Origin of the sequence: Candidatus Sphingomonas phytovorans (assembly GCA_029202385.1) — a bacterium.
In the GTDB taxonomy this organism is placed as follows: Bacteria; Pseudomonadota; Alphaproteobacteria; order Sphingomonadales; family Sphingomonadaceae; genus Sphingomonas; species Sphingomonas phytovorans.
In genome coordinates this window covers 976309-1033979 of record CP119314.1, presented here as the reverse complement: position 1 = coordinate 1033979, position 57671 = coordinate 976309, and the positions used below count along the sequence as shown (strand labels likewise).

Here is a 57671-nt window from a genome sequence, read left to right as displayed (position 1 = left end):
CGAGGTGGTGAAATACGGGCTGATCGACGACTTCGCCTTTTTCGAATGGTGCGAGGCAAATGCGCCCGCGCTGTTGGCGGGCGACCCGGCGGCGCGCCACTATGCGATTGCCCATTCAGTCGCGGCAAAGGCCCGAATCGTCGCAGCCGACGAGCACGAGACGACCGGCGTCCGCGCGCTGCTCAACCTGGGCCACACCTTCGGCCATGCGCTGGAGGCGGAGGCCGGCTTCTCCGACCGACTGCTCCACGGCGAAGCCATCGGGGCGGGCATGGCGCTAGCCTTCGGCTATTCAGCGACGAAAGGCCTTGCCCTAGGCCAGGATGCCGAACGGGTCGCGGCTCATCTGCGCGCCATAGGCCTGCCAGACGGGGTTACCGCAGCCGGATTGAGCGCCGATGGGAAAACTCTGGTGGCGCATATGCTTCACGACAAGAAGATGGACGCGGGCACCCTGCCCTTCCTTCTGGCGCGCGGGATCGGGCGCACTTTCCTCGACCGATCCGTTAAGCTAGGCGACGTCGCCGCGTTCCTCGACGAGCACGGCGCGCGCGCCGGATAGACAGGCCCGGACCGTGATGGACCGGCCGTCCGTTCGTCAGCGCGGCATCATTCCCGCAGGAACACGCGGATCACCGCTTCCGCATGCGCTTCGATCTCGGCCGGGGCGTGGACGTCGCGACCAGCCACGGCCTTGATCTCCGGCGCGAGCAGATAGGGCATCTGGCAGGCGGCGGTCAGCATCAGCGATATCGACAGTGGATCGACGGCGGGCAGATGCCCGCTCTCGCGCAGCCGCTCGACGACCGGCTCATACCAGCGATACCCCTCGCCGATATAGCGTTCGGCCGTCCATTCGAGCTCAGGCCCTTCGAGGATCGAGAGCTGCACCATCAGCCGGGCATGTTCCGGATGCCGGGCGCAATAGCCGACATACCAGCGGATAAAGGCCTTGAAACCGGCCACCCCGCCCTTCGGCTCGGATACCGACAGCGAGGCCGGCATCTCGCGTTCCATGCGATCGAACAGAAAGGCGATCGCCTGGCGCCAGAGCTCTTCCTTGGTCTGGTAGATGTGGCGGATCATGCCGTGCCGGACGCCGGCATCCTCCGCGATATCGCGCAGCGACGCGCCTTCGAAGCCGCGTCGCGAGAAATGGTCGAGCGCGCTCGCCAGGATCGCCTTGCCCGTATTCTGCAGCCGCTGCTGGCGGGTCGAGGGCGGTTCAAGTGCCTTGGTCGATGATGATGCCGTCACATGGTCCTCTCGGGGGTTGCCGTACCGTATCGGCAACCCCGTCGAAGCGAAAGCGCGCGATCAGGGGATGTTGCTTGCCACGCCCTGCCAGTTGGTCGTTTCGGTGAAGATCTCGCCGCCCGAGGCAACAAAGGCCTGGCGGCCATCGGCGGCGCCCATCAACTGCCACATCATCCAGGCGGTCGAATAGCCGAGATAGCCATGGACACCGTTGCTGCACGGAAAGGCGGCCCCGGCACAGGTCGGATTGCCCTGCACGTCGTTGTGCGCGGTGCCCTTGATGATGCCCTTGGCCTTGAGCAGCGGCGCGGGGGTGGCGTTGTAATAGGCAGTGATCGAGTTGAGCTGGCCCGGTGGGATGAGCTGCGTGTCGGGAGCGATCAGCACATCCGTCGAACCGCTGACATAGAGGATCGATCCGCTCGTCGCCGCCGCGAGGTCGCCCGTCAGCAGGCAATTGTCGGCGGGATTGCACCAGGACTGGCGCGGCAAATGGAAGGTCACGGCGGTGCGGATCGCGCCGCCCGATTTCAGCATCGCGTTGATCGCGCCCGAGGCGCCCTGCGAATGCCCCATCGCGCCGATCCGGGTCGTGTCGAGCTTGCCGTAGAAGATGCTGCCGCTGTCGGCATTGCGCGCCTTGATATAGTTGGCGCTGTCGATCACGGTCTGGCCGGTGCCCGTCGTGCCGTCCCGCGTCGCGATGACGACGAAGCCCCATGAGGCGAGATGCCGGAGAAGATAGGCATAGGTGGTGGCCGGGATCGGCGTGGTGCCGGTGCCGTTCGCCCAGACGATGATCGGATGATGGACGCCGTTCGCGCCGAGATTCGCCGGATAGAAGATATCGCAGGCATTGCCCTTGGAATCGCAACCGGCGGGCGTGAAGCTCTGGGCGACCGTCCAGGCGCCATCGGCGTAGTATTTCTGCTCGATCGGCTTGGTTGGCAGGTTCGGCCCCGCCGAAGCCGGGGCGTTCAAAAACACGGCAAACGCGGCTGTCGCAAGCAAAATGGCTTTCTTCATGCAGTCCTCTCCTCCGGTCGTCGGCTGGTGCGCCGATCAACGGGCAGGATGGCATGGGAAGAAGGGCTGGGCAAGTTCGCTATCCAACGGGATAGTGAATTAGCATCTGGTTGGCGCTGGGCTAAAAAGAAGAAGCGGATTCACGCGAAGGCGCAAAGGAATTATTGGGGCGGAAACGCGATCATCTCCGCGGAGCATGTCGCTCGAGTGGATGCCAGCGGGCCCCACTTTCTATATAATTTCTCTTAGCGCCTTCGCGTGAATCCAGTGCCATCAGTCTAGATGCCTAGGCCCTGCGTGCGGCCAGCCACGCGAGCCACAGCCAGCCTGCGATCAGCAGTGCGCCGCCGATCGGGGTGATCGCGCCCAGCCAGCGCGGCAGGCCGAGCGCCATCAGATAGAGCGTGCCTGCGAAGATCGCTGCCCCGACGAGAAAGAGGGTCGCCGGCCCCCTGGCGTCGAGCCGAAGCACCGCGAGCGCGGCGATCGCGTGGAGCAGCTGATATTGGGCGCCGGTCTTGAGCCAGTCCACCGCGGCCCCGCTCGCGCCATGCGCGCCGAATGCGCCGGCGGCGACGGCGAGCGCGCCGGATAGCGCCGCAAAAAGGACGATCGGGTTCATGGCGGTTCCTTCAGCTTTCCAGCGAGAGCAGTTGAGCCCAGACATAGTTTGCCGCCATGGCGATGGCAGCGAAGACTGCTGCGCAGCTGATCGCGAGGACCGCCCCCGCCAGCATGTCCTTGATGACCTTGATCTCCGGGTGGACCTCCGGATGGAGCAGGTCGATCAGCGCCTCCAGCGCTGAATTGATCAGTTCGAGCGCCAGCACCAGCGCGCAGACCACCGCGACGACCACCCACCAGAGCATCGGCGGCTGAAGCAGGAACAAGCCCCCCAAAGCGAGCAGCGCGCACCATGCCTGAGTCCGGAAACTGCGCTCCCGCTGCCATGCGGCTTTCCAGCCCGACGCGGCGAAGCCGATACGGGTAGCGAGCGAGCGGTTCTTCATCAGACTTCTTCCCCGCCCCGCAGCGGCTGGGTGATGATCCGGTCGACCGCGGCGCGAAGATCGCCCGCCTCGACCTGCGCCTTGAGCCGTTCCTTGTCCCGCGCGCGGTACATGTCCTCGGTTCGGGCGATCTCCTCGTCCTCGATGCCGAGGCTCGACATTGCCATCCGCGCCATCTTGATCGCGGATTCGAGCACTTCGCGAACCACGCCGCGCACCGGCGCGCCCTTCAGCTTGATCAGCGAGCGCCGGTCATAGGCACGCACGAAGATCGCCGCCTTCGGGAATGAATCATGCACCGCCTCGACCAGTTCAGGGGTGACCTGGTCGCCATCGGTGCAGAACAGGATCAGCTCCGCCTCAGCCGCGCCTGCCTGGCGCAGCAGCTCAAGCCGCGTGCCGTCGCCATAATAGACCTTGGCGCCGAAATTGGCGGCGACGTCGATCATCTCGATATCGGTGTCGATCAAGGTCACGGGTACGCCCTGGGCGATCAGCATCTGCCCGACCGTCTGACCGAAGCGCCCATAGCCGACGATCAGCGCGTTCGCCCCGTCCGACATAGGCCCTTCACGGGTGCCGCCATCGGTTTCGGGCTCGGTGCGGACGCGCTGGGTGATCTTCATCAGGAACGGCGTTGTCGCCATGGAGAGCGTGACGATCGCACCGAACAGGCTCGCCGCCTCGGGCGCGATCAGCATCGCATTCTGCGCCTGGGCGAACAGCACAAAGCCGAATTCCCCGCCCTGGCTCAGCAGCAGGCCGAGCGCGAGCGCGCCGCGCCAGGTCATCTTGAAGAGCAGCCCGAGCCCCATGATGATCGCCAGCTTGGTGGCGATCAGCGCCAGCGCCATGCCCACCACGAAAAAGGGCCGCTCAGCAATGGCATGGAGATCGAGCATCATTCCGACCGCGAGGAAGAACAGGCCGAGCAGGATCGAGCGGAACGGCTCGACATCGGCCTCAAGCTCATGGCGGTACGGGCTGTCCGCCAGCATCACGCCCGCCACGAACGCGCCGAGCGCGGTCGAGAGATGAAGCGCCTCCATCAGGGCGGCGGCCGCGATAACGGTGAACAGGCCGGCGAACACGAACATCTCGCGCTCGCCCATATTGCCGATGATGCGGAACAGCGGACGAAGGCCGTAGCGCCCGATCAGGATCAGGCCGGCGACCGCCAGCACGGTATAGATGAACAGCAGCCATCCTGGCGGCCCGGCGGCGTCGGCGGGATTGCGCGACATCACCGCGACGATGGTGATGAGCGGAACGATCGACAGATCCTGGAACAGCAGGATCGAAAAGGCCCGTTCGCCGAACGGCGTGCGCAGGCGGCCGGCCGATTGGAGCATCGGCAAGACCTGCGCGGTCGAGGACAGGGCGAGCGGCAGGCCAAGCGCGAGCGCAGCGGCGGGCGAGAACTGGGTGATGAGCCACACCACCGCCGAGACCGCGATACCGCAGAATACGACCTGCATCAGACCCAGTCCGAAAATCTCCTTCTTCAGCCGCCACAGCCTCGCCGGATTGAGCTCAAGCCCGACGATGAACAGCAGCAACGTGATGCCGAGCTCGGCCACGCTGATCTTGTCCTCGGCGCCACCGACCAGGCCGAGCGCCTGCGGCCCGACCAGCGCGCCGGCGACGAGATAACCCAGCGTGGCGCCAAGCCCGAGCCGGCGGAAGATCAGCACGAAGACAAGGCCGAAGCCGAGCAGCATCACCGCATCGAAGAGCAGCGATTCGCTCATGCGTGAAGCCCGGCGCGCGCGCTTTCGGCGGCCTCGGCGGCAGCCTCGAACGCCAGCCTGATCGAGGCATGACGCGCGCTGTGCGGCAGCGCAGGGGTGAACAGGTCGAAGCCCGGCCAATCGGGCAAAGGCCCGCTCCCCGCCAGCCAGGCCGTCAGAGCGTCACGGGCAACGACGAGTTCTTCGGGCGACCTGCCGATTGCGCTCGCCCCCATCAGCGACGACGATGCCTGCCCAAGCGCGCAGGCGCGCACCAGCAGACCGATCTCGCTCACGCGTCCCTGGGAATCGAGATTCACATCCACGGTCACACGGCTGCCGCAGATGGGCGAGCGCTTCTCGGCGCTGCCCATCGGATCGGACAGGCGATCATGATGCGGAATGGTCGCGGCGAGCCGCAATATCTCCGCATTGTAGAGCGGCCCACTCATCGCCGCGCCTCGCTCAGATTGACGGCAGCGGTCGCGTTGTCGGAGGTGCCGAACACCGGTTTTCCCTTGCGGCGGCGATCGACGAAATCCGCGATGCTCGCGCTGGTCGTATTGAGCAAAGGATAGGTCCGCGCCGAGGTAAGCCATTCGGGCCGGTGGGTGGGGCCGCCGCTCACCGTGTCCGTCATGAGCGCGACGAGAAGGAAACCAAGGCTAGCCAGGATCAGACCCTTCAGCGCGCCGAAGCCGAACCCCAGCGCACGGTCGACCGGGCCCATGACCGAATCGCGGGTACGCGAGCCAAGCGCGTTGGCGACCGCGCGCCCGGCGAAATAGGTGATCCCGGCGATGATCGCGAACGACAGGACCGCGGCCCCCGTGACCGTCCCGACCGACCCCGACAGCAACTGGGCGAGCGGCGAGTGAAACAGCTTCAGCGCGAACACGATCGCAACCCAGGCGAACAGCGACAGGATCTCAGTCACGAAACCGCGCATCAACCCAAGGATCGCGGCCCCGCCGACCGCGATCAGGACGAGGATGTCGAGTGCAGTAAGTCCCATGCTACGCCTTGCTTTCCCCCGCTCGCTTCCGGCAGCGGGCTCCCGACAAGCCCGGCTTCTGCTCGATACGAATGGCAGGTAGGTGTCTTCGGCGTCCAGCGCTAGCCGCGCCCCAGCATATGGTCAACGAACTGACCGAGCGTGCGGAATCCCGAGAGCTTCAACGGGGTCTTCTCACTGGTGACGGCGGCCGGCACCAGCGCGCGTTCGAAGCCGAGCTTGCCCGATTCCTTCAATCGCAGGGTGCCATGCGCGACCGGCCTGATCTCCCCGGACAAGGCGATCTCGCCGAATGCGACCGCGTCCGCCGGTACCGGCCGCTCGGACAGCGCCGAGACGAGCGCCGCCGCCACCGCCAGGTCAGCCGCCGGATCCTGCACCCGGTAGCCGCCCGCGATGTTGAGATAGACTTCGCACGCCGAGAAGCTGAGACCGCACCGCGCCTCAAGCACGGCGAGCACCATGGCAAGCCGGCCGGAATCCCAGCCGACCACTGCCCGCCTCGGCGTCGCGCCGCTGGCGAGGCGGACGACGAGCGCCTGGATCTCGACCAGTACCGGACGCGTCCCCTCGAGCGCCGGGAACACGGTCGTGCCCGTCACGCCTTCGTCGCGCTGGGTAAGGAACAAGGCGCTGGGATTGGAGATTTCAGCCAGCCCCTCCGCCACCATCGCGAACACGCCGATTTCATCGGTACCGCCGAAGCGGTTCTTGATCGCGCGGAGGATGCGATATTGATGGCTGCGCTCGCCCTCGAAGCTCAACACCGTATCGACCATATGTTCTAGGACGCGCGGGCCGGCGATGCTGCCGTCCTTGGTGACATGGCCGACCAGCACGACGGCGGTGCCACGTTCCTTGGCGAAGCGGATCAGTTCCTGAGCGGAGGCGCGCACCTGGCTGACGGTGCCGGGCGCCCCCTCGATCAGGTCCGAATGCATCGTCTGGATCGAATCGATCACCAGCAGCGCGGGCGGGCGCCCCTGCCCCAGGGTCGTCAGGATATCGCGGGTCGAGGTCGCCGCGGCGAGTTGCACCGGCGCGCTGCCCAGCCCCAGCCGGCGCGCGCGGAGACGGACCTGATCGGCCGCCTCCTCGCCCGACACATAGGCCACCGGCAGCCCCGAGAGCGCCATCTTCGCCGCCGCCTGGAGAAGCAAGGTCGACTTGCCGATGCCGGGATCGCCGCCGATCAGGGTCGCCGACCCTTCCACGAAACCGCCACCCAGCGCACGATCAAGCTCGGCGATGCCGCTCGGCATGCGTTCGGGCAACGCGACCTCGGCATCGAGGCCGACCATCGTCACGGCACGACCGCCCGACTGGAGGTTATGCTTGGCCTGGAAAGGCGTGACGGTCCCGCCCACCTCCTCGACCAGGGTGTTCCATTCAGCGCAATCGGCGCACTGCCCCGCCCAGCGGTTCGCGACCGATCCGCAGGCCTGACAGACATAGCGTTTCTGAGGTTTCGCCATACCCGCGCCTTAGCGAAAAAGGAACGAGAGGGGAACAAACTTTTCCGCTCCCGGGAACGCAACCGACATCCCCTCCACTACGTCATGCCGGACTTGTTCCGGCGTCCACCGTTCCATGTCTCCAGGCCGATGAACGTGCGGCACAGTGGCCCCCGGAACAAGTCCGGGGTGACGTGGTGGATGATCCAGCGTCAATCAGGCCGGCCTTGCAGGGATGGTAAGGCCGCGCTGCACCGCAGGCCGCGCAAGGCCGCGCTCGAGCCAGGCGCCGACATTCCTGAAATCGTCGAACCCGACCAGGTCGCGCGCTTCGTAGAAGCCGATCAGGTTGCGCACCCAGCCGAGCATCGAGATGTCGGCGATGGTATAGTCGTTCCCCAGGAACCAGTCCCGCCCGGCCAGCACGCCGTCCATCACGCCGAGCAGGCGTTTCGATTCGTCGACATACCGGCCGAGCGGACGCTTGTCCTCCCATGCCTTGCCGGCGAATTTGTTGAAGAAGCCGAGCTGGCCGAACATTGGACCGATGCCACCCATCTGGAACATGACCCACTGGATCGCCTCCCAGCGACCTGCCGGATCGGGCGGAATGAACCGGCCGGTCTTGTCGGCCAGATAGAGGAGGATCGCGCCGCTTTCGAACAGGCCCAGCGGCTTGCCACCCGGCCCGTCGGGATCGATCATCGCCGGGATCTTGCCATTGGGGTTGAGCGAGACGAATTCGGGCGATTTCTGATCGTTGCTGCCGAAATCGATGAGATGCGCTTCATAGGCCAGCCCGGTTTCCTCGAGCATGATCGACGCCTTCACACCGTTGGGCGTCGGCAACGAATAAAGCTGGATGCGGTCGGGATATTGCGCCGGCCAGCGTTGCGTGATCGGAAAATCGGAGAGATCGGTCATTGGGGACTCCTTCACGCGCAAGGTAGGAGCGCCGGGATCGTCTTGCACCCCTTCCCTGCCGCCTTACGGCCGCACTGCCGCATTTGCGAAACAATTGAGAAATAAAGTCATCCGATGCGTCTACGGAGATTGGCGTTTCGCTCCGGCAGGTCTATGCGCCCGCAATGCAAGCGAAAGACCTCCGCGTCGCGCTGTTCAGCGGCAACTATAATTATACGCGCGACGGCGCGAATCAGGCGCTAAACCTTCTTGTCGGCCACCTTCTGAAGCAGGGCGCGACGGTGCGCGTCTATTCCCCCACCAGCCGCCGCCCGGCCTTCGCACCGACCGGCGACCTGGTCAGCGTGCCCTCGATCAAGCTTCCCGGCGGGCGCGACGAATACAAGCTCGCCCGCGGCATGCCGGCGAAGACCCGGCGGGACGTCGACGCCTTCGCGCCGAATCTGATCCATGTCTCGGCGCCGGACTGGCTGGGGCATGCAGCGGTACGCTATGCGGAGAAGCACCATATTGCCTCCGTCGCGTCTTATCACACGCGGTTCGAGACCTATGTCCGCTATTATGGCATCGGCTTCCTCGAACCGATCATCATCAACGCCCAGCGCAAATTCTATTCGCGCGTCGACGAGGTGCTGGCACCCAGCCAGATGATGGGGGAGATCCTGCACGAATGGGGCGTGACCGCGCACATCTCGCGCTGGTCGCGCGGGGTCAATCATGACCGCTTCAATCCCGGCCGGCGCAGCATGGAATGGCGCCGTTCCCTCGGCATCGCCGATGACGAGATCGCGATCGGCTTCCTCGGCCGGCTGGTGAAGGAAAAGGGCCTCGACGTGTTCGCCGAGGCAATGCACGCCCTAGCCGCGCGCGGCGTGCGCCGCAGGACGCTGGTGGTCGGCGAGGGCCCGGCGCGCGACTGGTTCGCGCAGGAAATCCCGGACGCGGTGTTCGCTGGCTTCCAGTCGGGCGACGATCTGGGTCGCGCGGTCGCCTCGATGGACGTTTTCTTCAACCCGAGCGTGACCGAGACCTTCGGCAATGTGACGCTTGAGGCAATGGCGGCGAAGGTGCCCGTGGTCGCCGCCCATGCGTCGGGCGCCGTCGGACTGATCGACGACGGCGTCACCGGGCTGATCGTCGAGCCGACCGACATCCAGGGCTATGCGGACGCGCTCCAGCGCTTCTGCGAGGATGACGCCTTCCGCCATGCGGCCGGCGAGGCCGGCCATGCCAAGGCCGCCGGCTATCGCTGGGAAACCGTCAACCAGGCAGTGCTGGATACCTATCTCGCGGTGCTGGAACGACGGAAAGCCTGACGCGCCACCTTCCGGAGGACCGCTTTTTTATTTCCAGTCGAAGGTCAACGGCGCTTCGCGAAAGGCGAAGCGGTCGAGGTGGCGCGCCACGGCCCCCTTCAATCCATCGAGTTGTTCAGGCGAAGTCGCATCGATCCTGACCTCCAGTGCCTCGGCACGCGCGTCGAAGGTCACCAATCCGTCGCCGGGATAATCGGCGCCGCGCGCGTCCTTCGGAAAGACGACGGTGCCATGCTCCGGGGTGAATTCCACCGCCAGATTATGCTGCCAGTGCTTGCAGAGTTGCTGGAGATATTTGCTGCCGCTTGCCGTCGGCACGCTGGCGGTTGCACTATCCATGCGCTCGTTCCTTTTCTCGATCAGACAGGGAGCGCCGGCGACGGGGTCGATACCCAACCGCCGGCGCAGTAGTTGCAGGCGCGTCACGCCCTTATTTCAGCCGCTCGATCTTCTGCGCCGCCTCGTCGATCAACGCGGCGACCTGGTGAAGCGTATCGCCGTCGACGTCGCCCTCGCCGAGCTTCTGCTGGAGTACAGCCTTGAGATTGCCCATCGCGCGCCGGATCGGCCCGCCGCTGGTCCGCTCCCGCATCGAGCCAAGGTCCTCGAGCCGGGCGAACAGCGCCTCGACCTCTTCCTCGCGCTCGGTCAGCAGCGCCTTGCCAGCGACGGTGATGGCGTAGAGCTTCTTGGCGCCTTCCGACTTCTGCTCCTCGATCAGGCCCATGTCATCGAGCATGGTCAGCGTCGGATAGATCACGCCCGGGCTCGGCGCATAGGCGCCGCCGGTGCGCTCCTCGATGTCGCGGATCAGGTCGTAGCCGTGGCGCGGCTGCTCCTCGATCAGCTTGAGCAGGACGAGGCGAAGCTCGCTGCCGTCGAACATCCGACGGCTGCGGCCGCCACGCTCGCCATGACCGTGCACTTCCCACTGGAAGGAGAAGGGGCCGCGCGAGAAACGCCCGCCCCGGGGGCCGCACTGGCGGCTACGCATATGATGATGAAACATTATCGTTAGTCCTTTTTGTATCACGATGGCTACAAGATATATCTTAGATCGGTTTTTACAAGAGGAAATTTTGCGTGGCATCGCTCTGGCGGGCGGGGTGGCCAGTTCCAGCCGGCCACCCTATGTTCCAGCGATGGCCGACCTTTTCGCCACGTTCGACCCGCCCGCCCATGAAGCGCTTGTCGAAAACGCACCGCTCGCGGATCGGCTGCGTCCGCAGCGACTGGAGGATGTCGTCGGCCAGGAGCACCTGACCGGCGCGGAGGGCGCGATCGGGCGAATGGTGGCGGCGGGACGCCTCTCCTCGATGATCCTGTGGGGGCCGCCCGGTACCGGCAAGACCACCATCGCGCGGCTGCTCGCCGATGCGGTCGGCCTGCGTTTCGTTGCGATCTCTGCGGTGTTCTCGGGTGTGGCCGACCTGAAAAAGGCCTTTGCCGAAGCGCGCGACCACGCGAAGATCGGCAAGCGCACCCTGTTGTTCGTTGACGAGATTCACCGCTTCAACCGTGCCCAGCAGGACGGTTTCCTGCCCTATGTCGAGAATGGTACCGTCACCCTGGTCGGCGCGACCACCGAAAATCCGAGTTTCGAGCTCAATGCGGCATTGCTCAGCCGCGCGCAGGTGCTGATCCTCCAGCGGCTCGATCGCGCCGCGCTGGAAAAGCTGCTCGACCGCGCCGAGGAGATCGAGGAACGCCCCCTGCCCCTCACCACCGACGCCCGCGACGCGATGATCGCGAGCGCCGATGGCGACGGTCGTTTCCTGCTCAACCAGGCTGAGACACTTTTCTCCGTCGACCTGCCAGAACCGCTCGATCCGGCGGGACTGTCGGCATTCCTGCAACGCCGCGTCGCCGTCTATGACAAGGATCGCGAGGGGCACCACAACCTCATCTCCGCATTGCACAAATCGATGCGCGGGTCCGATCCCCAGGCTTCACTCTATTATCTCGCGCGGATGCTGACCGCTGGCGAGGAGCCGCTATACGTGCTCCGCCGCATCACCCGCTTCGCCAGCGAGGATATCGGGCTGGCCGACCCCAATGCGCTGGTACAGTGCCTCGCCGCCAAGGATGCGTACGATTTCCTCGGCTCGCCCGAGGGTGAACTCGCGATCGCCCAGGCCTGTCTCTATTGCGCGGTCGCCCCCAAATCGAACGCGGCGTACGTCGCCCAGAAATCAGCCTGGCGCAGCGCGAAGGAAACCGGCTCGCTGATGCCGCCACAGAATATCCTCAACGCACCGACCAGGCTGATGAAGGATATCGGCTACGGCAAAGGCTATGCCTATGATCACGACACGGCGGAGGGTTTCTCCGGGTCCGACTACTGGCCGGCGGAGATGGACCCGCAGACCTTCTACACCCCGACCGACCGGGGCCTGGAGAAGCGAATCGCCGAACGCATGGCCCATTGGCAGGAGTTGAAGGAGCGCGGCGAATGAGTCTCGACTGGAACAGCATCACCCGTTTCGCCCTGGCGCTTCCCGACACCGAACTGTCGACCAGCTATGGCAAGCCGGCGGTCAAGATCGTGTCGAACGGGCGGGCGTTCCTCCACCCCAGCCGGGAAGCCGATTCCTTCGTGCTCGCCATCGACCAGGATACCAAGGAGATGCTGATCGAGACCGATCCGGATACCTTCTGGCAGACACCGCATTATCAGGGCTGGCCGGGGTTGCTGGTGCGGTACGACAGCCCCGATCCGGAGCGGGTCCATGCGATGATCGAGCGTTCACGCGACTGGACCGCCGCGCGTCCGCGACCGAAACCGCGCAAGGCCAAGGCATGAGCGCCGATCATTCCTGACCGGTTCACCCGCTTTGCCGCAATCGACTGGTCCGGCGCCAAAGGGCACAGCCATCCCGGCATCGCGCTGGCTGTGTGCGAGGCAGGCGATACGGCGCCGGTGCTGGTCGATCCGCCGGGCAAGGCCTGGTCGCGCACGCAGATCCTCCAATGGCTCCTCGACCGCGCGGACGAGCCGTTGCTGGTCGGCTTCGATTGCAGCTTCGCGCCCCCGTTCATCGAGCGTGGCGCCTATTTGCCCGGCGAGGACACGCCGACGACGCCGCGCGCCTTCTGGGCCTATGTCAACGCGGCGAGCGACGACGAGGATCTCGGCGCCGCCTCCTTTCTCGAAAAGCGGCGGGGCAAGCATTTCTATCTGGGCGCCGCGGACGGCCCCAAGGCGCACTTCATGCACTTTCGCCGATGCGAGGCGCGCTACAGGGACAGTGGCGGGCACAAGCCCGCCAGCACCTATGACGCGATCGGTGCCGCTCAGGTGGCCAAGGCAAGTTTTGCCGGCATGCGATTGCTGCATCATCTCGGCACGGCAATCCCCGTCTGGCCGTTCGACCCGGTCCCATCGACGGGCGCGCTGGTCGTGGAGATCTATACCGCGATCGCCGCGCGTGCCGCGGGCAAGCGCAAGGGCCTGAGCAAGTTCCGCGACGCCGAGGCGCTGGACGCGGCGCTGGCCGTCATCGGATCGAAGCCGCACGCCCCGCTCGCACGCTATACCGACCACGCGACCGACGCGATCCTGACCGCCGCATGGCTCCGCGCCAATGCCGGCCGGACCGATCTCTGGCATCCGCGCGGCCTGACCGCGAACATTGTGGAACGAGAGGGCTGGACCTTCGGCGTCGTCTGACGCATTGGGCAGCCACGTGCCGGTTTAGCTCAGCTGGTAGAGCAGCGGTTTTGTAAACCGAAGGTCACGGGTTCGATTCCTGTAACCGGCACCACCTAACGCATTATTCTATAGTCTTTTTTAGCGCACCAATCAAGGCGCTCTAGCGCCGAATTTTGAAAGCTGGGGTTTTTCCGGGGGTTTTCTGAACTCCAGAGTGGCACGGCGATTCGTGCTTTCGGGACGCATATGGTTCATTTCGGTGCGACGAGGCCCGCCCCATCGCTGATCGCTGGCGCCAAGCTTGGCCGTCCGTAAGCTTGCAAACCTGATTGGTTGCGGGGACCCGCATTGGCCGAACGCGGCATTCGTTGTCAGCCGCAGTTTAGCAGCAATTGCCATGAAAGCTCTGATGACAAGACCAAGAATTTCAATTCTGTAAGGGGCATCAGTCAAGTGACTTTTCATCTTGATTTTGCTCGATCAAAATGAAGATCCGCCAGTCCTACGCCAATAAGATTCTCTTATTTTGCGAAGGACATGATGGGATGAACCGAGGATCAACGGGACGAGTTTCGTCGGCCTCCTCCCTCCTACCTAGCCCCATAGGGCTCAGAAAATACGAAATTTGTACATGAGTACGGCTACAGAGATCGCCATCTTCCCGCCTACGTCTATTGTCCTATCAGAGAAACGGGCCAGTTGCGCGACGCAGCATACCGCCAGCGAAACCGGGCTCTCCGGAAGATAGGTTTTCTCGACGATCCAGACCTTCTCTACCGTCCAACGTCGTCGGCGCTGCACCAAGGTGATGACCTCCACACGACCGTATGCTCCAGTCATGAGGTCAGACATAAGCTTCATACTTCAATAATCGTCAGAAACTTTCCAGAGATTTTGGAAAATGCTTCATCAGCACACAACCCGGACACCCGCATCACCGCTTCGCTTTCATCCGTAGCCCAACGCCTATTCCATTTTTATGTCCGCCCAGCACTCGACCTATTACTCTTTTCTGTATCGGCCGTAGCGTTACGCTGCCTCGCCTGCAGGTGCAGCCAGACGACTTTTCTTCGGATCGCATCTCATGGCAACCACGACATTATTGCTTAAGGATTATGAGGTTACGCAACCCACATGCTACCAGCAGCCTTCCATTCCAGGCCATTCCCGACATGGCGCAAGCGAATCTTCAATCGCGCGCGCCCTTTCGCTCCCGATTCATTACCAGTCTATCGGCTGCTCGCTATTCAGGTTGCGATAATATTCGCGATGATGACAGCGGCAAGTTTCGAGTTCGAGGGCCGCGACATTTCCATCGTCGCGACGTGTCTTGCTGGCGGCATCGCACTTGCCGCCGTGATGCGCTGGCGGGGCACTACGCGCATCGCCATCGCCATCGCCATCGCCATCGAAGGGATGACCCTGGTGTTGGCATCAAGCATGACCGTGGCCTGCCTCAGCATATTGCTGGCGACTCTAGCACCTCCCTATGTCGATCATTGGCTCGCTGCAGCCGATGCGCACCTCTTCCCCTTCCTGTCTTGGCCCGATCTGGCGATCGCGTTGCGCGGTCAGCCGGCACTGACGTCGATCATGTGCCAGATCTACAGCTCGTTATTGTGGCAACCCTTCGCCCTGATCGGACTACTCGCCCTTGTCGGCCAAGCGGATGCCATCTGGCGCTTCCTCCACATCTGGATCCTGGCGTTGAGTGTGTGCGTCACGATCTTCGCTGTCGCACCTGCGGTAACCGCTTATGTCCATTACGGCTTCGCACTATCCGATTTTCCCGCCCTGACGGTCAATGCCGGCTGGCGCCCCGCCGAGATTATTGCCCAGGTTCGGTCGGGAGCAATCGAGGATCTCAACGTTTCGAATATGAGTGGGTTGATCACCTTTCCAAGCTTTCATTCCGCTGCGGCGGTGATACTGGCGTGGAGCTTTCAGCGAATACCACTGATCAGGACGCCGTTCATCTTGTTAAACGGCTTGATGATCCTGACGGTACCGATGATCGGGAGCCACTATTTCATCGATGTGTGCGGTGGAATCGCCTTGGCCGTGCTGGCGATCTACGCCACGCGGCCAAGGAGTTCCCGTGCCCCAAGTCACTCGGGTGCGCCAACCAATCCCCCATCCACCCCCGGGTTCGATTGAGGGAGTGGCTACGCGGGAGGCTTATTCAAAAAGCGGCCTTTCCCATATTATCGAACTCGCAGGTGGTCGGAAAGCGCGACACATCTATCAAGTAGGAGTGAAGACGTCAGCGGCCCGCATTGGTCGCAACGCCGCGGCGAACAACTCGCCCTTCAAGATGTGCTCGCAATCTCCGCCCTCCCAGATGCTGGACGCTGTCGGCATGAAAGCGGAAATCTGCTCGGCAAGCCGCGCCGCATTCACGTGAGCACCGACAAGCGCCACACCACCTCTCCCAGCACTATCAAGGCTATCGACCGGCATCCGCGCTAGCGGCGACGCCAGTTGCTGCCAGCCCGCACCCTGTCGCCGTATCGATTGGCGCTCCATAGACATGACGCCGACCTCCGAGTCCTGGGCCTGCGTCCGGTAGTTCAACATCACGTCCTGCAGCGCCGCAATAGTGCCGTCCGTCCGGGTGTATGTTCCGTAGTTGATGACGATATTCTCGTCCCACTGCCAGGTTCGGCTGGATGCAATGCCGGAGAGGCTAATCGAGCCAACACCCGCGTCGGATAGCGAAAGCAGTTCGCCCTGGTCGCTGATACCATTTCCGTTCGCGTCGCGCCAAACTCGGAAGTCGCCAAAAGCCGTATCTGCCGCAGACAGCAGGCCATCACCATTCGTGTCAAACGCAGACAGGCCGTCCAAATCCGACGTCGCCCCCGGGTTGTCGCCGACGAAACCGAGCTCGTTTGCGCCGGCGATCAGGCCATCACCATTCCTGTCCAGAGCGAGGAAGCCATCGTTGGGATCGATCCAACCGGTCACATCGGCGCGCCCGTCTCCATTCCAGTCAAAGGCTGCGCCCGAGGCGGTATGGTCGACCAGGGATACCCCGTCGCCATTGAGGTCCAATACGATTGGAGCGACCAGCGACACTGTCGTGCCATCCCGAAACGCAAGTTGTTCGAAGCCGGTCAGTTGATCGATACCGTCATTCCCGTCGATCCCGGGCGCTAGGTCAGTAACGGTCACCACGCCATTGAGGGTGCTGAGCTGATAGTCATCGCGCAAGCCAGCATAGCGCGCGACATCGAAACCGCCGCCGCCATTGAGTATATCATTGCCGACGCCACCAGTGACGACGTCGTCGCCAGCGCCGTAAGCCTGATTGGTTGCGGGATACAGCCGAACATTCTCCAGCGAGGCGCCGGTATTGTCCTCATTGCCGAGCCCCTTGAAGCGAAGGACGTTGTCACCTGCAATGGCCGTCACGCTGAATGACGTGGTCACCATCGTCGTTCCGGTCTGATCGATGGTGGCGATCAGACCGCCATTCCAATATACTTCGAATGCACCATTGGCCGCGCTCGTGCGGTTCGCATGGTCGAATAGCAACAACAGCGTATCGCCCGCGTCAAGCCCGGCGATTGTCTGGCTGATATCCGCATTGCTACCTGCACCGCCACCCGCGTCCATATCGAGCCAGTAGCTTCCATCGGTTGCCGCGATACCGGCAAAGCCGGAATATACCTGCTCAACCGCCTGTGAACTGGAGATTGTCCAGCCAGGCATGCTGCTTACCGCACGCCCCCAGCCGCCGCTGCCGACGATTGTTCCAGCTGTCTCGAAGCTGCCGTTCACGATCAGGTTCGCACCGGTCGCGACCAGCCCATAGGCGTCGCCGTCGATCACATCGTCGCCTGCTCCGCCGACGATGGTATCATTACCCTCACCCCCGAAGATCGTATCGTTCCCGGCACCACCGTCGATGTCGTCATTGCCGGCACCGCCGTCGAGCAGGTCGCTACCCCCGCGCGCCCGGATCACATCGGCCCCGCTGGTACCGACAATCTGGTCGGCGCCCGTGGTGCCGTTGATCGCACCCGTTTCGAGGGCAATCCGGGCACGATCCCAGGTCGTGCCATCGGCGAACTGAATCTGTTCGATCGCGTAACGCTCATCCGAGTAGAATTGGTAGCTGACCTTGACCTGCTTGCCGGTCGTGGTGTCGACCACGTAGAGTTGATGGCCATTGCGACTGAGGGTCACGTCTTCCGGATTGAGATCGATGAGTTTGAGCACGTCGATGTCGCCGACGCTCCCATCTTCGTAGATTTCGTCACTACCGTCGCCCGAGGCGTAACGATAAATGTCGCCGCCGCCACGGCCTTCCAGATAGTCGTCACCGCCATTGCCAGCGAGCGTTTCACCGAGAGCGGTGCCGTAGAGGCTATCATTAGCGGAGCCGCCGCGAATCCACGCCTCCTGCTGGATACGCGACCGATCCCAGACCGTACCGTCAGCAAAAGCAATCTGTTCGATCCCGTAGGTGGCATCGGACCAGAATTGCCAGTCTATCTTGACCTCCTCGCCAGTTGCCATGTCACGCATGTAAAGATGCGAGCCATCGCGTCTTAACGATACGTCCGCGGCATTGAGATCGGTCAGCCGCAGAACATCAATATCACTCGCGCTGCCGGTATCGTCTATCCGATCATTACCGTCCCCGGACGCGTAACGATAGGTGTCACTTCCCCCAGCCCCCAGTAGCGTGTCGTTGCCTGCTCCGCCAACCAAGGTATCGTCGAAACTGGTACCGTTCAACGTCTCATCACCGGCTGAGCCGCTGATCCACAACTCCTGCAGAAGGCGTGCGCGATCCCATGTGGTACCGTCGGCGAACCGGATCTGTTCGACCCAGGCATTCTGCGACGAGGTTGCCGCGTTTACCAGCTTCACTGTATCCGAGGTGCCGGAGATGGAAAGCAGGAAGTCCTGACCACCATTCTCGAGGGTCACATGGACATTGGCCGCCAAGATGCCAGCCCCGAAGGTGAGCGTGTCATTTCCGCCGCCAGAAACAGTTGACGTGTGTTCGCGAATGACATCATCGCCATCGCCCAGATCGAACCGATAGACGTCATCGCCGCTCCCGCCGATCAGCTCATCATCGCCCAGCCCGCCTCGCAACGTATCCCCACCGGCAGACCCTATTACCTTGTCATTTCCCGCACCCGCATTGATCGCAACGATCCCGGTCAACGTGACCCCAGTGAAGTCAATGTTATCATTCCCGGCCGTCAACGAGATGCTGACATTGTCAAATCCCGCAGCGGTGATCGCCTCTACGTTAGCGACACGTTTGAGACCGATGACGGTGCCATCGGCGATTGCCTGGATCCGGTCAACGCCGCCATCACCATCAACGTCATCGTAGCCTTCATCCCCCCCGCGCAGGAAGACATCGGCACCGGTGCTGCCGTGGAGGACGTCATCGCCAGCACCTGCCCGGATCCCGGCAATGTCGGATACCGCCAAGCCAGATAGATCGAGAACATCGTCTCCTTCGGTCAGATCAAGCAGGACACCGGCATGACCTTCACCCGATATCACCTCGATCCCAGAGATGGTCCTTAGCCCGATGACGGCCCCGTCAGCGAGCGCCACCAGTTTGTCGTGACCGGCACCGCCAATGATGACATCATGTCCACCATTAGTTCCGACGAATTCGAAGACATCGTCGCCATCTCCTCCGTCCAGCGTGTCGTCACCGCCGCCACCCTTGACCCGGTTCGCCTGTTGATCCCCGACAAACACATCGTTGCCGCCATCAAGATCGAACCGCGAGATGCCATCGAACGCGATCTTTGTAAGGTCAGTCGTCTCCGCATCGTTGGTCCGGCGGACCACCACACCTTGGTAGCCGGCCCCACTGATTCGTTCGACATTGGAAAAACTGCGAAGATACAGAACTGTCCCGTCGCCGCTGGCCTCAATGCGGTCGGCGCCATCGCCGCCATCGATGTCATCGGCTCCCGTTGAGACTCCGCTGGCGCGAATAATGTCATTTCCGGCGCCGGCATCGATCCTGTCCGCTCCCAGTGAGCCGGTCAGTATGTCGTCTCCCCTGCCAAGCAGTATCCGGGAAATCCCATCCAAGGTTGCAGCGCTGAGATCGAGCGTATCGTTTCCGTCGGTGGCACCGATGACGACGTTCGAATGCCCGTTGGCGGTTATCACTTCCACATTGGTCAGAGTGGAGAGCCCGATGATCGTGTCGTCGCTCAGCGCTTCTATTCGATCTGCACCGGCACCGCCATCTATGGCGTCAATGCCCTCTTCCGCTCCATCGAAGAAGAAGACATCGTCGCCTCCAGCACCGACGAGCGAATCATCCCCCTCAGCCCCACGGATGCGGTTGGCGCCATCGTCACCAACAATCTGATCGTTGCCAAGACCGCCGACCACGTTTTCGATGCTGATCAGCGTCTCGGCGGCACTCGCATCTTGGCTGCCGACAATGGAGGCAATGCCCGTTGCCAGATTGATCGACCAATTATCCAGCGAAAAGCTGTAGTCCGCCGTATCGATCCCATCTCCGCCATCAAGGGTATCAGCCCCTTGATCACCCGACAGAATGTCATCACCGGTCCCCCCATAGAGCTTGTCCGCCCCTCGGCCACCATAAAGAACATCATTGCCACCCGAACCGTAGAGAATGTCATCACCGGTCCCGCCAATAATAAGATCATTCCCGGCCAACCCATCGATCGTATTAGCTCGATCATCTCCCACGAGATAATCGTCACCGGCGCTTGCTGGTTGAGCTAAAAGAAGGGTTTCGAAGTTTCTTGCGAGCCAGGTCGTACCATCAGCGAAACGGACTTCCTGGAGACCGGCGAAGCCTGACGCCGTGAATTGATTCTTCAGCGTGACCCGATCGGTCCCGGAGGAAAGCGACAGGATAAGATCATCGGGTGCCGATGCGGTTCGCGACAAGCGGATATCGGCTGCGGTGATACCTGCCCCGAAAGCCAGAATATTGTTCGCACCATCCCCTGTCTCGACGATGCTGTCGGAGCCATCACCCAGTTGAAAATGATAGATATCCGCCCCTCTCCCCCCAATCAACGTGTCGTTACCTGCTCCGCCGTGGATTACATCAGCCGTAGCAAAACCCTTGATGATATCGTCGCCGGAAGTCGCGCGCGCGCCCAGTGTTGACTGACGGAAAGCACTCATGAAGATGGTCGAACCATCGGCGAACCGCAATATCCCAACCCCAGACGCTCCGCCGGGGTCTTGCCCTTGCAGGGTGATCGAACCCGATTGTGACGCGAACGATATAACGAGCGGGCCGTCCTCGACCAACTGAACAAGCCGCAAATCAGCCAATGTGATACCGGCCCCGAAGCTCAGGACGTCCAGATTCGATGCTGAACCGTCATCGACGATCAGGTCGTCGCCATCACCGGGATTGTAAAGATAAGTGTCGGCACCGCCAGCGCCGATCAGCGTGTCATTGCCTGCTCCTCCACTCAGTGTGTCGGAGAAGTTCGACCCAATGAGCGTATCGTTGCCCGACGTCGCCTGGCTACCGGCAGCCTTGCTCGCAAGCGTCTGGCGATCCCAGATCACACCGTCGGCGAACTGAAGCACTTCGATGCCACTTGTTGCGCTGACTCTTTGTTGATCCAGATAGATGATGTTGTCATCATCGACATACAGCACGATGTCATTGTCATCAGTCGGGGACACCATGACCTTGACTGCAGTGCTGACGATGTTCTCCAGAATGAGTTTGTCGGTTGCCCCTCCGTCGGTGGGATCATAGATCGTGTCGTAACCATCACCACGGGCAAAAATGTAGGTGTCTGAACCCATCCCGCCTCGGAGGACATCGTCGCCCTTCATGCCGCGGATCGTGTCGTTTCCGCTCGAACCCAAGATGACATCGTCTCCCATGGAGACCGGCGTGTAGTTGCCACCGATGGTCGTGCCGCGAAGCATTTGAACGAGTGTATCCGTCGTCCAGATAGCTCCAGAATTAAATTTGACGTTTTCGATCCGGTAGTAATAACCGGCCAATCCCGAATTCAGATAGATTTTATCGTGGGTACCTTTAATAGATAGTACCACACCCTGACCATCGTCATCTGTTGTGCTTTGGGAGACGACAATATCATCTTCATCAATCCCCGTACCAAATTGCAGGGTATCATTGCCACTATAGTCAGAAACTGTATCCTGCCCATCGCCCAGGTTGAAGACATATATGTCGTCGCCAGAGCCCCCAGACAGATAATCATTCCCCTTGCCGCCGACCAACTTGTCGTTGCCGTTTCCAGATTCAACACGGTCATCTCCTCCGCCTGCTACGATGATATCGGCGAAGCCCGTTCCGTACAGGAGATCATCCCCAGGCGTGACATAGCTGCCCATCAACTTCGAGCGCAGGTCGGCTGAGGTCAGTATCGTCCCATCTGCAAAGACGAAGCGGTCGATCTCGTTGTGATAGTCGCCCGAGTTCGTGCTGCGCAGGTAAAGGCTGTCGTTGGTCCCGGCAATCGAGATGGTCATGCCACTGGTGTCGCCATCGACCAGAGTCTGCGACAGGATAAGGTCCGCGACGGTGATGCCCGCACCGAACTGCACGGTGTCGGTACCCAGTTCCTCCACGATGGTGTCGTGACCATCGCCGAGATTGAACACATAGGTGTCATCACCGCTCCCGCCAGCGAGATAGTCGTCCCCGGCGCCGCCGGTCAGCGTGTCGTTTCCGCCATTCGCGTAGATCCGATCGTCCCCGGCGCCTCCATTGATCGCATCGTTGAAGCCTGTGCCGTAAAGTTGATCCTCGCCGGCAGTTCCAAGGCTCAGGATCAGCCTTGAGCGCAGGTCGGCCGAGGTCAGTATCGTCCCATCTGCAAAGACGAAACGGTCGATCTCGTTGTGATAGTCGCCCGAGTTCGTGCTGCGCAGGTAAAGGCTGTCGTTGGTCCCGGCAATCGAGATGGTCATGCCACTGGTGTCGCCATCGACCAGAGTCTGCGACAGGATAAGGTCCGCGACGGTGATGCCCGCACCGAACTGCACGGTGTCGGTACCCAGTTCCTCCACGATGGTGTCGTGACCATCGCCGAGATTGAACACATAGGTGTCATCACCGCTCCCGCCAGCGAGATAGTCGTCCCCGGCGCCGCCGGTCAGCGTGTCGTTTCCGCCATTCGCGTAGATCCGATCGTCCCCGGCGCCTCCATTGATCGCATCGTTGAAGCCTGTGCCGTAAAGTTGATCCTCGCCGGCAGTTCCAAGGCTCAGGATCAGCCTTGAGCGCAGGTCGGCCGAGGTCAGTATCGTCCCATCTGCAAAGACGAAACGGTCGATCTCGTTGTGATAGTCGCCCGAGTTCGTGCTGCGCAAATAGATGCTGTCGCTCGTGCCAACGATCGAAATCGTCATCCCGCTGGTGTCGCCATCGACCAGCGTCGGGGTGATCACCAAGTCCGACGCGCTGATCCCCGCGCCGAACTGCACCGTGTCGAACCCGAGTTCCTCGACGATCGTGTCGTGGCCGTCGCCGAGGTTGAAGACGTATGTGTCGTCGCCAGACCCGCCCGCGAGATAATCGTTGCCCTCGCCCCCGGTCAGCGTGTCGTTGCCCTCGCCGGCGCTGATCCGGTCGTCGCCTCCGGTACCAACGATCGTATCGGCCGCGTTCGTTCCCCACGTCATCGCAGCCAGTTGTGGCGCCAACGCATCGAGCGCGGCCTTGTCCAGCGTGGTGCCGTCGGCGAAGCGCACGAGCGAGACGCCAGTCCCGCCATAGCCACCGCCGTAATTCTGGTCCTCAAGTAGGATCGACCCCGCCTGATTGGAAAAGCTGATGCGAAGATTGTTGCTGTCGATGGCGTCGCGCGTCACCACGATGTGGGCGAGGTTGATCCCGGCACCGAACACCAAAGTATTGTACCCGCCGTAGTAATTCTCAGCGATGCGATCGTTGCCGTCGCCGGCGTTGTAATAATAGGTGTCGTTGCCATCGCCACCGTTCAGGTCGTCGTCGCCGAGGCCACCGGTGATCTCGTCGTCACCACCGCCGCCATAGACCACATCGTTGCCCGCGCCGGTCGCGATCACATTGCCGTACGTGCCGTCGCTGACGATATCGGCGAGGCCCGACACCGATTGCGTGACGAGTAGCGCATCGAGCGCGGCCTTGTTCCACACCGTACCGTCGGCGAAATGGACTTCGGCGACACCGGTGCCGCCATAACCGCCGCCGTAATTCTGATCCTGGAGCAGGATCGAGCCGTCACGGTTATTGAAGCTGATCCGCAAATTATTACCGTTGGCAACGTCGCGCGTCAGGACGATGTCGGCGGGATCGATCCCGGCGCCCAGGACGAGGGTGTTGAAGCCGCCGTAGTAATTCTCGGCGATCCGGTCGTTCCCGTTGCCAGCGTTGTAATAATAGGTGTCGTTGCCGTCGCCGCCGTTCAGGTCATCATTGCCGCCCCCCCCGGTGATCGTATCATCGCCACCGCCGCCATAGACTACATCGTTGCCCGCGCCGGTCGCGATCACATTGCCGTACGTGCCGTCGCTGACAATCTCGGCCAGCGAAGAAACCGATTGCGTGACCAGAAGCGCATCGAGCGCGGCCTTGTCCAGCGTGGTGCCGTCGGCGAAGCGCACGAGCGAGACGCCAGTCCCGCCATAGCCACCGCCGTAATTCTGGTCCTCAAGCAGGATCGACCCCGCCTGATTGGAAAAGCTGATGCGAAGATTGTTGCTGTCGATGGCGTCGCGCGTCACCACGATGTGGGCGAGGTTGATCCCGGCACCGAACACCAAAGTATTGTACCCGCCGTAGTAATTCTCAGCGATGCGATCGTTGCCGTCGCCGGCGTTGTAATAATAGGTGTCGTTGCCATCGCCACCGTTCAGGTCATCATCGCCCAGACCGCCGGTGATGATGTCGTCGCCGCCACCCGCATAAACCACGTCATTGCCGGCCCCAGCATCGATCACACCATTGTACGGCCCATCGACGATGATGTCGTTGCCAGCCGAGATTTGCTGCGCTGTCAGATGAGCATCAAGCGCCACCTTGTTCCAGACGGTGCCGTCTGCGAAGTGAATCGCGCTAACGCCGCCCCCCCCGCTACCCCCGGCATAGTCCTGGTCCTGCAGCAGGATCGAGCCTGCCCGATTGTTGAAACTGATCCGGATATTGTTGGGGTTGATCACGTCCCGCGTCAGCACCAGCTCCGACGCGTCGATCCCTGCCCCGAGCACCAGCGTGTTGAACCCACCATAGTAATTCTCGGCAATCCGGTCGTTACCATCACCGATATTATAAATGTAGGTGTCGTTGCCGTCGCCACCACGCAGATTGTCATTTCCGAGCCCGCCTGTGAGCGTGTCATCGCCAGCGCCCGAATCGAACGTATCGTTACTGTCGAAGCCGAGCGCTGTATCGGCGCCGCTTGTGAACGACGGGGCCGCAAGATTCTGGATATCGCGAAGCGTGAGGCTTGTTCCGTCTTGAAATCGCACTTCCTCAATAGATTGCGTGCCATCGGTGAGGGATTGGTGGCGTAAAACAACACGGTCTCCGCTCGTCCCGACGTTAAGGATGATATCCTGCGGTGAAGCGGCATTATGAGCGACGGAGATATCGCTCAGCTGGATACCAGCCCCGAAAACCAGACTATCGAGGTCGGCAGCAAAACCGGACTCATCGATTGTAACAACGCGGTCACCCAAGTTGAAAAGATAGGTGTCCGATCCATAACCGCCCGCAAGGGTGTCGTGACCTCCGCCTCCGCTGAGCGTGTCATCATACATGGTACCGGTGAGACTCTCATCACTTGCTGTGCCGGCAAACGTCATGCCAGCAGACTTGGCAAAGACCGCCTTCGACGTCATATCCCCGCGCGTCCAGCTGGTCCCGGTGAAGCGGTATTCTTCCATCCCTTCCTGGAGCGTGAAGGCTGCGCCGCGAAGATCGATACGGTCGCCCGCCGCCGCACTGCCAATCACCAGCGACATATCGACGCCGGACGACCGCGCGATGACCGTCACATGAGCTGGATCGATCCCTGCGCCAAAGTCGAGTACATCGTGACCAGCGGCACTTTTGCCAGTATCAGCTAGAAGATCGACACCATCGCCAAACCGGTAGATTACCGTGTCGCTTCCAGTGCCCCCGTCGATCCGATCCTTCCCTTGGCCGCCTTCGACATAATCATCGCCGCCGCGGCCCTGGATGCGGTCGTCGCCCGCCCCACCGTTTAGCCAGTCGGAACCATCTTCGCGCGTCTTCGTCGGATTCCAATCAGCGCCAACCAGGCGGTCATTTCCATCGCCGCCCGATAGGACGTTTCCATTACCGCCGCCGGCATCGAGGACATCGTTGCCGCTCCCACCGAACAGCCAGTCGTCCAGCTTGCCACCAACGAGCAAGTCGTTGCCATCGTCGCCGAACAAGTCGTCGCCGGTGTTTCCCGCGAAAATCTCGTCGTCCCCCGCGCCACCGTGAAAGACGTTCGCAATATGATTGGTGCTCGAAGGATCGATTGCGTCGGTGCGTGTCCCCCCGGTGCGCTCACTAAGAACGTCCGCACCATTCCCTCCCTGTATGACGGTCTTTGAGCCACTATCGACAGTGTCGTCCATCTCGATCGAGCGGAGATAAGTAACCCGTTCACCATTTCCTTCGTGCCCAAGCGCGCTAAACTGGAATCGGACATCGCGTGCATCGACATCGGCCGCTTCGAGAAGATAGGAGAAACCACCATCCCAATCATGCTCGTTACGCTTCAGCAGACCAAGGTCCGTCGCGCGGGAAAGTGCAAGGATCCAATCCGCGGTAAAGACGGAGTTCGGTTCAGCCGCGATCAGTCCATTGATAGCGGTAGATGCCATAAGGTAAGTGTGCAGCCGATCAACAACAGCCAGATTTCCCAAGAGCACGTCCAGGCCAAAGTCAACACTGGCAAGTGTCTGCCCAACACCTAAATCTTCTGGATCTATTATGTTGTCGGCAGAAGAACTCTGCTGATACCCTAAGGCCAGCGTCGCATAGAATGCTCGCTTAGCATAGACATCGCCGCCCAGAAACTCAAAATTCTTCGCCGCCTTCATCACACCATATTCGATGAGGTCTGTTGGATTTTCGAACGTGATCCTGTTACTGCTACTGGTATCGTCGATCCAGTATTCATAACGTTTGCCGCGCATCCCGTAGGAACCGGCGTCCACCTGATCGGCGTTGACCAATGTGCCCCCGATATCGTCCAGTATGCCATTCATGGTGGCTGCGGCTGCATTGCCGAGCTGACGCGCCACCTGTTTCTTGCCGCCATCCTCTTTCCACACGTCAGTGACCGCAAACTGGCCACTCCACTTATCAAAACCGACAATGGCGCCCGATTTTGGCGTACCCGTGAAGATTCCCCCGATGAGCCCGCCGAGGAGATTTCCGAGCAACGAACCGATGATCGCTCCGATGACAGGAACCGGGATCAGTGCCTGCCCAGCGACCCCGCCAAGAGTGCCCCCGATAGATGAGCCGAGCTGCTCTCCTATCTCGTCCCAACTTCCGATCTCGTTCGCCAAGGTGTTACCAATGAAGCTACCAGCAATATTTCCGAGGTTCGTGAGGTTATCCAGCCCATCAAATATGCTCTTCTCGGCACCGCCAGCAATATCGGCGAGGTTCTGAGCCATCGTGGTAATGGCATAGTTAGCCAGACCACCCGCTGCTTGGCCCTCCAATCCGCCAAGGCCAAGCACATGAACCAACTCAGCCGTGAGAAAGGAACTGATCGCACCGATTCCTGCATCTTGGAGATTCGTGATGAATTCCTGCCCGATGCCGTTAAAAGCCTGATTAATATTCTTCGTGGTGCCGGTACCGCTATCAAAAAACTCAGCATTCAGGACATCTCCAAGGTTAGATCCGAGCGTCTGAAGCGCCGCCGACGTAACGGTTTCAACCAAAATATTCCCGCCGACGAGATATCGTCCGAATGTAGTCGCGATCGTTTCCGCAGCGTTTACGAAATCGATACCGATTGGGGAATTCACAAGATGAATGGTAGTCGGCTGCCCAGGCTCAGTTCTGATCTCCACGGCACCGTCGCGAACCCTCTGAGCGCCAGTAGGACGCAGAACTGTTCCATCGAAGTATAGATCGATTGAAATCTCGCGGCCTAGACTGTCAATAGACGTTGGAACGGAGATGATTGCGCCCTGAGGATTGCGGGGATCCTCGGCAATGGCGCGGACGACCCTGCCGTTTATCGCGATCGTTCCATCGGGATTCCGAGTTACCGATAGCGCTGGCAGGTTGTTCTGCGGACCTGCGCCCACGCTGTTGTAGCCGGCGCCAGACCCAGAAGAGGCCCCGCCGATAAGAGTCCCCCCGGCATCGAGAAAGGCCCTGAAGCCATCTTCGAAAGCCACCAGAAGCTCGGGCGAAAGGATCAGCTGCGCTTCGTTTCCACCAGGAGTGCGATGCCTGATATAAGCGCCGCGCACCGCACCATTCCGGTAGGCAGTAACAACAATCTCGTCGCCCTCAGGTTCCGAAAGCGAGCCGAACACGATCTCGCCATCCTCGAGCGACTGTCGTACGCGACTCACATACAGTTGTCCGTCGGCCCCTCTTTGATACACGTCTACAAACAGACCGCTGTTATCGCGCCCAAAGAACTGCCCAGCAACACCATCAAATAACCAGTTGACGGCCTTCTCACCCCCAACGCTTCCAACAAAACCTGCGCCGACGACGATTACACCGTAGGCGACCCAGCCTACGGGACCACCAAGAAGCAAAGGCGAGGCGAGTTGGGCTGCTAAAGACGCGGAAAGTGCCCCCCCGGCGAAGCCACCCAAGAAGGTTGTCGCCTTACGGGCAGCTCCTTCACGATCGCCAGCATCAAGCGACGCTTTAATGTCTACAGCAGCGAGGGTCAGAGACAGAAGATCGCCAACTGGTCCAAGCAATTTTCCCGTTGACTTAAGCCCGCCAAGCCATTCAGCGGTCTGTGCCATTCGCAACGCCCGTGACTCGTAAAACGCTCCACTAAATAACTCACTTGCGGGCGCCAAAGCTCCTCCCGCTGATGTATCTAGGTAGCCAATTCCTTCAACGCCGTTATTCCTAAAAAATTCCTCCGCTATCTTGACCGTCAGCCCGCCCGCACCATCCCTACCGACCTGCACATACTGGCTGATCGAGCCAAAGGACTTGTCTGAGATTTTACCGAATATATCGCCCAGTGCCAGTTCCTGGTTTCCCGTCGATAGAAGAATGCTATTATATCTGTCCAATAGTGCTTCGCGAGGGATGCCATCAATCGTCGTAATGTTATGATTATTGATAATATTTGGAAGCTCAACCTGGGAAAATATTCTATTGCTCGCTGCGTCGGGAGTAATGGTTATGATTTCCCCCGAGGCGGCCTGAGCGAACCGAGCCGAGGCATCAGACCAAAATCCGCCATTGGTCCCAAATAAAATGGAGTTTACCTGAGTAGCATCGCCAACGGCGATATTCAGCTTATTAACGAACTCCGAGCTGGCCAATAGTTTTGCCACCTCCGTATTATCTATGATAGAAATACTCGGATCCGCCTGCGCGAGAGCTCGCGCAATATCATTGGAATGAACTTCTCCAACCCCACCACTGTACAGCACCGTTGCGCGCACCGTAGCCGGAATGTTTACTTCAGTACTTCTAACTAAAGCACGAAGATCGTCAATCGTCGGATTATGCATTTGCGCCAAAGCTGCAAGGGCGTCAGTAAAATTCATGTTATCTCACCCCACCCGTTATTTTACTGAAATACTACTTCTACCAATTGACGAGCCGGGATACCATGAGATCCCTTATAGGCCTTCATAGCCTCTCTTATTATCGCATCCGTTTCAGTTACGCCGCTTTCTAGAATTCCTCGATTTTTATGCACTACCCAAACAATAATATTTGGGATTTCCTCTTTATCGTGTACAAATGCGCCGTTCGCTTGCGCCTCCATGTGCGCAGAAAACTGAATCTCGACGTTGTGTTGGATCAATTTGAAATACGAGATTCCACTTGAACCACCTCCGATAAGATGCAGTTCAATACCACGATCTGGATCATACGTTCTGAGGGCTGCGTTGTCGGCTATGAATGTCATTCAATTCGTCCCTACACTATTGTAAGTGTGACCTGATATTCTGCGGTGCGCAGCTTGAGCGCATCCATCATGGCACCCTCTTTTGCTGCCCACACGGCAGCTACGTTGGCGTTGGCGAGATTATCGGCCAGATCGGAACTTGAGGTTCCGGTATTGAGCGCGGCGCGCGCCGATGCCACGGCGGCGGCGAGCCGCTGGCCGAAACTCGCCAGGTCAGTGCTATCCGCTCTCGATACAATAGCGATTGGTTTAACAAGACGTTTGCACAACTGAATTATATTCTTCCACTTCGGAAGAAGCGCCACGTCGAAGCGAGCATCGATCGTTAAATTCGGCCCAACCTTATGAAGCATTCGACAATGAGGTGCGGGGAGACCAACGACCTTCTGGCACTCGATTATAGTTTCTGACTGGTCGTTGATCAGAAGACGCGATTCTTCGGATGGCATATCGGACCGGATTCGCACTCGCATACCGTGGGCATCGCCTGCTGGGTGATCGTAAATGAGATAATGGTTAGGCCACGTACCATCTATCCGTCGGCGAACACTGCCAACACGCTCCCACGCGATGGTTTCCACTATGACATCGTGGCGGTCCAACGCATTCTTAGATATCGGCGCAAGATCAGGATATCGGAAGGCGAAGGTAGATTGATTCACTAGCAATATACCGGCTGGCGCCTTATCCATCTCAATATATTCTTCCTTCACCGCGACCTTGAAGCGTTGATCAACTCCATTTGTGAGTGATCGGTCCGGCCCAACCAGGAAGGTATAGAACCCCATCTTCCGCGGCCTTTCATTTTTTACACTGCTACATCCCGCGGTAAGGAGGCCGACGGCCAGAATTCCGAAGTCGAACATACTACGAACCCCGCGCGAGCTACGGCGGGTTGGCGGACGATGCTCTGTCCGCAGATGTACTGGAGGCAAATAAGTCACTTTCCGCCGAGCCGCTTGCGAAGGGCTGTCAGACGCGCGTCGGCCTCGGGCAGGCCGGGTGCGATCGTGGGCTGGGCCACCTGAACCACTCGTCCATAGCGTTCGGCTCCAACGGCCGGAGAGTAAACACTGGTCTGACGCACATCGGTTCGCGCTGCACGTCGGTACAACGAGATCGCCTTTTGCTCATTTCGCGGCACTCCAGAGCCCTCCTCATAGCGTTTGCCGAGTTCGAGTTGCGCCACCTTGTCGCCGTGCCTTGCCGCTTTTTCGAGCACTGCGACTGCGGGCTCATTCCTCTGCTTTTGGTTGTCGGGTACATGACGTGCGCTGGATGGCGAGGCGATGCAGATGGCGCAACCAGCTATTCCCAGAACGACCCGCGACATCACTTTGCCGACCCACCTGCCAGATTCTGCCGCAGTTCTTGCGTCAAGCGCTCGCCTGCGTCGGCAGGAACGGTGACAACATCCTTCGAGCCGCTACCCAAATCCACGCGAACCATCTTGAAGGACTGCCCGCTAAACCGTCCCGAGATCAGATCGCCAAACATTACCTCGCGGTGTCTATTCTCTACTGTGGAGAAGGGTGCGATTAGATCTACGAGCCAGAGCTGATCTCCAGAGATCCAGTCGGCATCGGACATTCGACTACCTGACATGTCAAAGCCATCGATGATTTTCTGCTCGACAGCGTCATTGACCATCGCCCAGAGTGCAACCCCAACCGGCCTTTCGCCATCGCGAAAGAGATGGAATTGTCTATGAAGAATGGGAGGCATGACAAACCAGCCCAAATCCGCCACTCGTAAATCATGGTGAAGCTTCGATTGGCTGATCAGCCACGCAATTTCACCGAATGCCTGACTGACCTTGACGGGAGAAGCCGACTGCGTGGATTTGAGAGCATCATCCATTCTGCGTTCCTTTCAATATCGTCGAGATTGCGTTTGCCGCTGCCTTCGCATCGCAGTCGAGGGATGGAGCGAACTCAACGTTCTCTTCCCGCTTCTTGAGCCGCTTCGTCGATGGGGCTGATCAAATAGGACATGATGCTGCGACGACCCGTACGGATATCCGCCGTCACCTGCATACCGACCGACGCCTTGATCAAAGCGCTGCGGGAAGATCCGGCCCCACCGTCAAGCACAACTCGCGCCGGATACACTAGCCCGAGCTTTTCATCCTCGACCGCGTCCGAACCTATGCTCTGGATCCGCCCGGTTAGCGCGCCGTAGCGTGTGAACGGGAACGCCTCGAGCTTCACCGCGACGAACTGACCTGGCTTGATGAACCCGACATCGCGGTTGAGGATCTTCACATCGGCGATCAGCGCTCCGCCATCGGGGACGATCACCATGATTGGCTTGGTCGCCTCCACCACACCGCCGAGCGTGTGGATCGCCAATTGCGTAACCGTGCCGTCGACCGGGCTTTCGAGCGTCTGCAGGCTGGATTTCTGCGTCGCCTTGGCAAGCTCCTCCCGACGCAGCTTCGCGTCCGATTCAGCCTTGGCAAGCTCGGTCAGGACACGGGCGCGGGCTTCGGCGTTCGACTGGGTAATGTTACTGCCGGCGCCCGCCATTTGCGCCGTCGCCCTGTTTGCCGTCTGGATCGCCGCATCGCGGTCGCGCGCCGCCGCGAGCCGCTGGCGCCGCATCTCGATCACCTTGAGTTTCGAGACATAACCCTTGGCCAGCAACTGCTCGTTCGCCGCGATCTGCTCGTCGAGCAGCGGCAGCGTCTCCGTGAGCTTCGCCGCCTGGACCCGCGCTTCACCCCGTGCCGAGATCGACGCGTCGCGCTCGGCCCGGTGCGTCTCCGCCGTCGCCTGGATATCAGCCAGTTGCGCCCGCGCCAGGGCAAGCTGGGTCGCGGCGACCGAGGCGGGCGTGCCGGGCGGCGCGACAAAGGTGAGACCATGTCCGTCGAGCGCCGAGAGGATCGCTCGCCCCCGTGCCGCATCGAGCAAGGCGGTCTCCAGCGCCTTACCGGCCTGTACGGCTTCGGCATCCGACACGGTTGGATCGAGCTCGACCAGCAACTGGCCCGCCCGAACACGCTGCCCCTCATGCACCAGAATGGCATGCACCACACCAGGCGCCGCGGGCTGGATCAGCTTGACGCTATCGGCCGGGATCAGCTTGCCCGGCGCCGAGGCGACGACATCGACCTTGCCGAAGGTCAGCCATCCGATCGTGAACACCAGCGCAACCAGCAGCACCCAAGTCGTCGTCCGGGCAGTAGGCGAGACCGGGGTTTCGATGATCTCCAGCGCGGCCGGCAGGAACGACACTTCGTCCGACTTGAACAGAGACTGGCGCGCCTTCTCGTCCGCGAGGGATGCGCGGACAATGTCCCAATGGCGGGTGATCGCGTTCATGCCGCGTCGCCGCCCTGGCCCATCTGCCGCCGGTGCAGGCTGGCATAGCGCCCGCCTTGCCGAAGCAGTTCGTCGTGACTCCCGACCTCGACGATGCACCCGCGTTCCAGCGTCATGATCCGGTCGCATTGCCGGATCGCCGACAGACGGTGCGCGATGATCAGCACGGTGCGCCCGCGTGCCATCGCCTTGAGGTTCTTCTGGATGATCTCCTCGCTCTCCGCATCAAGCGCGGAGGTCGCTTCGTCGAGGATCAGGATACGCGGCTGCGTCACCAGCGCCCGCGCGATCGCGATGCGCTGGCGCTGGCCGCCCGAAAGGTTGACCCCGCGCTCCTCGATCAGCGTGTCATAGCCTTGCGGCAAGGTTAGGATGAAGTCGTGCGCGCCCGACAGCTGCGCGGCCGCCATCACATTTTCCAGCGGCATCGCCGGGTTGGCGAGCGCAATATTCTCGCGGATCGATCGGTTGAACAGCAGGTTCTCCTGCAGCACCACCCCGATCTGGCGGCGTAACCAAGCCGGATCGATCTGGGCGATATCCACCCCGTCGATCATGATCCGCCCGGCGGCCGGCGTGTAGAGCCGCTGCAGCAGCTTGGTGAGTGTCGACTTGCCCGAGCCGGAGGAGCCGGCGATGCCGAGCGTTGCGCCGGCCGCCAGGTCGAAATCGATGTCCTCGAGCGTCCAGGGACCGTCCAGGCCATAGCGGAACTTGACCCCCTCGAACCTGATCTCGCCCTTGAGCTTGGGCAGCGCGACTTTCGATCCAGCACCCGCCTCGGCCGGCGCATTCAGCACATCACCCAGCCGATCGATCGACAGCCGCACCTGCTGGAAATCCTGCCACAGCTGGGCCATGCGGATCACCGGGCCGGACACACGTTGGGCGAACATGTTGAACGCGACCAGCCCGCCGACCGTCATCGCGCCCGCGATCACCTCGCGCGCGCCGAAGAACAGGATCGCGGCGAGACTAAGCTTGGAGATCAGCTGGACCGCCTGGCTGCCGGTGTTGCCGAGGTTGATCACGCGCTGGTTGGCGGCGCTGTACCCGGCCAGCTGGCGCTCCCACCGCTCCTGCCATTGCGGCTCGACCGCAGCCGCCTTCACTGTCTGCATACCAGAGACACTCTCGACCAGCAGCGCGTTGTTGGCCGAGCCGCGCTCGAACTTCTCGTCGAGCCGCCGCCTGAGCGGCCCGGTGACCAGCAGCGACACCACCACATAGGCCGGGATGGTCAGCAGGACGATCCAGAAGAGCGTGGTCGAATAGATCCACATCGCCACCAGGAACACGATCGTGAAGGCCGGATCGACCAGCACCGAGAGCGACGCGTTGGTCAGGAACTCACGGATCGATTCGAGCTGGCGGACGCGCGTGACGGTGTCACCGACCCGCCGACCCTCGAAATAGGACAAGGGCAGGCTGAGCATATGCCGAAACAGCTTGCTGCCAAGCTCGACATCGAGTTTCTGGCTCGTCTCCGAATAGAGCCGCGTTCTGAGCCAGCCGAACACCACCTCCCAGACCGACACCGCGACAAACCCGATCACCAGCACCTGCAGGGTCGCGAGCGTATTATGGACCAGCACCTTGTCGATCACATTCTGGAAGAACAACGGCGCAGCGAGGCCCAGCAGGTTCAGCGCGAGCGTGATCAGCAACACTTCGCCAATCAGTCGCCTATAGCGCACGATCTGCGGGATGAACCAGCTGACATCGAACCGGCCCGCCGCGCCGGCGACACCTTCCCGTGTCGTCACAAGCACCAAAACACCCGACCAGATTTGTTCTAGTTGCTCGCGATCGACCCGTTCGGGTGACCCGCCCGGACGCTGGATCAGTACCGCGTCGGCAGTGGCACGGCCGATGATGAACCAGCCTTCGGGACCATGGGCGATCGCCGGCAGGGGCAGACGCTGAAGCTTGTCGAACCGGGACTGGATCGCTCGGGCGCGCACGCCCTGCTGCCGTTTGGCCAGCCGAAGTAACTCTTCCGACGACACCGAATCATAATGGCCAAGCGCGTGCCGCAACTGATCTGGATCGACCGCGATCCGGTGCATCGCCAGGACCGTGGCAAATGCCACAAGCCCGCCATCAGTCGGTCCCGGTGTCGTATATGGCGCCGCCCCGCTACTCATCCACATGCCCACTCCCGATAGGCATGCCCCCCCTACGCCAGCCGGTAGTTTGCGCAACGTCATTCTCATGTCATTTTCGCGAAAACTTCAACCAATATGGTTATTTCGGCGCAAGAGAGTAAAGTGCGGTCCAAAACGCGAATTCCCTTCGGACCTGACCGGAAGCGCCGTTCAACATCACCTTCCGGAGTGGTTTCCAAAAATTATGCCGCAGCGCAACAATCGACCGATGAATAGCCCTGGCAAGAAGCTCGATACGCTCTTCACAAAGCTCGCGGATAACTGCCTGCGTCGTATCGACTTTGCCATGGACCAACTGATCCGGCGGCACTTCATATCGCTACCTTTGAATGGTCCGCGGGTAACAGGAAACGCGATTGAGATTGTGCCTAGTTCGCTCCGCTATTCGAGTGGTATTTTTGAGTGCTGGCGTCGGCTTTGATGACGATGGTGCATCGTACTGCCTTCGCTGCTTTCGCCGCCATCTGACGACATCGAACGATATCCTCCCGGTTGTCCTGCAAGCGGTCACACCAGCGAACATCGATCCGCACGGGTGAAGCAGCCTGGCTGATCCGCAAAACCCGTCGGGGAGCATATCGGGAAGGCGCCTTATCGCCGCATTCCGGATGCCCGATCAGCACCGGTCCAACCCGGCACTTTTTTCCGCAAATCCGCCAGGACTGACGTCCAAGAGTCACAAATCGAATTTATGAGACGCACCTGTCTCGATAATACCCCACAAGGAGATTTGCTCTTGCTCCGTCATCCTACACGCCCGCCGTCGCAGACGGCGCGGCGCGCCGCCTGCTGCCTTGCGTTCCTGATCACCGGAACCGCCAGCGTAGCACATGCCGAGGATCCCCTGCCCTCCGGCAACGCCTCTGTGGACATGCCCGGCCAGGGCGATATCGTGGTTACTGCCCGCAAGGTCCGCGAGAAGATGCAGGACGTGCCGGTCGCGATCACCGCGATCGGCGGCGAGCAGCTCCGCGAGAATGATCATATCCGGCTCGAGGATCTGAACCAGCTCGTGCCGAGTACCAACGCCGTCATTACCAACGGCCACCAGACCAGCATTTCCATCCGCGGCCTCGGCAACAACCCGGGCAGCGACGGCCTTGAGAACAGCGCCGGCGTGTTCGTCGACGGCGTCTATCTCGGCCGGCCCGGCATGGCGGCCACCGACCTCATCGACATCAAGCAGATCGAGGTGCTGCGCGGGCCGCAGGGCACGCTGTTCGGCAAGAACACCACTGCCGGCGCGGTCAATATCACCACAGAGTTGCCCGGCTTCGATTTCGGGGTGCGTGCTCAGGCGACCTATGGCAATTATAATTACCAGCAATATCAGGCATCGGTCACCGGGCCGATCTCGAACGACCTCGCCTTTCGCCTCACCGGCTATCGGACGACGCGCGGCGGCATCATCGACAATATCACCACCAACGACAAGGTCGGGACGATCGGCCGCGCCGGAGGACGCCTGCAGTTCCTCTACAAGCCGAACGACGATTTCAGCATCCGGCTGATCGGCGAATATGCCAGCGAGCAGCAAAGCTCCGGCGCCGTAACCACCATCCCTTCATGGGGGCTAACGCCGGATAAGATCAAGGCCAAGCTTGCCGCCACCGGCGCGACGATCGCCATCGATCCGGACGGGCTGACGACCGCCGCCGGCGGCCCGTACAGCACCGGCACGCGCCAGGGTGCCGGCTCGGCGGAGATCAACTGGAAGCTCGGCGATTTCACGCTCACCTCCCTCACTGCCTTCCGCTACTGGCAATATCGTTCGCGCTCGGACACCGAGGGCAGCAGCGCCGACGTGATGTATGGCGGCTATTACATTCAGGACCGGCAGTGGAGCCAGGAGCTTCGCCTCGCGTTTCCGCGGATGGGCAATGTCGACGCGGTGATCGGCCTCTATTATTTCAGCCAGGCGGTCGATACCGACCAGCACACCGACTATGGTCCCGAGGCCGCAGCCTGGCTCACCGGCATCCCGAACGCACTGCTGCCGGCCTATGCCAAGGTATCGCCGGCGATTGCCGGGCTGCTCGCCTATAACAACACGCGCTGGGACACGATCGCCAATCCGCTGACCCACAGCTACGCGGCCTTCGGCCAGGTGAACTGGCATGTAACCCCGCGCTGGAACATCACCGCCGGCTTCCGCGAGACACATGAGACGAAGAGCGAGGATGTCTACCGTCCCATCCCCGTCAGCCAGTCGACCGGTCTCCCGGTCGCTGCGCTCGCCGGTCAGGCGGCCGGACCGATCCACGCGGCGATCTCCAACACCGCGCCGTCCTTCCTGCTCAGCACCGACTATCATGTGACGCCCGGAATCATGCTCTACGGCTTGGTCTCCCGCGGCCAGAAGGCCGGTGGCCTCAACACCGCCCTGCCGCCGACCGGACTCGGGGCTGATGCGCTGAAGGTGAAACCGGAGGTCGCGACCAATTTCGAGATCGGCCTGAAGAGCGATCTGCTCGATCACCGGCTAACCCTGAACGTCGATATCTACCGGACGGATCTGCGCAATTATCAGGCGAATGTGCTGCAGGAGGTCGGCGGCCAGGTCGTCCAGCTTCTCACCAATGCGGGCCGCGCGCGCAGCCAGGGCGTCGAGGCCGAGGCAACCGTTCGACCGTTCAAGGGCCTCTCGGTGCGGGGCTTCGTCGCTTATAACGACGCCAAATATCTTTCCTATGCCAACGGCCCCTGCCCGCTGGAGGTGACTGGCAAGCCCACCTGCGATCTTTCCGGCAAGCCGATCGCCGGGGCGCCCAAATGGACGACCGGGCTCAACGGCACCTATGAGCATGGCCTTGGCGCTGGTCTCGCCGGCTATGTCAGCGGCGAATATTCCTGGCGCTCGCGCTTCTTCGGATCGCTCGATGATTCCGAACTCACCAAAACCGGCCATTACGGCCTGCTGAACCTGCGGCTCGGCGTCCGCGGCAAGGACCAGCGCTGGGATCTCTCGGTCTGGGGCCGGAACGTCACCAACGTCCATTATGCCGCCAACTACTTCAACTACGGCTCCCTTCTGCCCGGCACCTATGTCGCCTTTTTCGGCGATCCGGCGACCTATGGCGCCACGCTCAAGATCAACATGTAATCCCTTTCGCCCCAGGAGTTTCTTCCCATGAAATACCTTCACGCCCTCCTCACCGCGTCGACGTTTGCTCTGATGGCCGCGGGCCCACTGGACGCCGCCCCGCCCAAGGCAGCCGACACCGGCTTCACCATCGCCGTGATCCCCGACACCCAGAACTATATCGACTACAGCCATCAGACCGCCGCCAACTTCGCCTTCGACGCGCGCGAGATGTTCCTGGAGCAGATGCGCTATATTGCCAGCCGCCTCCGCAGCCAGGGCGGCGACATCGCGTTCGTCGATTCGCTGGGGGATGTCTGGCAGCATCAGTCGCTGCCAATCGATCCAGCGCATGCCGCCCGCGGTTTCAAGCGGGTGGCCAACCCCATCATGGACACCATGTTCGCGCCCACGCCCAAGGTCCAGCTGATCGAGATGCCAACGGCGAAGCAGGGCTTCGAGCTGATCGCTGGCAAGACGCCCTTCTCGGTCGTGCCCGGCAACCATGACTATGACGCGATGTGGACCGACTCGAACCATCTTCCGGCCGCGAAGTTCGTCGACATGTCGAGCATCGGCATGCTCCACGCCGGCGGCCTCGACAATTTCCGCTCGGTGTTCGGCGCCGAGACGTCCTTCTTCAAGGACCAGCGCTGGTATGTCGCCTCACATGACGGCGGCGCGGACAGCGCCCAGGTCTTCACCGCGGGCGGCTATCGCTTCCTGCATATCGGCCTGCAGTTCGACGCGCCCAATGCATCGCTCACATGGGCGGCCGAGGTGATCAAGGCGCATCCGGGCCTGCCCACGATCATCTCCACCCATGACTATATGACCAACGACGGCGCGCGCGTGCCGAACCCGATCATCGACAACCATGCCGTCGATCCCGACGACAACAGCCCGCAGATGGTGTGGGACAAGCTCATCAGCCAGCACGATCAGATCTTCATGGTGCTGTGCGGCCATGAGCATGGCCAGGCCTTTCGCGTCGACGCCAACCGGTTCGGCCATCCCGTCTACCAGATTCTGGCCGACTATCAGGATCGCCATCAAAGCGCGGTCGATGCCGGCGCCAAGCTGCAGCCGGGCGAAGGGATCGGCGACGGCTGGATGCGTTTCCTCGCCTTCGACATGGCGGGCAAGACGCCGAAAGTGCATGTCCAGACCTATTCGACGCACTACAAAAAGCAGAGCATCGACACGACCGACTATGCGAACTGGTATAAGGCCAAGGAGAAACCCCGGATGAGCGATGCGGATTTCCACGGCCAGGACGATTTCAGCTTCGACCTTACCGATTTTCGCGCGCGCTTCGGCCGGGGAGGCTGAGTGCAGGATGGTGAAGGGGCGGACCGCTCAAGGCCCGCCCCTTGGAAAGGATGATTGAAACGGTGACGAACGAGACCGCCGGCACCAATGGCGGCATTGTGGAGCGAGGGCGCGGACGGCCCCGGGATGCGGAAAAGGACCAGGCGATCCGCGATGCGGCCTGGGACGTGTTGGCGCGCAAGGGCTATGACGGCCTCACCTTCGAGGCGGTCGCGGAGGCGGCGGGGTGCGGCCGTGCGACGCTCTATCGCCGCTTCTCGTCCAAGCTGGAACTGATCGCGGCGATCATGCACGAGACGTCGCGCCAGGTGGAGCCGGAGATTCCGCCCGGCATGGATGCCAGGGAGGGCCTGCTGGCCCATGCCGGCGCTTTTGCCCGCTACATGGAAGGGTCGCGCGGAAAAGCGATACTGAGCCTCAGCGAAGCCGAGTCCCGCCTTCCCGACCTTGCGCTGGTGACGGCTCGCCAGAAGGAGAATGAGCGCGAATATTATTATATGTTCTTCCGCCGGCTGGCGCCGAACGCCAGCCCTGAGCACCTGTCGTTCACCTTCGATACGCTGGCGGGCGCCATGCTGCACCACACGATCGTCTGCCGCCGCACCATGACGCCCCGCGATATCGAGATGATCGTCGATACGACGCTGTTCCTTCTCTGCCGCGAGCCGGAAGATACCAGCCCTGAAAACGCTCGCGACCGGTCTCCTCGACGTTCAGGACAAAGTCCTCAGCGCCTTTGAAACATCCTTCCAACGGCAAATTTGCTCTATGTCGCGCCTACTCGTGAGGCAGTACGCCTTCCGGCATTCTTCCAGGCGCACAAGATCCAGATTGCTCCCAAAAGCAGGCAGAAGCTGCCGCTGACCACCGCATCGACGACATAACTGGCGTTGACACCACTCCACAGATGATAGGCCGCGCCGTCGGCCATCTGCATATAGGTTAACGGCAGGAAGGTCGCGGCGGTCAGAAGGCCGAACTGCGTCGCGGCCAGCGGATTGTCACGACCGATGGTGCGCAAGATGATCAGATTTTGCAGCGAAAGCGCCGCCCCCTGAAACAGGTTCTCACCCAAGGTAGCGGTCCCGAATGTGATCATGTTGTGCGGGAGGGTCACGAGCGACAAAGTGAACATGGCCCCCGACGCGCCGACCAGCAGATAGAGCGACCGAGGGGAGGCCAGGCGTTCAAACCGTGGGATCAGCAAACTACCCGCCACGCCCATGATCGACGCCCCGGCCCCACCAAGAAGGCCGACCATATGTTCGGACGTACCGAAATCGCGTCCGAAAGCGCCCAGCGTATTCGTCAGTGCGAATGAGGATACCGGCAGCAGGAAAAGCACAAGGCTCCATTGCACGGAGGGATTTTTGAGTACCGCCAGCACGTCGCCCATGAACCGGCGGAACCCTTCGCGCGCCAGCCCCCTGTCCGCCGGGGAGCAATATACGGCCCAGAAGAGCGGTACCGCCAATAGAATGAAACCACTCAGGATTCCTGCCCCAAGGACATAGGGCAGGCCCCGGAGAAGGTGCATCGCCGCCGCCGCCGTCAGGCCGAAGGTTCCCGCATTGGCGGCCGTCAACCACGCGCTCAACCGTCCCTGTTGTTCAGGCTCTACGACGTTGCCGAACCATCCCCCCACAGATGCAATGGTCATCGAAATCGCCAGATTCGCCACGAAGAGCAGCAGGGTGAGCAGCGGCAGATCATCGATCTTCAGGAGCGCTCCGAACGTGCAGAGTGCGCCCACCACCGTCAGGACGATCGCATAAGCACGTCGCGTAAAGCGCCAGTCCAGGAGCGGCCCCAGAATAAAACTGCCGACATTGGGCAGCAGCCCCGTCGCCGTGATGGCGGCGATGTGAATTTCCGGCACGTGGTTTGCCGCCAGCAACTGCGGCACCGTCACGAGAAGGATTGCGCCGTTCACCCCCTGCGGCAGAAAACCGAGACCCATCAACCATGTGGGAGGCAGCGGCCGAAACGCAGTCATTCGCAACCTTTCGCGCCCCCTTGAATGGGGGCAATCGCTTTAAAAATTCTTTGGAGAATCAGCTTTTTACGTGGCCAGATTCGACCAGCCCCAGACGCCCGCGGGCGCGCTGACCATGCCATGATCATAAACGATCGGTGGATTGCGATCGGATTCGAGAAACAACGGACCGTCGAGGTCGACCACGTCGCAATATTGGCCGATCAACAGGGCCGGAGCCATGGCCAGCGAGGTCCCGGTCATATTGCCGATCATCACCTTCAGCCCGACACGCCGGGCTTCTTCAGCCATCAACAGACCTTCGGTCAGGCCGCCGCACTTATCGAGTTTGATGTTCATCACCTGGAAACGCCCCACGAGCGCCGCCACATCCTCTAGCGACTGGACGCTTTCATCGGCTGCCAGCGGAATCGGCGAAACCAGTCCATCCAGCAGAGCATCGTCGCCAACCTTGAAGGGTTGTTCGATCAATGCCACGCGAGCCTCACGAAAGACCGGCATCAGTTCAGCCAAGCTATCCGGATCGAACCCTTGATTGGCGTCGACACCGACCCACACATCGTCGCGTGCGGCACGAACGGCGCGAACACGATCCCCGTCCAGCCCGTCACCGAGCAGCTTCAGCTTGATCGCCCTGGCATCGGCATATTTACCGCGCGCGCCTTCCGCCATGGCTTCGGGCGTGTCAGCACTCAAGGTATAGGTTGTCAGAAGCGGCTTTGGCGGCCGAAGGCCTGCCAGCGCCCAGACCGGCTTGCCCGCCTGCCTGGATTCGAGCTCCCACAAAGCGCAATCCACCGCGTTGCGCGCGCCGCCCGGCGGCAGCAACTGCCGCAACTCGTCCCGAGTCAACCCGGCTTCGATCTTGTCGCGCACCTCCTCCAGCTGCTGGATGCACCGATCGGGGAAATCATCAAGATAATATACGCCGGCTGCTTCGCCCCGACCCACATGAATTCCATCCGAGATCGTTACAACCAGGGCATCATGATCATTGAAAGTATAGCCGGTGATACGAACCGGGGATGACAACTCCCAATTCTCGATGTCCGCACGAAATGACAATCGGTTTCTTATATTAACGACCACAGTCATTTCCCCCCACCCTCACGAGAATGGATTTTTTTAAACTAAATAACGCCATGTGACGTCAAGAAATACAAATCCATCGCAATGTAGATTTCATCTTTATTCCTTAGCATCATCCGCGCGCCTCAATAGAATATCTTGATAGTCGTAGCTGAAATCAGCCATAGGAGAGATGGCCCGCATCTTGACGCAGTCCACTGAACCATCTTCGTTCAAAGCGAAGGTAACGTAGGCGTTTTCGATCACCGGATTGTCGAAACGCGTGCGAAATGTATCTCGCGACCAATGTTCCAGCCGCCCCCGCATGCCGGCATTGTGGGTGAAATCAATCGCGAGCCCCGCGCCCGCCGGTGCGATGACGATCTTGCCATACCAATCGTCCCGATAGGTTCCCGCGTAGGCGGCAAGCGGCAGAGAAGCCGCCCCACCAGTAGCGCGGCTATTCTGCGCGGCCTCGATCGCCTTGAGCGCCGCCGCCTGCGAACTGGCTCCCTTCGCCTTCCATGCCGCGATCCAATCCGTCGGCGTCCGCGCGGTATAGTGATCCAACAGCATGCCGGCGATCGACATGTGGCAACCCTGCTCCTCGGCATTCGTCAGAATTGCGAAGCCGACACCCAGTTCCGGCACGAGCACCACCCGGGACGCCGCCCCTTCGATCCCGCCGGAATGGGCCAGGAACGGGGTGCCGCCGTGATCCTGCAAGCCCCATCCCAAGGCATAAAGGAGAAAATGCGGATCGCCGTCGCGCGCCGGCGACGTCGCGGACGCGCTGACGAGGGTGCGCGGGCGCCACATCTGCGATGCGCCCTCCTCGCTCCACAGCCGCTTGCCGTCAGGCGTTTTGCCGCGAGCGAGCTGGACCTGCAACCAATGCGCCATATCACGCGCGCTGGCGTAGATGCCTCCGGCTGCGTTGGACGGATCCGGAACGGCGGAGCCCGGCACATTCAGCGGGCTGATGATCTGCATCCGCCCGGTGCCCCGCACCGGCCCATCGATCCGCGCATGAGTGGCCGCACGATTGGACGTGGTCAGGAGGCTCTGGTCCGGCGCGGAATCCCTCATTCCCATGGGAGACAGGAGCCGCTGCTGAACGAACGTTTCCCAGCTCTGTCCCGACACCGACCGGATCAGCTCCCCCGCCGCGATATAAAGAACATTGTCATAGGCGAAGTTCGCGCGAAAACTTGTCGCGGGTTTCAGATATCGTAACTGCCGCACGACTTCGGCGGCCGTGCGCCGCCCGCCCGGCCAGAAGAGCAGATCGCCCTGCCCCAGACCCAGGCCGCTGCGGTGGGTCAAAAGATCCGCCACCGTCATCTGCTGGCTGGCATAGGCATCGTACAGGCGAAAGCCGGGCAAGTGATTGCCGACCGGGTCGTCCCAGTCGAGCCGCCCCTCATCCACCAGAAGGGCCAGCGCCGCCGCCGTGAAGGCCTTGCTATTGGAGGCTATGGCAAAGACGGTGCCCGGATCGACCGGTGCCGCCTTGCCCAACTGGCGCACGCCATAGCCACGAAGAATCGGCTCACTGCCGGGGGAGATCAGCGCGATCGACAGCCCGGGCGTACCAAACACCCGCATCGCCACGCCAACCATCGCATCAAGGTCGAGCATACCGGAAACGGGCTGAGCGGCCTTGGCACTGCCTGAAGCCAGCACGGCTCCCGCACCAAGGGCGCCGAATCCCAGCAGCGCCTGACGCCGCGTGCTTGTGAACATTGGATTTGAGCGCATGTCGGAGGTTTCCATCTTATGGGATCGGATCAGCGGCGGATCAGCGCCCACTCATGGCGCCTTCGAGGAATCATCCCGGATCACCTGCCCACCCTTCATGACGAAGGTGACCCTGCCCATCTCCCGCAGGTCCTTGAGCGGATCGCGCGCCACAGCGATGATATCGGCGGCCTTGCCAGGCGCGATCGAGCCGATCTCGCTCTCCCTGCCCAGGGCCCGGGCAGCATTGACCGTGGCCGTCTTCAGGGCGTCAGCCGGGGTAAGGCCCGCCTCATTCAGCAAGATGAATTCTTCGGCGACGCGTGCAATGGGGACGACTGGCAGGTCAGAGCCGAACAGGATCGGCACACCGGCCCGATAGGCCTTGCGGACGCTGCCCGCGACCTGGGAATAATAGCCGCCTTCGACGCCCAATTTTCCTTCCGCCATCTTAGCCGCCATCATCGTCGCCGTGTAGGCAGTGCGGCGCGACATCATGCCGGCGATGTTGCGATCGCTCAGCGGGCCATGCTCCATGGTATCGGCTCCCGCATCGATGGCGATTTCATTGGCGACGTCGGAGCCTGCGGAATGGACAGCCACTTTCCGATTGAGGCGGTGGGCGGTCGTAACGATGGCCTGGATTTCTTCGGGGGTTTCCATCGGCCCGCTTTTCGGATCGGATGTTTGCGCCGCCAGCCGAAGCTTGATGACGTCCGCCCCGCGGCGAACTTCTTCCCGCACCGCCCGCGCGCAATCGATCGCCCCCGTGCAGGTACCGCGACTGCGGAACAACGGCTCCAGATCGGCGCGCTCTCCGAAAGCGCTCGCATCATAGTCTCCGCCGGATACGCCGAACATCGGTTCATCCGCGATGATGCGCGGACCGGCCACGATCCCGGCATTTATGGCGTTCCTGAGATCATAGGTGACATTGGCGGGATCACCCAGATTGCGGATAGTGGTGAAACCATTGCGCAAAATGGCCTGCGCGCGCGGTATCGTCGCAAGGACGCGCTGCGTCGGCCGCCCAAGTACCGCCGGCAGCATGTCAGCCGCCGGATTGGGCAAGTCGATGTCCATCGTGATCGACACATGTGTGTGCATGTCGATCAGACCGGGCATCACCCAGTCGTTGGAAAGATCGATCACCCGCTCGCCATCGACATACCCGTCTTTTACGGCGACGATCCGTCCATCCTTGATGATGATCGACTGGCGATCGCTCACCGGCTGACCGGGTTCCGCGAGCAGGTGCCCCGCGTGAATGACCGTCTGAGCCTCAGCCTGGGACGTGAATGCCAGGGCCAGGGCCGATGCGAGAGCAGGCAGGTGTTTCATGGACATCTCTCGATTGAAGGGACGCGACCGGAAGCCGCGATCAGAAGGTCTGGGCGATCGAGAAACCGAAGGTCCGGGGACGGATCACCGACACCTCGGCGATCGGGCCAAGGATAAATCCGTTCGCCTGGCCGATCGAGTTCCCGACATTCTTGAGATAGAAGTTGAGCGACAGACCGCCCTTGCGAACGCCCGCGTGCAGATCGACCACGTCATAAGCCGGCAACTGGAACCGAGGCTGGCCAGCCTCCTCGGCGAAACTGGATTGGCGATTGCCCACATATCGGAAATCGGAGCCGGCCGTGGCGGTCCACGCATCCCCCAGCGGGAACTGATATTCAGCACTGACCTGGCCGCTCCAGCGCGGCGTGAACGGCAGCGCGTCGCCTTTCATCCCAACCGTCGGGAGCGGCAGTGACCGACCAAGCGTCGCATCAATGTAGCTGAGATTTCCATCAACGACGAAGCCGCGCGCCGGACGCAACGAGAAGGAAACCTCCACTCCCTTGCTCGAAGCCTTGCCCGCATTGCTGTAGTAACTCGTACCCAGCGGGGATATCTGGAGCAGCTGAACGTCTTTCCAGTCGATATAGAACGCCGATGCTTCCAGGCTGAGAAGCCGATGGAACAGGTCGGCCTTCAATCCCGCCTCATAATTGGTCAGCGTGTCCGGCTTGTAGCTGTTGGGAACGTCGGTCACGACGATGTTCGGACCGCCCGGCCGATAGCCCGACGCCACGCGCAAATAGACCATCGTATTGTCGCTGAGGTGGAAGCGCGGCGTAACGAGAAACGTCACCGAGCCATCACGAGAAGCAAGGTGCGTCGTGCTCGGCGGCCCGACCAGGAACCCCTGCGTGCCCTGGTCCGCCGACTGGCGGTTTCGGCTGTAACGCAGGCCAGCCATGAGATCGAACCGGGAACTGAAGCGATAGGTGGCATCACCGAATGCGGCAATCTCGCTGTATGTCGACGGAACCGAAACCTTGAGCGCGGCCGGCAAGCTGACGGGTAGCGGACCACCGGTCGCCGCCATGAAAAGCGGCAGCTCCTGAGTCACCATCGAGCTTTCGTGCGTATAGAACAGCCCGACCTGCCAAGCGAAGCGCTGGCCGGAAGGCGAGCTCAGGCGCAATTCCTGCGTCACCTTATTCAAACCCGACTGGCCCTGGATCGCCGCCCCGAGCCCGGGCAGCCCGAGCGCGTCGCTCAGCATCGGTCCGTAAAGCGGCGTGGCGTCGGTGTTGATCCGCGACGTCAGCTTTCCATAGCTTGTCGCCGATACAAGGTCCGCTGCGCCAAGATGACCTTCGATGCGGACATCGTAGAGATTATAGGTCGCCCGAGTGGCGCCCGTGCCCGGCGCACGCACCTGACGCAGATCACCATACAGGAGCTTGCCGGTGGCGAGATCGAAGTCCTCTGTCGGCGTGCCGCGCCCGCTCTGATGTTGGATGAGAGCCGATGCGCGAACGGTCCAGTCCTCGCTCACGCGCCAGCCCAGCGACGCCCGGCCACCGGTGAAGCGGGCGCCGTTTACATTGCGCGCCTCGCGAGCGGCATCATCGATGAAGCCTGGATCCCAGCGGTTGAATCCGCTGACCCGCAAGCCAAGATTGCCGCCGAGCGGTATATTCGCGGCCGCCCGCACACCATAGCCTGTCCCGCCGCCGTCGATCTGATTTCCGTCGACCTGAATACGACCGCTGAACTGTTCGAAATTCGGCGCCTGAGTCACGAATTTGACCAGCCCGCCCATGCTGCCCGCCCCATAGAGCGTCCCCTGTGGGCCGCGCAGCACTTCAATCCGGGTAAGGTCGGAAGGGTCCAGGTCCGGCGCGAAAATCGCGCCACCGCCAAGGTTGGTGCTGGAACCAAACGGAGCGTCATCGATGTAGAAGCCCACCGTGGGGTTTCCGCCGCCGCCGGTGGTAACGCCACGGATGGAAATCTGATTCAGCCCGCCGCTGGCCGACGCATTGTTGATGTTCAGGCCGGGTGATTTCGCCGCGTAATCCTCAAACCCGTTCGCCCCACGGCTTACCAGTGCCTCGGCGTTGATCGCGGTGACTGACGCCGGCACGTCCATCAGGCGCTCGGTGCGCTTGTTGGCGGTAACGACAATGTCCTGCTCCGGCACTCCTTCCTGCGCGTCAGGGCTTTGAGTGACCGAGTCTGGCGCGGATGCCTCCGACGCGCCAGCCAGGGCCTGCGCCTCCGCGCCAAACGATGCAGCCAAGGCCAACGAACAAGTGGCCATCAGGGCCACGCGGCGAGCTGGATTCATGCAGTCCCCCTCCTCGATACTGGTTTCTTATTTTTTAGAGTAATGACTCTACTATTTATCGCTAGCTCCTGCTGTCAAGCGGTTTTAGAGTAGCGAACCTATTTTTTAGGAGATGATATGACCGGTCCCACCAAGAAGGCTGCGGCGCGTCGCTCGGAGATTCTGGCGGCGGCCGGCATCTGCTTTTCCGAAAAGGGCATCAAAGAGGCAAAGATAGACGACATATGTGGCAAGCTTAATATCAGCCCCGGCCACCTATATTATTACTTCAAAAGCAAATCCGAGATACTCGATGCCTTGATTGACGCACATACTGCAAGAATAGAACAGAGAGGCGAAGAATTATTAAACCGCCCTGACGCGCTGGATTACTTCCTGTGCGATGATTTCGTTTCCATTCAACTGGAATCTGACGACAACGAATCATATATCTGGGAAATTTACACCCGAATGCGCGGGGATTCCCACATGGCGGAGAAGGGGCGCCGCCACTGGCAGGTCAGCAGCGATGCGCTCCGAAAGATCGTGCTGTCGGCGAAACACCATGGGCGCCTTCGCCCCGACGCCGATGTGGATACCGTGCTCACGCTACTCAGCATGATGGTGCTCACCGCCCAATTCGCCGAGATGGCCGACCCGGATTACGACCTGGCGCGCTATCAAGCGGCGCTGCGCCTCGCGCTGAAGCCCTTCACCGCCGAGCCATAGCTGTTATCTTCGCGATCGGCTTGCCGCCCCGGCATGGGGAGGCATCACGGTAACGCTGCGCAGGAATAGATAGCCGATTGCTACCGGGACAAGCGGAACCAGGGTGTAGCCGATCCGAAGCCCGACCAAGGTCAGGGGCGATTGATGGGCGCCGCCAGGCGCAAAACCGATCAGGTCCAACATGCCGCCCGCCATGAGGCTGCCCATGGACGCGCCCAGTTTGAACCCCGCCACCATGATGCCAAGGTAAAAGCCGGTGACGATCCCGGCCTCGTGCTCGACGACCTCGAGGGAGATTGTCTGCAAAAGGATGGTCGCGGCCCCCGCAGCGAGGCCCACGCCGCCGATCGCGATCCAATTCATCCAGGGCGGACCATAGCTTGCCGGAAAGAGTGCGCCCAGCATCGCCGCGATCGCGAGCGTGCATGCGCGAACCGACTGCCCGGCGCCGAAACGCCTCACGAGCCAGGGCGCCAGCGACATGCCGCCGACTGCTCCCGCTCCCGATGCCGCGAGCAATATGGGAAGCCCATGCCGACCATTTTCCAGAACATATCTCGCCGCGAACGGCAGAACGCTGCCGATAAATGCCGAAGCGGCGCTAAGACAGAGCACACCGGCCATCAGAAAATAGAAAGCGCGATTGGAAGCGGTGATACGGATCGAAGCGCGTAGCGACAGGGGCGCCTTGGCCGGAGGGAGTTGCCGGACAGGAACACGCGCCGTCGTCGCGACGAATACGCCGATGGCGATAGCCGCTATCACCGCGACCTGCACCGCCATCAGCGAATAACCCGACCGACCGCCGCCCGACCAGGAAACCAGCACAGGCGCCATCACTGCGCCCGCGACCAGAAACGCCTGGCCCATGCCGCCCGAAAGCGACAACAGCCCGCTCAGTTCATTCTCGGTCACGCTCAATTCGGTGGCGAGGGCGAACTGCGAAACCGTGAACGCCGTCTCGGTCACCGACAACAGGATCAACAGCACGATGACCGTGATTTGAATCGACAGTGCCGATTGCAACGGCGGAAGCGAGAAAATGAGTATCAGCGCCGCGAGAAACCCGGTGCCGGAAATCAGCGCGATCGGCGTGCGCCGCTTCATCCCGGCAGCCAGCCGTTCAACCCAACCGCCGATCCCGGGGCCGAGCAACGCATCCCACATCTTCGGCAACGCAATGACCATACCGGCCTGCCCTGCCCGCAACCCCACCACCTCGGTCAGATAGAAAAGGAGCATCAGCGTAATCGGGCTCAGCCCGATCATCAGCCCGGCATTGCCGAACGCATAGCCGAGCCGTCGCCACCAGCCGAAACCAGCACCAGTCGCAAGTGTCGCCTGATCGTATGAGCGGGTTGTGATACCGGTCTCTGCCATATCGACGCTCACTGGACGCCGCGCGACCCGTTACCTGAGCACCCCCACTTCCGCACGTTAAATTGCACGCGATATTCCGGTCGCGAAAGTGGTCCACTCCCGATGGCGATCATCCGCGCAATTCATGGGTGATCGAGCTTTCGATCGCGTCAGCCACGAGGCTGGCGACCGATCACGCACAATAATCCGCCTCGATAGTGCGCGGCTGCAGCGCCTGTTGCGCATAGCCCTCCCCTGCATCCTGGATCATCCACTCCTTATCGCCAGGCGGGCGTCGATGAGGAAAGGATCCTGCCAGTCGAACGGTACGAAGCGGTCAGTCAGCGCTCCTCCCGTTTCGCAAGACCACTCTTGCAAGGTCGCACGATTTGCTTCAAGCTTGAAATAGTTTGGAGAGAGATCGATGCGCATCGCATGTGTCGGCGGCGGACCGGCGGGACTCTATTTCGCGATCTCGATGAAGCTCCGCGACCCGGCGCATGAGATAGAGGTGTTCGAGCGCAATAGGGCCGGCGACACGTTCGGCTGGGGCGTCGTGTTCTCGGATCAGACCGTCGAGAATCTCATGGCGAACGACGCGGTGAGCGGCCGTATCATCGCCAGCGAATTCGCTCATTGGGACGATATCGAGGTGTCGATCGGCGGCGAGTCGATCCGCTCTTCGGGCCACGGCTTCATCGGGATCGGCCGCAAGCGGCTGCTCCAGATCCTGCAGGAGCGGGCACAAGCTCTTGGCGTCGTGCTCCATTTCGAGCATGAATCGAGCGACGACCTCGCCGACTATCCCGATTATGATCTCGTCATCGCCGCCGACGGCCTGAACAGCCGTTTCCGCAAGCGCTATGCCGGACATTTCGGGGTCGATATCGACGTCCGGCGCAACAAGTTCATCTGGCTTGGCACGCACAAGACCTTCGACGCCTTCACCTTCGCCTTCGAGCAGACCGAGGCTGGCTGGGTCTGGGCGCACGCCTATCGCTTCTCTGACGATCTCTCGACCTTCATCGTCGAGTGCGCGCCCGATACCTGGGAAAAGCTCGGGTTCGGTGAGATGGAACAATCCGAGGCAATCGCGCTATGTGAGAAGATCTTCGCCCGCCACCTCGATGGCCATGCGCTGATGACCAATGCCGCGCATCTGCGCGGGTCGGCTGCCTGGATCAATTTCCCGCGCGTGCTGTGCGATGCCTGGGCGTACGACAAGCTGATCCTGATGGGCGACGCGGCGCACACCGCGCATTTTTCGATCGGATCGGGCACCAAGCTCGCGCTGGAGGACGCGATCAAGCTGGCCGAGGTGCTCAACCGGCCCGGCCTGTCGCGCGACCAGGGACTCACCGAATACCAGGCGGAGCGCACCGTCGAGGTGCTCAAGCTGCAGAATTCGGCCCGCAATTCGACCGAATGGTTCGAGACGCTCGACCGCTATCTCGGGTTCGAGCCTATCCAGTTCGCTTATTCGCTGCTGACCCGATCGCAGCGCGTCAGCCACGAGAATCTGCGGTTGCGCGACCGCGCCTGGCTGGAGAGCGTCGAGCGCTGGTTCGCGGGCGGCACGAATAAGGCCGTGGCACCGATGTTCGTGCCCTATCATCTGCGGGGGATGACACTGGCTAACCGCGTGGTCGTCTCGCCGATGGCGACCTATTCGGCCGCGGACGGCACGCCTGGCGATTTCCATCTCGTCCATTACGGCACCCGGGCGCAGGGCGGCGCTGGCCTCGTCTATACCGAGATGACCTGTGTTTCCGCCGATGGCCGGATCACGCCAGGCTGTGCCGGCATGTACGCGCCCGGCCACGTCGCCGGCTGGCGCAGGATCGTCGACTTCGTCCACGCCAACAGCGCAGCGAAAATCTGCCTCCAGCTTGGCCATGCCGGCCCCAAGGGTTCGACCAGGGTCGGCTGGGAAGGTTATGATGTTCCGCTCGACAAAGGGAACTGGCCGCTGCTCGCTGCCTCCGACGTGCCGTGGAGCGCGGCAAACCAGACGCCACGCGCGATCACCCGCCCCGAGATGGATACCGTGCGCGATGCCTTTGTCGCAGCGACCCACATGGCCGTGGACGCCGGCTTCGACATGATCGAGCTCCACGCCGCGCATGGCTATCTGCTCTCGAGTTTCATCACGCCGCTGATGAACAAGCGCAGCGATGAATATGGCGGCCCACTCGAGAACCGGCTGCGCTTCCCGCTCGACGTCTTCGCCGCGATGCGCGCCGCATGGCCGGCCGACCGCCCGATGTCGGTGCGCATCTCGGCCAATGACTGGGCGGGAGAGGACGGCGTGACGCCGGACGAAGCCGTCGAGATCGCGCGCGCCTTTGCGGCTACCGGCGCGGACCTGATCGACGTGTCGGCCGGCCAGACCTGGGCGGATGCCAGGCCAGTCTATGGCCGCATGTTCCAGACGCCGTTCGCCGATCGCGTCCGCAATGAAGCGGGCGTCGCGACGATGGCGGTGGGGAACATCTTCGAGCCCGATCACGTCAATTCTATCCTGGCCGCGGGGCGCGCCGATCTGGTCGCGCTTGCCCGGCCCCATTTGATCGATCCGATGTGGACGCTGCGGGCCGCCGCTGCCGCGGGCCATCGCGATATCTTCGTGCCCTCGCCTTATCTCGGCGGCCAGGCACAGCTTGCGCGCAATCTCGCGCGTGCCGCGGAAATGGAGGCGCGCGCATGACGCAGTTGGCAGGACTGCACGCCGTGGTCACTGGCGGCGGCACTGGGATCGGTGCCGAAATCGCCCGCGCGCTGGCTGACCAGGGTGTCAATCTGAGCCTGATCGGACGGCGGCGCGACAAGCTCGAAGAGGTCGCCGGCCAAATCCCCGGCGCCTGCATCGTCCCCGCCGACATATCGGTTCGCGCGGAGGTCGATCGCGCGTTCGAGACCGCGCGCGCGGCGCACGGCCCGATCGCGATCCTCGTCAACAATGCCGGTATCGCCGCGAGCGCGCCTTTCGGCCGGGTCGCCGAAGACGATTGGCGACAGGTCATGGCGGTCAATCTCGACGCGCTGTTCCATTGCTGCCAGGCCGCCCTGCCCGATCTCAAGGCGGCAGTCGCGGGCAGGATCGTGACAATCGCCTCGACGGCCGGCCTGCGCGGATACGCCTATACCGCGCCTTATGTCGCGGCGAAGCACGGTGCCATCGGCCTGACCCGCGCGCTCGCACTCGAACTGGCGAAGACCAGGATCACGGTGAATGCCGTCTGTCCCGGCTTCACTGACACGGCCATCGTCGCCGATGCCGTGGCGAAAATCGGGAGCACGACCGGGCGCAGCCCCGAAGAGGCGGTGACCGAACTGACGCGCTTCAATCCGCAGGCCCGGCTGATCCAGCCGCGCGAAGTCGCCGACGCGGTATTGTGGCTGTGCCAGCCCGGCAGCGCCTCGATCACCGGCCAGGCTATTTCGGTGTCGGGCGGAGAGACCGCGTGACGGCGAAACCCGCCATCATCGAAAAGCATGAAGGCGCGCTCGACGACCGCGCCAGCGTGCGCATCTGGCTGCGCCTGCTCAGCTGCACGATGACGATCGAGAAGCTGGTCCAGCGCAGGCTGGGTGCGGAGTTCGCCAGCACCCTGCCGAGGTTCGACGTTCTCGCAGCCCTCGACCGCAGCGTCGGCGGCATGACGATGAGCGAGCTGTCTCGGACCCTCCTCGTCGCCAATGGCAATGTCACGGCGATCATCCAGTCGCTCCGTCGAGATGAGATGGTCGTCACCACCCCGCATCCCACCGACAAAAGATCATCGGTGGTCAGCCTGAGCGATGCCGGGCGGGCGCATTTCAACGACATGGCCGCCGCCCATCATGGCTGGATCGACGATCTCTTCGCCAGCCTGACGCCTGACGAAGGCGATGCGCTCTATGCCGCGCTCGGCCATCTCAAATCCTCGCTCGGCGAGGCGACCCGAAAGGAACAGCCATGAACCCGGCCAGCTTCACCCCCATGCATTTCGGCTGGGAATTCGCCGACGGTGTCGCGACCGTCACGCTCAACCGGCCCGAGCGCAAGAACCCGCTGACGTTCGAGAGCTATGCCGAGCTGCGCGACGCCTTTCGGGCGCTAGTCTATGCCAACGAGGTCAAGGTCGTGATCGTGACAGGCGCGGGCGACAATTTTTCGTCGGGTGGCGACGTCCATGAGATCATCGGCCCACTGACCGCGATGGCGATGCCGCAATTGCTCAATTTCACTCGCATGACGGGCGATCTGGTCAAGGCGATGCGTGGCTGCCCCCAACCCATCATCGCCGCACTCGATGGGGTTTGCGTCGGTGCCGGTGCGATCATGGCGATGGCGTCCGACATGCGGCTAGCGACACCCGAGACCAAGACCGCCTTCCTCTTCACCCGCGTCGGCCTCGCCGGTTGCGACATGGGGGCCTGCGCCATCCTGCCACGCATCATCGGGCAAGGCCGCGCATCCGAACTGCTGTTCACCGGCCGCGTCATGTCAGCGAGCGAAGGAGAGCGCTGGGGGTTCCACAACCGGCTGGTCGAACGCGCCGCGCTGATGAGCGAGGCACGGATACTGGCGGCGTCGCTGGCGAGCGGGCCGACCTTCGCCCACGGCATCACCAAGACCCAGCTCGCCACCGAATGGGCGGTCAGCATCGATACAGCGATCGAGATGGAAGCCCAGGCGCAAGCGCTCTGCATGGCGACCCAGGATTTCCGGCGCGCGTTCGAGGCCTTTGCCGAGAAACGTTCGCCGGTATTCGAGGGCAATTGAATGGCTGACCGCGCTTTTCTGGACTGGCCGTTCTTCGAGCCCGCGCACCGCACGCTCGGCGAGGAGCTCGATGCCTGGTGCAGTGAGAACATCCAGGCGCACCATGGCGGCGACGTCGATGCCGAGTGCCGTGCGCTGGTGCGCAAGCTCGGCGATGGCGGCTGGCTGCGCTACTGCGTTCCTGCTGCTTATGGTGGCGCGCTGGAGTCGCTCGACGTACGCTCGCTGGCGCTGATCCGCGAGACGCTCGCGCGCCATTCGGGGCTCGCCGATTTCGTCTTTGCGATGCAGGGGCTCGGCTCCGGCACCATCACCCTGTTCGGCACCGAGACACAGAAGCAGGCCTATCTGCCGGCCGTGTCGCGCGGCGAAAAGATCGCCGCCTTTGCGCTGACCGAACCGGCTTCCGGCTCCGACGTCGCGTCGATGGAGATGACGGCAGTCGAGGAAGACAATGGTTACACGCTCAATGGCGCCAAGACATATATCTCCAATGGCGGCATCGCAGACTATTACGTCCTGTTTGCACGCACCGGCGAGGCGCCCGGCGCCAGGGGTGTCTCGACCTTCATCGTCGATGCCGGTGTCGCAGGCCTCGACGCGAGCGAGCGGATCGAGGTCATCGCACCGCACCCATTGGCGACCTTGCGCTTCGATGATGTCCGACTTGACGCCAATGCACTGCTTGGCGAACGCGGCCGCGGCTTCGCCCAGGCGATGGCGACGCTCGACATCTTCCGCACCACCGTCGGCGCTGCGGCGCTCGGCTTTGCGCGCCGCGCGCTCGACGAGGCGACCGAACGCGCGCTGACCCGCCGGCTCGGCGACGGCGTTCTCGCCGACAATGCCGTGACCCAGGCGACGCTCGCCGAGATGGTGCTCGACATCGAAACCTCAGCGCTGCTCATCTATCGGGCCGGTTGGCTCCGCGACGTCAAGCAGGTCCGCAACACGCGCGAGGCAGCCCTTGCCAAGCTCCATGCGACCGACAGCGCGCAGCAGGTGATCGACAAGGCGGTGCAGCTGTTCGGCGGCATGGGCGTCACCGTCGGGGCAACGGTCGAGGCGCTCTACCGCGAGGTCCGCGCATTGCGCATTTACGAGGGCGCGTCCGAAGTCCAGCGCATGGTGATCGCCCGCGAGCATCTCAAGGCGTTCCGGCCGTGAGTCATGCTTTCTTGGCACGGCACCGCCTTCGCTTTGCGCACTGCGACGCCGCCGGGATCGCTTATTATCCGCGGCTGCTCGAACTCGCCGATGCTGTCATCGAGGACTGGACCGAGCAGGTCATCGGCGTGCCGCGCCGTATCCTCCATCTCGAGCTGGGCCGCGGATTGCCCACGGTCGACATGCGGGTCCAGTTCGCCAGCCCCAGCCGGCTGGGCGACTGGCTCGATTTCGCGCTCACTACTGAACGGATCAGCACCAGCTCGATCGATCTCACCCTCGCCATGTCCTGTGCCGGCGAGCACCGGTTATCCGCGCATTATACCCAGGTGCTGGTCGAGCTGGACGCGATGCGCTCGCTGCCCTGGCCGGCCGACTGGCGTGCCCGTATCGAGGGGACGATGCAGTGAGTGTCCATGATATCCTGCAACCCCCTGGCCGGGTTCGCCCCAAGGGATATGCCAACGGCATCGCCGCGAGAGGCCGGATGGTTTTCACGGCCGGCGTGATCGGCTGGAATGCCGAAGAGGTCATCGAGACGGAAGACTTTGTCGGCCAGTTCCGCCAGGTGATCATCAACACGCTCGCCATCCTGGCCGAAGCCGGCGCGGGCCCCGAGCATATCGTCCGCATGACCTGGTACATTACCGACCGCGACGAATATCTCGCGGCGGGGCGCGAGATCGGTGCGGTCTATCGTGAGATGCTTGGACGAAATTTCCCGGCAATGGCCGTGGTCATCGTTGCCGGCCTGATCGAACGAAGGGCGAAGCTCGAGATCGAAACCACCGCGGTGGTGCCCGAGCGATGATCACGGCGCATGTCGACACGTTCGTTCGTGACCGGCTGCCGCCATCGTCACTCCAGCCGGAATTCCGGTTCGATCTGCCCGAGTTGCATTACCCCGATCGCCTGAACGCGGCGGTTGCCCTGCTTGAAGGTCAGGATCCCCACTCGGTGGCGATCATCAACGAAACGGGCAGCTGGACCTATGGCCAGTTGCAAGCACGCTCGGATGCGATCGCCCGCATTCTGGTCGAACAAGAGGGTCTGGTACCGGGTAATCGCGTATTGTTGCGCGGGCCCAACACAGCGCTGATGTTCACCGCGTGGCTCGGCGTTCTCAAGGCTGGCGGCGTGGTCGTGGCGACGATGCCGATCCTGCGGGCAAGCGAGATAGTGACGATCCTCGATCGTGCGCGAATCACGCATGCGATCGTCGATCGTCGCAGCCTGAGCGATTTCCGGGCGGCGCAGGACAACGCATCCACGCTTCGCTCTTGCCTGATCTATGATGGCGATGCCGGCACGGGCGACGTCGAAGCGCGGATGGCCACCGTCGCGCCCGGGTTCGAGCCGATCGCGACACATCGCGACGACCCCGCGCTTATCGCCTTCACCTCCGGCACGACCGGAAAGCCCAAGGGCTGCGTTCAGTTCCATCGCGACATTCTCGCGCCTGCGGATAGTTTTGCCCGGCACATCATCGCGCCCAGCCCGCAGGATCGGTGGTTATGCTCGGCACCGATCGCCTTCACGTTCGGCCTCGGCATGCAGTTGATCTTCCCGCTGCGCTTCGGCGGCGTCGCGGTCACGGCCGAACAATCCTCCCCGCAAGGCCTTTTGGAGACCATCGAGCGGTTTGGCGTCACGATCCTCGCCACGGCCCCGACTGCCTACAAGGCGATGCTGGGAATCATATCGCACATCCCGTCATCGCTGCGCCTCTGCGTTTCAGCCGGCGAGCACCTTCCCGAGACGGTGTGGCATGCGTGGCGCGATGCGACTGGCCTGGAAATCGTCAACGGCCTCGGCGCGACGGAGATG

General features: G+C 61.8%; 43 protein-coding genes and 1 tRNA gene (2 of these 44 only partly in view). 19 read left to right on the top strand and 25 right to left on the bottom strand.

Annotated elements, in window-relative coordinates; translation table 11 throughout:
* Positions 1 to 562: the 3' portion of a 3-dehydroquinate synthase gene (gene aroB, locus P0Y59_04745; GenBank protein ID WEK01008.1), read on the top strand. 548 nt of this gene lie to the left of the window's left edge; 562 of the gene's 1110 nt are visible here — the last part of the coding sequence; the start codon falls outside the window, past its left edge; the stop codon is at positions 560 to 562.
* 47 nt (positions 563 to 609) lie between these two features.
* On the opposite strand, the gene P0Y59_04740 is transcribed toward aroB, so the two are convergent.
* The 9 genes from P0Y59_04740 to P0Y59_04700 form a co-directional block, all read right to left on the bottom strand.
* Entirely contained in the window at positions 610 to 1257 is a 648-nt protein-coding gene (locus P0Y59_04740) for a TetR family transcriptional regulator (protein WEK01007.1), read from the bottom strand.
* A gap of 60 nt (positions 1258 to 1317) precedes the next feature.
* On the bottom strand, positions 1318 to 2283 hold the full coding sequence (locus P0Y59_04735; GenBank protein WEK01006.1) for a hypothetical protein: 966 nt from the start codon (positions 2281 to 2283) through the stop codon (positions 1318 to 1320).
* Between the two features lie 286 nt (positions 2284 to 2569).
* Positions 2570 to 2905, bottom strand: coding sequence for a DUF423 domain-containing protein (locus P0Y59_04730; protein WEK01005.1), 336 nt, complete (start codon positions 2903 to 2905; stop codon positions 2570 to 2572).
* A 10-nt stretch (positions 2906 to 2915) separates the two neighbouring features.
* Positions 2916 to 3293: a diacylglycerol kinase gene (locus P0Y59_04725; GenBank protein WEK01004.1), complete on the bottom strand. Its 378-nt coding sequence runs from the start codon at positions 3291 to 3293 to the stop codon at positions 2916 to 2918.
* The gene (locus P0Y59_04720; protein WEK01003.1) at positions 3293 to 5044 is read right to left on the bottom strand and encodes a cation:proton antiporter; all 1752 of its coding nucleotides are present in this window, start codon (positions 5042 to 5044) and stop codon (positions 3293 to 3295) included. Before P0Y59_04720 ends, P0Y59_04725 begins: the two co-directional genes overlap by 1 nt.
* Entirely contained in the window at positions 5041 to 5475 is a 435-nt protein-coding gene (locus P0Y59_04715) for an iron-sulfur cluster assembly scaffold protein (GenBank protein WEK01002.1), read from the bottom strand. Before P0Y59_04715 ends, P0Y59_04720 begins: the two co-directional genes overlap by 4 nt.
* Positions 5472 to 6038: a CvpA family protein gene (locus P0Y59_04710; protein WEK01001.1), complete on the bottom strand. Its 567-nt coding sequence runs from the start codon at positions 6036 to 6038 to the stop codon at positions 5472 to 5474. Before P0Y59_04710 ends, P0Y59_04715 begins: the two co-directional genes overlap by 4 nt.
* 101 nt (positions 6039 to 6139) lie before the next feature.
* Complete coding sequence (gene radA / locus P0Y59_04705) at positions 6140 to 7513, bottom strand: DNA repair protein RadA (protein ID WEK01000.1); 1374 nt, start codon at positions 7511 to 7513, stop codon at positions 6140 to 6142.
* A 195-nt stretch (positions 7514 to 7708) separates the two neighbouring features.
* Complete coding sequence (locus tag P0Y59_04700; protein ID WEK00999.1) at positions 7709 to 8416, bottom strand: glutathione S-transferase N-terminal domain-containing protein; 708 nt, start codon at positions 8414 to 8416, stop codon at positions 7709 to 7711.
* A gap of 164 nt (positions 8417 to 8580) precedes the next feature.
* Here P0Y59_04700 and P0Y59_04695 point away from each other — a divergent pair, with 164 nt between their 5' ends.
* Entirely contained in the window at positions 8581 to 9732 is a 1152-nt protein-coding gene (locus tag P0Y59_04695) for a glycosyltransferase family 1 protein (protein ID WEK00998.1), read from the top strand.
* Between the two features lie 27 nt (positions 9733 to 9759).
* Here P0Y59_04695 and P0Y59_04690 read toward each other — a convergent pair whose 3' ends face one another.
* Together P0Y59_04690 and P0Y59_04685 are read right to left on the bottom strand one after the other, a co-directional pair.
* Positions 9760 to 10071, bottom strand: a complete 312-nt coding sequence (locus P0Y59_04690) for a DUF2218 domain-containing protein (GenBank protein ID WEK00997.1) — start codon at positions 10069 to 10071, stop codon at positions 9760 to 9762.
* A 91-nt stretch (positions 10072 to 10162) separates the two neighbouring features.
* Positions 10163 to 10726, bottom strand: coding sequence for a PadR family transcriptional regulator (locus P0Y59_04685; protein ID WEK00996.1), 564 nt, complete (start codon positions 10724 to 10726; stop codon positions 10163 to 10165).
* A gap of 148 nt (positions 10727 to 10874) precedes the next feature.
* On the opposite strand from P0Y59_04685, the gene P0Y59_04680 reads away from it, so the two are divergent.
* The 5 genes from P0Y59_04680 to P0Y59_04660 all read left to right on the top strand — a co-directional run bounded on the left by P0Y59_04680 (position 10875) and on the right by P0Y59_04660 (position 15541).
* A complete protein-coding gene (locus tag P0Y59_04680; GenBank protein WEK00995.1) occupies positions 10875 to 12188 on the top strand; it encodes a replication-associated recombination protein A in 1314 nt (437 codons plus the stop codon).
* Positions 12185 to 12535 (top strand): MmcQ/YjbR family DNA-binding protein, encoded by a 351-nt coding sequence (locus P0Y59_04675; GenBank protein ID WEK00994.1) that lies wholly within the window; start codon positions 12185 to 12187, stop codon positions 12533 to 12535. Before P0Y59_04680 ends, P0Y59_04675 begins: the two co-directional genes overlap by 4 nt.
* Positions 12536 to 12541: 6 nt before the next feature.
* Positions 12542 to 13402 (top strand): hypothetical protein, encoded by an 861-nt coding sequence (locus P0Y59_04670; protein ID WEK02492.1) that lies wholly within the window; start codon positions 12542 to 12544, stop codon positions 13400 to 13402.
* 18 nt (positions 13403 to 13420) lie between these two features.
* Positions 13421 to 13496: transfer RNA gene (locus P0Y59_04665), tRNA-Thr, on the top strand.
* Positions 13497 to 14518: 1022 nt separating this feature from the next.
* Entirely contained in the window at positions 14519 to 15541 is a 1023-nt protein-coding gene (locus P0Y59_04660) for a phosphatase PAP2 family protein (protein ID WEK00993.1), read from the top strand.
* A gap of 87 nt (positions 15542 to 15628) precedes the next feature.
* Here P0Y59_04660 and P0Y59_04655 read toward each other — a convergent pair whose 3' ends face one another.
* From P0Y59_04655 to P0Y59_04625, 7 genes are all read right to left on the bottom strand, one after another.
* Positions 15629 to 29134 carry a calcium-binding protein gene (locus P0Y59_04655; protein ID WEK00992.1) on the bottom strand — a complete coding sequence of 4502 codons (13506 nt, stop codon included), beginning with the start codon at positions 29132 to 29134 and terminating at the stop codon, positions 15629 to 15631.
* A 23-nt stretch (positions 29135 to 29157) separates the two neighbouring features.
* On the bottom strand, positions 29158 to 29502 hold the full coding sequence (locus P0Y59_04650; GenBank protein WEK00991.1) for a hypothetical protein: 345 nt from the start codon (positions 29500 to 29502) through the stop codon (positions 29158 to 29160).
* A gap of 11 nt (positions 29503 to 29513) precedes the next feature.
* The gene (locus P0Y59_04645) at positions 29514 to 30290 is read right to left on the bottom strand and encodes a hypothetical protein (GenBank protein WEK00990.1); all 777 of its coding nucleotides are present in this window, start codon (positions 30288 to 30290) and stop codon (positions 29514 to 29516) included.
* A gap of 152 nt (positions 30291 to 30442) precedes the next feature.
* Positions 30443 to 30724 (bottom strand): SEL1-like repeat protein, encoded by a 282-nt coding sequence (locus tag P0Y59_04640; GenBank protein ID WEK00989.1) that lies wholly within the window; start codon positions 30722 to 30724, stop codon positions 30443 to 30445.
* A 110-nt stretch (positions 30725 to 30834) separates the two neighbouring features.
* Positions 30835 to 31362 (bottom strand): toxin-activating lysine-acyltransferase, encoded by a 528-nt coding sequence (locus P0Y59_04635; GenBank protein ID WEK00988.1) that lies wholly within the window; start codon positions 31360 to 31362, stop codon positions 30835 to 30837.
* 74 nt (positions 31363 to 31436) lie between these two features.
* Positions 31437 to 32828, bottom strand: a complete 1392-nt coding sequence (locus P0Y59_04630; GenBank protein ID WEK00987.1) for an HlyD family type I secretion periplasmic adaptor subunit — start codon at positions 32826 to 32828, stop codon at positions 31437 to 31439.
* Positions 32825 to 34975, bottom strand: coding sequence for a type I secretion system permease/ATPase (locus tag P0Y59_04625; protein WEK00986.1), 2151 nt, complete (start codon positions 34973 to 34975; stop codon positions 32825 to 32827). Before P0Y59_04625 ends, P0Y59_04630 begins: the two co-directional genes overlap by 4 nt.
* A gap of 757 nt (positions 34976 to 35732) precedes the next feature.
* Here P0Y59_04625 and P0Y59_04620 point away from each other — a divergent pair.
* The 3 genes from P0Y59_04620 (at position 35733) to P0Y59_04610 (ending at position 40150) form a co-directional block, all read left to right on the top strand.
* On the top strand, positions 35733 to 38099 hold the full coding sequence (locus P0Y59_04620; protein WEK00985.1) for a TonB-dependent receptor: 2367 nt from the start codon (positions 35733 to 35735) through the stop codon (positions 38097 to 38099).
* A 27-nt stretch (positions 38100 to 38126) separates the two neighbouring features.
* The gene (locus P0Y59_04615) at positions 38127 to 39410 is read left to right on the top strand and encodes a serine/threonine protein phosphatase (GenBank protein WEK00984.1); all 1284 of its coding nucleotides are present in this window, start codon (positions 38127 to 38129) and stop codon (positions 39408 to 39410) included.
* Between the two features lie 62 nt (positions 39411 to 39472).
* Positions 39473 to 40150, top strand: a complete 678-nt coding sequence (locus P0Y59_04610) for a helix-turn-helix domain containing protein (protein WEK00983.1) — start codon at positions 39473 to 39475, stop codon at positions 40148 to 40150.
* Positions 40151 to 40176: 26 nt separating this feature from the next.
* On the opposite strand, the gene P0Y59_04605 is transcribed toward P0Y59_04610, so the two are convergent.
* The 5 genes from P0Y59_04605 to P0Y59_04585 form a co-directional block, all read right to left on the bottom strand.
* Complete coding sequence (locus P0Y59_04605; GenBank protein WEK00982.1) at positions 40177 to 41406, bottom strand: MFS transporter; 1230 nt, start codon at positions 41404 to 41406, stop codon at positions 40177 to 40179.
* Positions 41407 to 41472: 66 nt separating this feature from the next.
* Complete coding sequence (locus P0Y59_04600) at positions 41473 to 42501, bottom strand: dipeptide epimerase (GenBank protein WEK00981.1); 1029 nt, start codon at positions 42499 to 42501, stop codon at positions 41473 to 41475.
* 93 nt (positions 42502 to 42594) lie between these two features.
* Positions 42595 to 44286 carry a serine hydrolase gene (locus P0Y59_04595; protein ID WEK00980.1) on the bottom strand — a complete coding sequence of 564 codons (1692 nt, stop codon included), beginning with the start codon at positions 44284 to 44286 and terminating at the stop codon, positions 42595 to 42597.
* Positions 44287 to 45555 (bottom strand): amidohydrolase family protein, encoded by a 1269-nt coding sequence (locus P0Y59_04590; protein ID WEK00979.1) that lies wholly within the window; start codon positions 45553 to 45555, stop codon positions 44287 to 44289.
* 40 nt (positions 45556 to 45595) lie between these two features.
* Positions 45596 to 47794, bottom strand: a complete 2199-nt coding sequence (locus P0Y59_04585) for a TonB-dependent receptor (protein ID WEK00978.1) — start codon at positions 47792 to 47794, stop codon at positions 45596 to 45598.
* Positions 47795 to 47959: 165 nt separating this feature from the next.
* On the opposite strand from P0Y59_04585, the gene P0Y59_04580 reads away from it, so the two are divergent.
* Entirely contained in the window at positions 47960 to 48550 is a 591-nt protein-coding gene (locus tag P0Y59_04580) for a TetR/AcrR family transcriptional regulator (GenBank protein ID WEK00977.1), read from the top strand.
* Positions 48551 to 48553: 3 nt separating this feature from the next.
* On the opposite strand, the gene P0Y59_04575 is transcribed toward P0Y59_04580, so the two are convergent.
* Complete coding sequence (locus P0Y59_04575) at positions 48554 to 49930, bottom strand: MFS transporter (protein WEK00976.1); 1377 nt, start codon at positions 49928 to 49930, stop codon at positions 48554 to 48556.
* A gap of 246 nt (positions 49931 to 50176) precedes the next feature.
* Complete coding sequence (locus P0Y59_04570; GenBank protein WEK00975.1) at positions 50177 to 50341, bottom strand: hypothetical protein; 165 nt, start codon at positions 50339 to 50341, stop codon at positions 50177 to 50179.
* Between P0Y59_04570 and P0Y59_04565 the strand changes: the two genes are divergently transcribed.
* The 8 genes in view from P0Y59_04565 to P0Y59_04530 are tightly spaced (each overlapping or abutting the next) and all read left to right on the top strand, a layout consistent with a single transcriptional unit that may run on beyond the window.
* A complete protein-coding gene (locus tag P0Y59_04565) occupies positions 50334 to 52616 on the top strand; it encodes a bifunctional salicylyl-CoA 5-hydroxylase/oxidoreductase (protein ID WEK00974.1) in 2283 nt (760 codons plus the stop codon). The two genes, P0Y59_04570 and P0Y59_04565, sit on opposite strands and share 8 nt — an antisense overlap.
* The gene (locus tag P0Y59_04560) at positions 52613 to 53377 is read left to right on the top strand and encodes an SDR family NAD(P)-dependent oxidoreductase (protein WEK00973.1); all 765 of its coding nucleotides are present in this window, start codon (positions 52613 to 52615) and stop codon (positions 53375 to 53377) included. The genes P0Y59_04565 and P0Y59_04560 overlap by 4 nt, the downstream gene beginning before the upstream one ends.
* Positions 53374 to 53871, top strand: coding sequence for a MarR family transcriptional regulator (locus tag P0Y59_04555; protein WEK00972.1), 498 nt, complete (start codon positions 53374 to 53376; stop codon positions 53869 to 53871). The genes P0Y59_04560 and P0Y59_04555 overlap by 4 nt, the downstream gene beginning before the upstream one ends.
* Positions 53868 to 54677 carry an enoyl-CoA hydratase family protein gene (locus P0Y59_04550; protein WEK00971.1) on the top strand — a complete coding sequence of 270 codons (810 nt, stop codon included), beginning with the start codon at positions 53868 to 53870 and terminating at the stop codon, positions 54675 to 54677. Before P0Y59_04555 ends, P0Y59_04550 begins: the two co-directional genes overlap by 4 nt.
* Positions 54678 to 55844: an acyl-CoA dehydrogenase family protein gene (locus P0Y59_04545; protein WEK00970.1), complete on the top strand. Its 1167-nt coding sequence runs from the start codon at positions 54678 to 54680 to the stop codon at positions 55842 to 55844.
* On the top strand, positions 55841 to 56254 hold the full coding sequence (locus tag P0Y59_04540; protein WEK00969.1) for a thioesterase family protein: 414 nt from the start codon (positions 55841 to 55843) through the stop codon (positions 56252 to 56254). Before P0Y59_04545 ends, P0Y59_04540 begins: the two co-directional genes overlap by 4 nt.
* Entirely contained in the window at positions 56251 to 56655 is a 405-nt protein-coding gene (locus P0Y59_04535) for a RidA family protein (protein WEK00968.1), read from the top strand. The genes P0Y59_04540 and P0Y59_04535 overlap by 4 nt, the downstream gene beginning before the upstream one ends.
* Positions 56652 to 57671: the 5' portion of an AMP-binding protein gene (locus P0Y59_04530; GenBank protein WEK00967.1), read on the top strand. The gene runs 591 nt beyond the window's last position; only the first 1020 of its 1611 coding nucleotides appear in the window; its start codon is at positions 56652 to 56654; its stop codon lies off the right edge, out of view. The genes P0Y59_04535 and P0Y59_04530 overlap by 4 nt, the downstream gene beginning before the upstream one ends.

What these genes read in the sequence shown, in the direction of transcription:
- P0Y59_04730 (WEK01005.1), bottom strand. Translation starts at nt 2,905, where the DNA reads ATGAACCCGATCGTCCTTTTTGCGGCGCTATCCGGCGCGCTCGCCGTC.
- P0Y59_04605 (WEK00982.1), bottom strand. Translation starts at nt 41,406, where the DNA reads ATGACTGCGTTTCGGCCGCTGCCTCCCACATGGTTGATGGGTCTCGGT.
- P0Y59_04735 (WEK01006.1), bottom strand. Translation starts at nt 2,283, where the DNA reads ATGAAGAAAGCCATTTTGCTTGCGACAGCCGCGTTTGCCGTGTTTTTG.
- P0Y59_04615 (WEK00984.1), top strand. Translation starts at nt 38,127, where the DNA reads ATGAAATACCTTCACGCCCTCCTCACCGCGTCGACGTTTGCTCTGATG.
- P0Y59_04700 (WEK00999.1), bottom strand. Translation starts at nt 8,416, where the DNA reads ATGACCGATCTCTCCGATTTTCCGATCACGCAACGCTGGCCGGCGCAA.
- P0Y59_04695 (WEK00998.1), top strand. Translation starts at nt 8,581, where the DNA reads ATGCAAGCGAAAGACCTCCGCGTCGCGCTGTTCAGCGGCAACTATAAT.
- P0Y59_04690 (WEK00997.1), bottom strand. Translation starts at nt 10,071, where the DNA reads ATGGATAGTGCAACCGCCAGCGTGCCGACGGCAAGCGGCAGCAAATAT.
- P0Y59_04600 (WEK00981.1), bottom strand. Translation starts at nt 42,501, where the DNA reads ATGACTGTGGTCGTTAATATAAGAAACCGATTGTCATTTCGTGCGGAC.
- P0Y59_04625 (WEK00986.1), bottom strand. Translation starts at nt 34,975, where the DNA reads ATGAGTAGCGGGGCGGCGCCATATACGACACCGGGACCGACTGATGGC.
- P0Y59_04635 (WEK00988.1), bottom strand. Translation starts at nt 31,362, where the DNA reads ATGGATGATGCTCTCAAATCCACGCAGTCGGCTTCTCCCGTCAAGGTC.
- P0Y59_04710 (WEK01001.1), bottom strand. Translation starts at nt 6,038, where the DNA reads ATGGGACTTACTGCACTCGACATCCTCGTCCTGATCGCGGTCGGCGGG.
- P0Y59_04580 (WEK00977.1), top strand. Translation starts at nt 47,960, where the DNA reads ATGACCGGTCCCACCAAGAAGGCTGCGGCGCGTCGCTCGGAGATTCTG.
- P0Y59_04575 (WEK00976.1), bottom strand. Translation starts at nt 49,930, where the DNA reads ATGGCAGAGACCGGTATCACAACCCGCTCATACGATCAGGCGACACTT.
- P0Y59_04720 (WEK01003.1), bottom strand. Translation starts at nt 5,044, where the DNA reads ATGAGCGAATCGCTGCTCTTCGATGCGGTGATGCTGCTCGGCTTCGGC.
- P0Y59_04565 (WEK00974.1), top strand. Translation starts at nt 50,334, where the DNA reads ATGCGCATCGCATGTGTCGGCGGCGGACCGGCGGGACTCTATTTCGCG.
- P0Y59_04630 (WEK00987.1), bottom strand. Translation starts at nt 32,828, where the DNA reads ATGAACGCGATCACCCGCCATTGGGACATTGTCCGCGCATCCCTCGCG.
- P0Y59_04715 (WEK01002.1), bottom strand. Translation starts at nt 5,475, where the DNA reads ATGAGTGGGCCGCTCTACAATGCGGAGATATTGCGGCTCGCCGCGACC.
- P0Y59_04725 (WEK01004.1), bottom strand. Translation starts at nt 3,293, where the DNA reads ATGAAGAACCGCTCGCTCGCTACCCGTATCGGCTTCGCCGCGTCGGGC.
- P0Y59_04680 (WEK00995.1), top strand. Translation starts at nt 10,875, where the DNA reads ATGGCCGACCTTTTCGCCACGTTCGACCCGCCCGCCCATGAAGCGCTT.
- P0Y59_04655 (WEK00992.1), bottom strand. Translation starts at nt 29,134, where the DNA reads ATGAATTTTACTGACGCCCTTGCAGCTTTGGCGCAAATGCATAATCCG.
- P0Y59_04550 (WEK00971.1), top strand. Translation starts at nt 53,868, where the DNA reads ATGAACCCGGCCAGCTTCACCCCCATGCATTTCGGCTGGGAATTCGCC.
- P0Y59_04590 (WEK00979.1), bottom strand. Translation starts at nt 45,555, where the DNA reads ATGAAACACCTGCCTGCTCTCGCATCGGCCCTGGCCCTGGCATTCACG.
- P0Y59_04675 (WEK00994.1), top strand. Translation starts at nt 12,185, where the DNA reads ATGAGTCTCGACTGGAACAGCATCACCCGTTTCGCCCTGGCGCTTCCC.
- radA (WEK01000.1), bottom strand. Translation starts at nt 7,513, where the DNA reads ATGGCGAAACCTCAGAAACGCTATGTCTGTCAGGCCTGCGGATCGGTC.
- P0Y59_04650 (WEK00991.1), bottom strand. Translation starts at nt 29,502, where the DNA reads ATGACATTCATAGCCGACAACGCAGCCCTCAGAACGTATGATCCAGAT.
- P0Y59_04545 (WEK00970.1), top strand. Translation starts at nt 54,678, where the DNA reads ATGGCTGACCGCGCTTTTCTGGACTGGCCGTTCTTCGAGCCCGCGCAC.
- P0Y59_04645 (WEK00990.1), bottom strand. Translation starts at nt 30,290, where the DNA reads ATGGGGTTCTATACCTTCCTGGTTGGGCCGGACCGATCACTCACAAAT.
- P0Y59_04570 (WEK00975.1), bottom strand. Translation starts at nt 50,341, where the DNA reads ATGCGCATCGATCTCTCTCCAAACTATTTCAAGCTTGAAGCAAATCGT.
- P0Y59_04685 (WEK00996.1), bottom strand. Translation starts at nt 10,726, where the DNA reads ATGCGTAGCCGCCAGTGCGGCCCCCGGGGCGGGCGTTTCTCGCGCGGC.
- P0Y59_04660 (WEK00993.1), top strand. Translation starts at nt 14,519, where the DNA reads ATGCTACCAGCAGCCTTCCATTCCAGGCCATTCCCGACATGGCGCAAG.
- P0Y59_04560 (WEK00973.1), top strand. Translation starts at nt 52,613, where the DNA reads ATGACGCAGTTGGCAGGACTGCACGCCGTGGTCACTGGCGGCGGCACT.